We start from the raw sequence: 56,658 nt of genomic DNA on the forward strand, positions 1-56,658 counted from the left end.
TCCTGGCTCCTGCCCGGCTTCGTCGAGTCGCACGGCCACGTCGGCATCCACGAGGAAGCGAACGGCGAGGCCGGCAACGACACGAACGAGATGACCGGCCCGAACATGGCCGGTGTCCGGGCGATCGCCGACCCCCGCGTACCGTCGGTGTCATGAGCAACTCCTTCGCGATCACCGGTGCCCACGTCGTCCCCGTCTCCGCCCCCGCCTTCGACGGCGGCGCGGTCGTGGTGGAGGACGGCCGCATCACCGCCATCGGCCCGGACGTCACCCCGCCCGAGGGCATGACCGTCGTCGACGCCTCCGGGTCCTGGCTCCTGCCCGGCTTCGTCGAGTCGCACGGCCACGTCGGCATCCACGAGGAAGCGAACGGCGAGGCCGGCAACGACACGAACGAGATGACCGGCCCGAACATGGCCGGTGTCCGGGCGATCGACGCGATCGACATCGACGACGAGGGCTTCCGCGACGCGCTGTCCGGCGGGATCACGAGCATCGTGGTGAAGCCCGGATCCGGCAACCCGATCGGTGGTCAGAGCGTCGCGATCAAGACCTGGGGTGGTCGCACCATCGACGAGCAGCTCATCTCCGACTCGGTCAGCGTGAAGAGCGCCCTCGGTGAGAACCCGAAGCGCGTGTACGGCGGCAAGGGCCAGACCCCCTCCACCCGGCTCGGCGTCGCGAAGATCATCCGCGACGCGTTCGTCGAGGCGCAGGGCTACCGTGCCGCGCGCGACGCCGCCGAGGCGAAGGGCGAGCCGTTCACCCGCGACCTCACGAAGGAGACCCTGGTGCGCGTCCTCGACGGCGAGCTCGTCTGGGACCAGCACACCCACCGCCACGACGACATCGCCACCGCGATCCGCCTGGCCGAGGAGTTCGGCTACCGACTCGTCGTCAACCACGGCACCGAGGCCCACAAGATCGCGGGCGTCCTGGCCGAGAAGGACATCCCGGTGATCTACGGCCCGCTCTTCACCAGCCGGTCGAAGGTCGAGCTCCGCGACCGCGGCATCCCGAACCTCGCCGCGATCGCAGCGGCGGGCGTGCGCGTCGCGATCACGACCGATGCGCCGGTCGTGCCGATCAACATGCTCGTCGACCAGGCGACCGCCGCCGTGAAGGAGGGCCTGCCGGCCCGCACCGCGCTCGAGGCGCTGACCGTCAACCCGGCGGACTTCCTCGGCCTGGGTGACCGCGTCGGTCGACTCGCCGAGGGACACGACGCCGACCTCGTGCTGTGGGACGGCGACCCGCTCGACGCGACCAGCCGCGCGACGCGCGTCTGGATCGACGGCAAGGCCGTCTTCGAGCACGTCGACGGCGTCGGCGTCACCACCCCGCGCTGGTAGCGAGCACGACACGGACTGGAGGCGCGGTGCCAGCTGGCACCGCGCCTCCCGTCCGTCGTGGGCTCACGCCGCCCCTCGCGGTGGGCGACACCGCTCGGGGCGCGCCGCCCCGTGGCGTGTCGCGCAGCGCGGAACGGCGCGGCGCGTCCTCAGACCTCGCGCGCCAGCAGGAAGTCGTTGATGCGCGTCGTCATCTCGGCGTCGATCGGTCGGGCGTCGCCGTCCACCGAGCGGATCGGCGCCGCCTGCCGCACGCTCGACACGAGCCAGAGCGCGTCCGCCGCCCGCAGGTCGGCGAGGGTGACGAGCTCGTACGCGGTCTCGATGCCCTGCTCCTCGGCGAAGCGGAACACGTCGGCCTGCGTCGTGCCGGCCAGAATCCCGATGTCGGTGCGGGGCGTGACGAGCCGGTCGCCGACCTGCATGATCAGGTTCGCGCGCGTGCCCTCGAGCACGTAGCCGTCGCTCGAGACGAACAGGGCGTCGTCGGCGCCACGGCGGGCGGCTTCGCGCAGGGCGGCCATGTTGACCGCGTAGGACAGCGTCTTCGCACCCTGCAGCAGCCACGGCGAGGTGCGCTCGACGTCGTGCCGGTACCCGCGGTCGAGCACGACGACGGAGATGCCCTCGGTGCGTGCAGCGGTCGAGTCGCCGGACGGTGCCGCGTAGACCCAGCCGGTCGGACGGTCGGTGCCCTCGACGCCGCGGGTCAGGACGGTCTTGACGAACGCCTCGCGCACCGGGTCGAGGCGGGCGCACACGGCCTCGATCGCCTGCCGCCACGCGTCGGTGTCCGGGGCGGGCAGGTCGAGCATCGCGGCCGACCGGCCGAAGCGGGCGAGGTGCGCCTCGAGCGCCTGCGGACGGCCGTCGACCACCGTGATCGTCTCGAACACGCCGTCGCCCCGGACGAGGCCCAGGTCCTGCACCTGGATGTGCTCCTCGAGCGGCATCGACCAGGTCCAGGCGTCGGCCGCGGGGTCGTGCGGCGCAGCGTCGCGGGAGGGCTGGTTCAGGACGGCGAGCACGGTTTCGGTCATGCGCCCATCCAACCGCACGGCGGGTGGTCCGTGCCGGTCACCCGGCGTCCGGCAGGGCGCCGAGCAGTTTCCACACCGCCGGCGTGAGCTCCGGGTGCTGCAGGGCGATCCGGCGCAGCCGGTGGTACTCCTCGCCCAGCGCCGTCCCGTGGCCGGACGACGGGTGCATCGACCACCGGGCGTCGCGTGCGCCGATGGCTTCGTCGAGGTCGACCGCGTCCGCGCGCAGGATGAGCACGACCTGCTCGTCGACGGTGGGGAGCGTCGGCATGAACTCCCACGGGTCCTCGCCCTGCCGGCTCCGGTGCTCGACGAGCATCGAGATCTCCTCGGCGGCTTCGGCGCGCAGCACTTCGAGGCTGCGCCCGGTCCTGCGGGGCTCAGCCATGGTGCCCCCGCAGCCCGCCTGCCATGCATCGAGCGTACGACACTTCTTCGGCCACACTGGACCCGTGAGCCCCCGCGACGAGAGCAAGTCCCAGCACCCCCGGGTGGTCGTCGTCTACCTGCTCCGGGACGGCGCGGCCGGCCCCGAGGTCCTGCTCGGTGAGAAGCGTCGCGGCCTCGGCGAGGGCCGCGTGGTCGGTCCGGGCGGCAAGCGCGAGCCGGGTGAGTCGGCGGTCGACACCGCCGTGCGCGAGGTGCGGGAGGAGGTCGGCCTGCGTCTCGACGCGGCCGACCTGGAGGCCCGTGGCACGTTGGACTACCGGTTCCCGTACCGTCCGTCCTGGTCCCAGGTCTCGGACGTGTTCGTCTGCCGCCGCTGGCAGGGGGAGCCCGTCGGCTCCGACGAGCTCGAGCCGCGGTGGATCCCGGTCGACGCGGTGCCGTACGACGCGATGTGGGACGACGCCCGGTACTGGTTGCCCGGTGTGCTCGCGGGCGGGGCGGTCCGCGCCCGGTTCACCTTCGCCGAGGACGACGCGACCGTGGCCGGGTTCACCGGGACCGGGGTCGGTGCACCCGACCGACCGGAGCGGGGCTAGCGCGTCGCCTGGGTGCGGGTGCTGCCGGTGCGGGCTTCCTCGGCGGCGGCGATGACGTCGGCGTCACCGCTCCGGCCGCCCAGGGGGCGCACGAAGAAGTCGATGATGCCGAAGACGATCGCGCCGATCATCGAGAACATCGCCCACCCGACGAACAGGCCGGCGGTGTTCCGGCCGTCGGCGGGCGCGAGCACCACGCTCGCGGCGTAGAAGCCGACCGTCAGCACGAGGAACACGACGACGACGGTGACGAGGACGCGGTGCCAGGTGATGCGGGGGTTCATGCCCCCAGGATACGCGTCAGCGGTCCGCGTGCCGGCCGTGCTGCGCGGTGTCCGCTCGTGGTCCGGTCCGCTCCGCGGTGCGCTGCACGGCGATCCGTCCGGTGGGTGTCGGATCGGGTTCCAGACCGTCCCGGGCCCCGGTGAAGACGTCGCCCGCGGTGCGGTCGTCCTCCCAGTCGTCGTCGCGCAGCACGCTCAGGGTGCCGGTCTCGGTGGACGTCAGCCCGTGGCGCTCGAGCTCGGCGTCGCGCTGCTGGCCGAGGAACTCGCGGTTGGCGGTGTTGGCGTCCTGGAACATCGTGGTGCGGCCGGTGACGATCGCCCGGATCCGTCGGCGCTCCCACCACTTCTTGCCGAAGTACATGAGGACCAGACCGGCGCCCGCGTAACAGGCCATCGTCACCAGGCCACGGGTCGGACCGGGCCCGACGCCGTAGACCTGGTGCTTGATCATGTCGACCATGCTCGACCCGACGACGACGTTGTTGAGCCAGGCGAACGGCTCGGGCATGAACCACTTCGGGTAGGCCCCACCGGACGACGGCATGGACAGGAAGACGAAGCAGATCATCGCCGGGGCGGCGACGAACCGGCCGACGAAGTAGCTCAGACCGTTCACCGCCAGGCCGATCGCCACGATCCACCCCCAGGCGATGAGGACGAGCACGACCCAGTGCCCGTGGATCGCACCGAGCACCGGTCCGGCGAGCGTGTTGGTGATGAGCGAGATGACCAGGCCGCCGACGACGATGACCGCCATCCGTGTGCGGTGGCGGAGCGGTCCGCCCATGATCCCGATGAACATCGCGACCATGTAGCCGCCGATGCACCAGGCGAGCATGACGTACATCGCGACGGTGCCGTACTCGTCCCACGCCGGCAACGGTGCGAGTTCGTTCACCTGCGGTGCCGCGACGCCCGCGCCGGTGAGCACCGCCGTCAAGGTGGCCGGCACCACGGTGGCGACCTGGAACTGGTGGGCGCTGGCCGTGAAGAACGCGTTGGACGATGGGTCGTACGCCACCGCCATCGACCCGCTCACCACGTCCCGCTTCGCCTGGGTGAGCGAGTCGTAGCTGTGGAAGACGAACTCACCCGGCAGCGCCTGCTGCACGGCCCGCACGAACCCGGGGTCGCTGCCGACCAGGGCGATCGGCACGTCGTGGGGGTGCGGCGCGTGGAAGGCGAACACGTAGCAGAGGCAGAAGCCGACGATGAAGAACAGCGGCATCCAGAGCTGCAGGCCGATGAGCTGCAGGGACGGGTGCAGCGTGGCGTACCACCGGCGGTAGGCGCTGTGCTGCCGTGGCGCGGGTACCGGGGCCTGGCGCGTGCCTCGTCGACCGGGCCGTGCCGCTCTGGCTCCGCCGGGGCGCTCCGGCACGTCGTCGTTCCTGGGGACGTCGTTCCGCGGCGTGCTCACTCGGCGCTCTGCTCCTGGTCTCGATCGGAGCGCCAGGATACGCCCGGGCCGGTCAGGAGCGGCTGCGCGAGGCCTGGGCCGAGTCCATCGCCAGCTCCTCGGCGTCCAGGGTGACGAGCACGCGGCGCATGACCTCCTCGTCGAGGTTGCCCTTCTCGCGTTCCTCGAGCACGATCTCGCGCCGTCGGTCGAGCAGCTCGCGTCGGATGTCCTGGATCTGCTCGCCGCGCAGTCGCGTCGGGGCGTTCCGCTCCTCGTCCGCTTCCTCCAGGGCGTCCTGACGGAACGTCTCGACCTGTCGTTCGAGCCGAGCCTTGAGACGGTTCACCACCGAGTCGACCGCAGCATCGCCGTACTGCTTCGACCAGGCCGGCCGGCGCTGCTCGAGCAGCTCGATCGCCGCCTCGGTCGTCCGCTGGTTCAGGCGCATCTCGCTGCGGACGTCCTCCTCGCCCTCCGCGGGGTCCTGCACCCTGAGAGCCCGGATCACGAACGGCAGGGTCAGGCCCTGCAGCAGGAGCGTCCCGACGGTGACGATGAACGCGATGACGAAGATGGTGTCCTGCGCCTTGATGTCGACCGGGTTGGCGACGACCGACACCGCGGCGGCGAGGGTCACCACGCCCCGCATCCCCGTCCACGAGATGACGGTGAGTTCCCGCCAGTTCAGCTTCGGCTCCGCCGTCCCGCGGATCCACCGCAGTGACGGGTGTCCGCGGGAGAGCCGGATGCGCAGGGGACGGAACCACCGCCCGTTGAACCGGTTCCGCACGTACGACTCGAACACGAACAGCGGCCGCACCAGGATCACCACGGCCAGCACGACGGCGGCGGCGGTCAGGGTCTGCCCGAGACTCCGCTCGCTCTCGACCAGGTCCTGCACCACCGTGTTGAGCTGCAGGCCGATGAGGGCGAAGACGAAGCCCTCGAGGATGACATCGATGCTCGTCCACAGCGGGCGTTCCTGCAGGCGGGTCGCGTAGCCCTCCTTCGGCGAGTTGTAGCCGATGTACAGGCCGGCGGTGACGACCGCGATGACACCGGAGCCGGACAGGTCCTCGGCCAGGATGTACGCCACGAACGGCAGCAGGATGCTCATGATCGTCTCGACCACGGGGTCGTTGATCCGCATCCGGATCCAGTGCACCGCGACACCGAGCACGATGCCGACCGCCAGGCCGACCCCGATCGCCAGGCCGAAGATGCCGAGGTCCTGCCAGACCGTCAGCGAAGTGCCGGCGGCGATCAGCGTGAACACCCGCACCAGGGTGAGCGAGGCCGCGTCGTTGATCAGGCTCTCGCCGGACAGCACCGTCATCACGCGGCGGGGGAGTCCGAGCTTCCGACCGATCGCGGCGGCGGACACGGCGTCCGGCGGCGCGACGATGGCACCGAGCAGGATCGCCGCGGGCCAGTCCATGTCCGGGATGATGATGTACGCCGCGAGCCCGACGGCGAGCGCGGTGATGATCACCAGGAAGATGCCGAGACGGCGGATCTGCTTGATCGACTGCCGGAAGCTCTGCCACGACACGTCGAGCGCCGCGGAGTAGAGCAGCGGCGGCAGGATCACCGTGAGGATGACCTCGGAGTCGATCTCGATGGGTGGCAGCCCGGGCAGGAAGGACGCCGCCAGTGCGACGGCGGTCACCAGCAGCGGCGCCGGCAGCCCCTTCGCCCGAGCGAACCCGGTCACCGCGAGCGATCCGACCAACAGGATGAGGAGCTCGACGGTGTCCATGGCGTTCATCCTCCCATCCGGAAGGTTCCGAATCTGAACGACCCCGCAGGTCAGGTGAACGGACGGTGAACAGCAGGGTTTGTGCTCAGCCGCCCGGCCTGGGACACTTTCCCGCGGTGGACATCACACTCATAGTCGTCCTGGTCATCGCGTTGGCCCTCTTCTTCGACTTCACAAACGGTTTTCACGACACCGCCAACGCGATGGCGACCCCGATCGCCACCGGCGCCATGAAGCCCAAGGTGGCGGTCACCGTCGCAGCGGTGCTCAACCTGGTCGGTGCGTTCCTCAGCACCGCGGTGGCGACGTCGATCTCGCACGGCCTCATCAACGAGGGCCCGGGCGGCGTCGCGATCTCGCCGGAGATGATCTTCGCGGGGCTCATCGGGGCGGTCGTGTGGAACATGATCACGTGGCTGCGCGGTCTGCCCTCGTCGTCCTCGCACGCGCTGTTCGGTGGGCTCATCGGTGCCGCGATCGTCGGCGCCGGGTTCGACTCCGTCAACTACGCCGCGCTGCTCACCGTCGTCATCATCCCGGCGTTCGCGTCGCCCGTGATCGCCGCGCTCGTGTCGCTCCTGTCGACCCGCATCGCGTACCGGATCACGAAGCGGCCGGTGTTCCCGAACGAGCGTGGGGGCTTCCGCATCGGGCAGATCTTCACCAGCTCGATGGTGTCGCTCGCGCACGGCACGAACGACGCGCAGAAGACGATGGGTGTCATCACCCTGACGCTCATCGCCTCGGGCGCGCAGTCGTCCGACCAGGGCGTGCAGTTCTGGGTCGTCGTCGCCTGTGCCCTCGCGATCGCGCTCGGCACCTACACCGGCGGGTGGCGCATCATCCGCACCCTCGGCTCCGGCATCACCGAGATCCGCGCGACGCAGGGCTTCGCCGCCGAAGCGTCGACCGCCGCGACGATCCTGGCCTCGAGCCACCTCGGCTTCGCGCTGTCCACCACACAGGTGTCCTCCGGGTCGATCATCGGTGCCGGCCTCGGTCGCCGCGGCTCGAAGATCCAGTGGTCCACCGCCGGCAAGATCGTCATCGCCTGGTTCATCACCCTGCCCGCCGCCGCGGCCGTGGGCGCCGTCGCCTCGGGCATCGCCCGCCTGGGCGTCGGCGGGCTCGTCGTCGACGCGGTCGTCGGTGCCGCCGTGATCCTCGGGCTGTACCTGTGGTCGCTCCGGAAGCCGCACGAGCAGGCCGCCGCGATCGAGGTCGACGTCGCCGCGAACGCCGTCCTGACGCGCAAGGAGCTGCGCGACATGCAGCGCAAGAAGCGCGCGGACGCCGTCGCCCAGCGCCGTGCCGAGCTGAGCCGCGAGCGCACGCTCCGGCGCATGGCCGCCCGCAAGGGAGGCCGCCGATGATGGGGATCACGATCGGCGGACGCTGCTCCGCCGTCCTCGAGGGTGGAGACCGCTGATGGACATCGACTGGCTCGCCTTCCTCACCGTCGCGGTCGTCGCCGTGGTCTCGTCGTGCTTCGTCGTCGCCGTGTACTCGGTCGGCCTCCGGCTGTGGAGCGCTGCCGACACCCGCGCCGGCAAGTTCACCGTGAAGGACGACGGCACGATCGGCCCCGCCACCGCCGGCTTCCCGAACCCCGCCGGCGCCTCCACGGCGACCCGAGCACTCCGCGCCGCCGCCGTGGCCTGCTTCGTCGTCTGCGGTGCCGCCGTGCTCTACGGCATCTACCTGATCGTCCCGCAGTTCCACTGACGCGCTTGCGTGCGGCGCCTCGTCGCAGCGCTCGGTGAGCAGAAGACGTCGAATCGCATGTGCTGACCCGACATCTTCTGCTCACTCGGTGCGCTGGCGCCGCCGCGCGGCGGTCGAACGGGCGGAATGGGCGCGTTCGCGCCGCACCCGCCTGCCCTTTCCGCCCGCTCGCGCTTCGTGAGCAGAAGATGTCGGGTCGCGTGTCCTGACTCGACATCTTCTGCTCACTCGATGCACGCTCGCGCGGCCGCGGGGCGAACGGGAGGCCCGTAGCGGCTTGGCCCCGCGCCTCCTGTCCGCTCGCACTCAGTGAGCAGAAGATGTCGAGTCGCGTGCGCTGACCCGACATCTTCTGCTCACTCGGTGCATCCCCGCCCGGACTCTTCGCTCGCCCGCGCGCGGTCCGGACCGGCCAGACGGACGGGACTACCCTCGACGTGTGACCGGCAACGAGGAGGCACCTGTGACGACGACGACGCGGACCGAGAGCGACTCGCTCGGATCACGGGAGGTCCCGAACGACGCGTACTGGGGCATCAACACGCTGCGGGCGCTGGAGAACTTCCCGATCACCTCCGTGCCGATCGCCGTGTACCCGGACCTCATCGAGGCGCTCGTCACGGTGAAGCAGGCGGCTGCCCGGGCGAACCGGACCATCGGGGTCCTGGACGACGAGCGCGCCGACGCGATCGACCGTGCGGCCCAGGAGGTCCGGGACGGCGCCCTCCGTGAGCAGTTCGTCGTCGACGTCGTGCAGGGCGGCGCCGGGACGAGCACGAACATGAACACGAACGAGGTGCTCGCGAACCGGGCACTCGAGCTCCTCGGGCGCGAGCGGGGTGACTACGCGTACCTGCACCCGATCGACCACGTGAACCGCAGCCAGTCGACGAACGACACGTACCCGACGAGCATCAAGATCGCGATGATCTTCGGCGTCCGCCGGCTGATCGAGCAGCTCGAACAGCTCTCCGCCGCGTTCGCCGAGCGCGGCCGGGCCTTCGCCGACGTGCTGAAGGTCGGGCGGACGCAGTTGCAGGACGCCGTGCCGATGACCCTCGGGCAGGAGTTCACCGGGTTCTCGCACACGATCCAGGAGGACGCGGACCTGCTCCGCAAGGTGATGCCCCTGCTGGCCGAGATGAACCTCGGCGCCACGGCGATCGGGACCGGCATCACCGCCGACCCGCTGTACCGCGACGAGGTGCGCCGGCAGCTGCAGGAAGCCAGCGGCATCGACGTCGTCACCGCACCCGACCTGATCGAGGCGACGAGTGACGCCGGGGCGTTCATGACCTTGTCCGGCACGGTGAAGCGCAGCGCCGCGAAGCTCTCGAAGATCTGCAACGACCTGCGGCTGCTGGCGTCCGGACCGCAGGCGGGCCTCGGTGAGATCACGCTGCCTGCTCGCCAGGCCGGGTCGTCGATCATGCCCGGCAAGGTGAACCCGGTGATCCCCGAGGTCGTCAACCAGGTCGCCTACGCGGTGGCCGGTGCCGACACGACGGTGACGATGGCGGCCGAGAGCGGGCAGCTCCAGCTCAACGCCTTCGAGCCGATCATCGCGCACTCGATCCTGCAGTCGCTGCAGTGGATGTCCCGCGGGTGCGCGACCCTGCGTGAGCACTGCGTCGTCGGCATCGAGGCGAACGAGGCGAAGCTCGCCGCCCAGGTCGACACGAACGTCGGGGTCGTCACGGCCCTGACGCCCTACATCGGGTACGCGGCGGCGGCGTCGATCGCGCACACGGCGCTGACCACCTCGACGCCGATCTCCACGCTCGTCGTGGCGGCCGGGCTGATGGACGAGGACCAGGTCGCGCGGGTGCTGAGCCCGGCACGGCTGTCGGGCATCGAGCTGGCGACCGGAGCCATCCCGATCGTGACCGAGGAGATGCTCGACGCCGAAGCGCGCAGGCGCTGACGCGCACCGTCGCGGGCGCAAGCGCAAGCCCAAGCGCAAGAGCAAGCACGGCGCTGACGCGCGACGCGAACGCGCCGCGTCTCAGCGCCCCGGCATCGGCGGCTCGCCGACCCGGACCTGCTGCGCCATCGCCCGCAGGTGCTCCTCCGCAGGTGTCGACTCGGCACCGTCCGCCTCGGCCGCCCGCACCGCCGCCACCCGCACGTGCTGCGCGGCCGCGATGTCGGCGTCCCGCCACCGGGCCAGGACGAAGTTGCGGGTGACGTCCCGCAGGGGCAGCCGGATCGACTCGTCGGCCTCGATGCCGGCGAGCAGCTGCCGCATCCGGATCACCTCGGAGTCGAGCTCACCGCCGACGACGAGCACGAAGTTCGAGATGTACAGGTAGACGAGCAGCAGGATCGCGCCACCGAGCCACCCGTACGCGCGGTTCCCGCCGCCCAGGGTCTCGACGTAGAGCGCGAACCCCATGGTGGCGATCGCCCAGGTCACGATGGCGAACCCGGCCCCGGCCGAGACCCACCGCAGCTGTGGCGTCTTGACGTTCGGGGTGGCGTAGTAGAGCACCGCCACCATCACGACCAGGTCGACGGCGAGCACCGGCCACTTCGCCACGTTCCACACGTCGTCGATCCACGGCGCCCAGCCGAGCTGCCGGATCACCGCCTCGGAGATCGTGGGCGTCCCGAGCAGGATCACGATCGCGACGGCCCCGCCGACCATGACGAGCAGGGTGACCAGGAGCATCATGCTGCGGAACTTCCAGATGCGCCGACCCTCCTCGACCTCGTAGGCGGTGTTCATCGCCCGGCCGAACGCGGTCGCGTACCCGGACAGCGACCACAGGGTCAGGGCGACGCCGATCGAGAACCCGAGCCACGGGTTGTCGAGGGTGAGGAGCTGCCGCAGCGGCCCCTCGAGGTGCTCGGCGGTCTCCGGCCGCACGATGAAGCCCAGGACCTGGACGATGTCCGTCAGGCTGTCGCCCTGCCGGTCGACGATCGACAGGGCCGACACCACGGCGAGCGCGCTCGGGAACACCGTCAGCAGCGCGAAGAAGGTCAGCGAGGCGGCCGCGTCGACGACGCGGTGCCGGATGACGGAGTGGTAGGTGCGCCGGACGACGGCGCGGACTCCGGTCCGCTGGAGGTCGCGCGGGGCGCTGTCCGGCATGTGTCGTACGGTACCCGACCGGTGACGGCGCCCCGTGCCGCGGCGGTGACCGCAATGCCGGCCTGGAGGCCCGTGGCGGCGCCGCCCCGCGCCTCCCGTCCGCCTCGTCGTCGCGTCCACGACCCGCTGCCGCGACCCGGCAGCGGGTCGGGTCGGGCCGCCGTCAGTTCGCGTGGGGGTGCAGGGCGTCGTAGCGGCGGAACGAGGGGACCATGCGGAGGAGCAGCGCGACGAGGCCGATGATGAGCACCCCGCCGATGACCGGCGGGTACGCGATGCCGGCCGCGACGACCAGGCCGGCGTACAGGTCGCCGAGGCGCGGGCCACCCGTGACGACGACGATGAAGATGCCCTGCAGCCGGCCGCGCATGCCGTCGGGCGACGCCGCCTGCAGGATCGTGTTCCGGAACACCGAGCTGACGTTGTCGGCACCGCCGGCCATCGCCAGGAACAGCGCCGCGAGTCCGAGTGCCGGCAGGATCTCGACGCCGAACGCCTCACCCGAGCGCCCACCGAGCACGTGCGCCAGCGCGATGACGACGCCGAACGCCGCGATGGCCCCGCCGTACGCCGTGATCGCCCACCCGACGGCCTCGCCCTGGCGCCGCACGTGGCCGAGCGGGCCGGAGAACACGCTCGACAGCAGTGCTCCGATGGCGTACGCGGCGGTCAGCGTGCCGACGGTGATCGACCCGCCGCCGATCACGAGCGCGCCGATCGCCGGGAACAGCACGCGCGGCTGTCCGAACGTCATCGCGACGATGTCGAGCACGAACGTCATCGTGATGTTGCGGGAGCGCCGGAGGAACCGCGCGCCCTCGATCAGGGAGCCGAGCCCCGGTCGGAGCGCGTCGCGGTCGGCGGCCATCCTCGGCAGCGTGAACACCCCGAGGAACGCGAACGTGAACAGCACGACGTCGATCGTGTAGGTCGGTGCGAAGCCGACGCTCGCGATGAGCACGCCCGCGATCGCCGGGCCCACGGTGACCTGGAACCCTGACGCGATCCCGCCCAGGGCGCTCGCCGCGGGGAGCAGGTCGGTGCCGACCAGCCGCGGCACGATCGCCGAGCGGGACGCGTTGCTGACGGTCGCGGCCACGGCGTTCACGGTGGCGAGCACGTAGAGCAGCAGCACGCTGTGCAGGTCGAGCCAGGCGTGCGTGGCGATCAGGGCGACCGCGACCCAGGCGACGATCGACGAGACCAACGCGACCAGCCGTCGGTCGAAGGCGTCGGCGAGCATCCCGCCGTACAGCCCCGCGACGATCATCGGCAGGAGCGCGATGACCCCGACGAGCGCGACGGCGAAGGTCGAGCGGGTGATCTCGTACACCTCGAGCCCGACGGCGACGGTGGTCATCTGGGTCCCGATGCCGGCGATCGCCGTGCCGGCCCAGAGCCGGGCGAAGGCGGGGGAGCGACGGAGCGGGGTGAGGTCGGCGAGCAGGCGGCGGCGCGGCGGTGCGGGAGTCGGTGGTGTCACGGTGGAACCATTCTGCGGGCTGGACGGTCGTTGCGTGTGCCCTGACCGGCCTCTGGTTGACTGATCGGCATGACTGACCTCAACAGCAAGCCCGAGTTCGACGCTCCCGAGGGCCCCGCCCCCACCGACCTCGTCATCACCGACATCGTCGAGGGCGACGGCGACGTGGCGAGCGCCGGCTCCACCGTGAAGGTCCACTACGCCGGCGTCGAGTACGAGACCGGCGAGGAGTTCGACAGCTCGTGGAACCGCGGCGAGCCCATCGACTTCCCGCTCGCGGCGCTCGTGCGCGGCTGGCAGGAGGGCATCCCCGGCATGAAGGTCGGCGGACGCCGCAAGCTCGTCGTCCCGCCGGAGCTCGCCTACGGCCCCGCCGGCGGCGGCCACTTCCTGTCCGGCAAGACCCTGATCTTCGTCATCGACCTGCTCGGGGTCCGCTGATGCAGGTCGGCGCCCCGACCATCGAGCTGAACGACGGGCACCGGTTCCCGGAGCTCGGCCTCGGCACGTACGGCCTGAACGGCGACGAGGGCGCCGCGGCCGTTGGCACCGCGATCTCGAGCGGGTACCGCCTGCTCGACACCGCGCTCAACTACGGCAACGAGGACGCCGTCGGCCGGGCCGTGCGGGAGTCCGAGGTGGCACGCGAGGACCTCGTCGTCACGTCGAAGCTGCCCGGTCGGCACCACGGCTACGACGAGGCGCACCGGTCGATCGACGAGACCCTGGGCAACCTGGGCCTCGACTCCGTCGACCTGTACCTCATCCACTGGCCGAACCCGTCGGTGGACAAGTTCGTCGACACCTGGAAGGCCTTCGTCGACCTGCGCGACAGCGGCAAGGTCCGCTCGATCGGCGTCTCGAACTTCACGCCCGAGCACCTGCGCCGCATCGTCGACGCCACCGGGGTCGCACCGGCCGTGAACCAGGTCGAGCTGCACCCGTACTTCCCCCAGGCGGAACTGCGGAAGGTGCACCAGGAGCTCGGCATCGTGACCGAGAGCTGGAGTCCGCTCGCGAAGCGGTCGGAACTGCTCACCGAACAGCCGATCGTCGACGCCGCTGCCGCGCACGGTGTGGCGCCCGGCCAGGTCGTGCTGCGCTGGCACGTCCAGCTCGGTGCCGTGCCGGTGCCGAAGTCGGGCGACGCCGCCCGCCAGAAGGAGAACCTCGACGTCTTCGGCTTCGAGCTGACCGACGACGAGGTGCAGGCGATCTCCGCGCTGGAGCGCGGTCGTCTGTGGGACGGCGACCCGGACACGCACGAAGAGATGTAGACGCTGACGCGTCTGACGGACGGGAGGCGCGGTGCCAGCTGGCACCGCGCCTCCCGTCGCGTGTCGGCGGACGTCGCCCGCGGTCGACCCGGTCCGATCTGTCCGCCCTGCGGGACTACACTGGACACCCCTCTTTCCCGAAGGGTTGTGTGTGTCCGAACCGACCGAGATCGACCGTGAACGCGGCTACGTCGACGGCCTGTTCCGTCGTCTCGACGAGCTGACCGCCGAAGCCGGACAGCGCCTCGCCGAGACCCGTCGCCAGACGGTCGGTGGCAACCACCAGAGCCGCAGCGAGCGCGACGCCTACGCGCGGCTCTACGAGGACACCGTCGCCACACTCGAGCGCGTCGGTGACCGTCTGGTGTTCGGTCGACTCGAGGTGGCCGAGCCCGAGACCCCGGACGACGCCTTCCGCTACATCGGCCGCGTGGGGCTGCGCGACGCGGAGCACCGGCCGCTGCTGCTCGACTGGCGAGTGCCCGGTGCCAGCGCGTTCTACCAGGCCACCGCCGCCCACCCGATGGGCATGCGGGCTCGTCGGCACCTGTCGCTGCAGGGCCGCACGGTCGTCGGCGTCGAGGACGAGGTGTTCGACGCCTCGCTGTACGACGACGAACGCACCCACCTGCAGGGCGAGGGAGCGCTGCTCGCCGCCGTGACCGCCGAGCGCACCGGTCGGATGACCGACATCGTCGCGACGATCCAGGGCGAGCAGGACCGCATCATCCGGTCCCCGCTCGAGGGCGTGCTCATCGTGCAGGGCGGCCCCGGCACCGGCAAGACCGCCGTCGCACTGCACCGCGCCGCCTACCTGCTGTACTCGTACCGCGAGCGGCTCCGGGGCTCCGGCGTGCTCATGGTCGGCCCGTCGTCGGCGTTCCTGACGTACATCGAGCAGGTGCTGCCGTCGCTCGGCGAGACCGGTGTCGTGATGGCCTCGCTCGGGTCGCTGTACCCGGGCGTGCACGCCACGACCCACGACTCTCGTGACGTCGCCGCCGTGAAGGGCGCGGCGCAGACCGCGTCGCTCCTGCGCCGGGCCGTGCGCTCGCGGCAGGTCGTGCCCACCGAGTCCGTGACGCTCGACGTCGAGGGCGAGCGGCTCGTGGTCCCGCCGCAGCTCGTCGCCGACGCCATGAAGCGGGCGCAGGACCGCGGCAAGCCGCACAACGTCGCCCGCGTCACGTTCAACAAGATCGCCCTCGACGCGATGACCCGCCTGCTCGCCGACCAGCTGCGGGAGCGCGGCACCACGGTGGACGAGGCCGACGAGAAGGTCCTGCGCGAGGACATCCGCAGCTCGTACGACGCCCGGGTCCTGCTCAACACGGCCTGGCTGCCGTTGCCGCCGGAGAAGTTCCTCGAGGACCTCTACGCCCGGCCGAACTGGCTCGCATCGCTGACCCCCGACTGGACCCCGGAGCGCCGCGCACTGCTGCACCGTGCGCGCGGTGCCGGGTGGACCGTCGAGGACGTCCCGCTGCTCGACGAGGCCGCCGAACTGCTCGGCCCGTTCGACCCGACCGGCGGTGCCGCCAAGCGCGCGGCCAAGGCCAGCCGCAACCGCGACATCGAGAACGCCCGCCAGGCCATCGAGAACATGGGCGTCGAGGGCATCATCAGTGCCGAACAGGTCGCCGGCTCGTTCGCCGAGGGCGGCGACCCCCGCTCGACCGCGGAGCGTGCCGCCGACGACCGCGAGTGGACCTACGGCCACATCGTGGTGGACGAGGCCCAGGAGCTCTCGCCGATGCAGTGGCGCGTGCTCGCGCGACGGAACCCGCTGCGGTCCTTCACGATCGTCGGCGACATGGCGCAGGGCTCCTCGCCCGGTGCCGCCCGCACCTGGGACGACGTGCTCGGGGCACTGGCCCGTCGCCGGCGGGGTCGCGCACCCCAGGTCCCGCTCGACCACCGCATCGAGCAGCTCACCGTCAACTACCGCACGCCGCGCTCCATCGTGCTCGCCGCGGGGGAGTACGCCGACGCCGCCGGACTGACGGTCACCCGCAACGAGGCCGTTCGTGACGGCGACCCCGTCGAACGCGTCCGGGTGTCCCGCGCCGACCTGCTCGACACCGTCGCGCGCGTGGCCGACGCCGAACGCGCACGGATCGGCGCCGGGACGATCGGTGTGATCGTCCCCGAGTCGGACGTCGACGCCGTGCGCCGGCGGCTCGCCCGCACCGAGGCCGACGTCCGCGGGCTGGCGTCGCCGCAGGCCGGGTCGCTCACGGTGCTCACCGGTGCGGACGCCAAGGGGCTCGAGTTCGACGGCGTGCTGCTCGTCGACCCCGACGGCGTCGGTGCGGATGCCGCCCGACCTGCCGCCGCGGTCTACGTCGCGATGACCCGTCCGACGCGCCGCCTGACGGTCATCGACGTGGCCTGATCGGGGTCGCGCCCGGCGCCGCTCGTCACGTCCGCACGGGGCGGACGGGAGGCGCGGTGCGGGCCCGCCCCGCGCCTCCCGTCCGGTGTCAGTCGCGCGCGCGACGCTCGACCAGGGCCAGGGCGTAGGACTCCCACCACTGGCCGGCGGCCGGACCGCCGTTGCACGTGCCGTCGCTCAGCCCGGGTGTCTTGACCCAGAGCAGGGCGTCCATCCGGGTCGTCCCGCCCGTGACGCGCGGGTCCTGCCCGAGCCCGGCACCCTCGGGGTTGCACCAGGTGCCGCGCCAGCCCTGCCCGTTGCGGGACACGTCGATCACGAAGTGCGGGTCGCCGCCGATGGCGTCCGCGAGCTCGTCGGCGTACGCGCGCTCCTGGTCGACGCGGTAGAAGTTCGAGACGTTCGTGAAGAAGCCCTGCACCTCGTCGACGCCCGCCTGGCGCAACCGGTCGCCCATGGTCGCCACCGGCACCCGGTTCTCGTTCCCACCGTCCAGGTACACCGTCAGTCCGTGGCCCGTCAGCGCGTCGACGGCCTTCCGCAGCAGGGGCAGCCGACCGTCCCGCAGCCGGTCGCAGCGCTCGATCTGGGCGATCGCGTCGGGCTCGACGAGCACCACGGCGTGCGACCCCGCCATCGCCCGGACGGCGGAGCGGACCCACGGCAGGTAGGCGTCGTCCTCGGTGCCGCCCCGCGAGTAGTTGCCGCAGTCGCGGTCCGGCACGTTGTAGAGCACGAACACCGGGGTCGCGTCGTCCCGCTCGGCCGCGGCGACGACGGAGCGGATCGTGTCACGGGTCTCGGCGTGCGAGGTGTCCGTCAGCCAGGTGGCGATCGGCTGGTCGGCGATGCGGGCGATCTGCTCCGCGGTGTCCCGGCGTCCGTCCGCCCGTGCGGCCCGCTCGCGGATGCCCGGCTGGTTCTGCGCGGAGGGCTGACGGGCGAGCCCGCCGGGGAACGCTTCGGCGGCGGTCTTGCGTTCCGCGACCGTCCGACCGCTCGGGGTCCCGGAGCCGTCGGGCCGGTCCGCACCCCACGGGCCGACGACCACGAGCGTGGTGACGATCGCGGCCACGACGACGGCCGTCGCGCCGATCCACGCCCACTGCCGCAGACCGCTCGTGCGGTCGGGGCGTGGTCTGCGCGGTCCCGCGTGCTCCGGCATCCGGCGGTCCCTCCTGATCCGACCCGCTGGTGGGCGGTGCGGGCACCGGTGGTGTGCCCGGGTCCATGCTGGCAGGTGCGGGGGAGTCCTGACCAGGGGTGACCGCCGTCGGTGTCGGCAGCCGGCACCTGCCAGCAGTGCTCCAGCGGTCGTGCAGGACCGTGCCCCAGACTGTCGGGATGTTCCGTCGACTCCTCCTCCTCGCCGTGACCGCGGCGTACGCCTGGGTGATCTGGCGGATGACGCTGACCCCGCAGGTGTTCACCTCGGCCCAGAACTCCCTCGTGCTGCACGCGATCGCCTGGGTGCAGCAGCTGCCGCACGGCACCTGGTTCACGTACGAGCGCACCGAGTTCCTCGCCAACATCGCGATGTTCGTGCCGGTCGGCATGCTCGCCGCGCTGTGGCTGCCCCGCCGCTGGTGGATCCTCGGCGCCCTGGTCGCCGTCGCCCTGTCGACGGGGATCGAGGTCGCCCAGGCCGTCTACCTGCCCTACCGGGTCGCGGACCCACGCGACGTGCTGTCGAACGGCCTCGGCGGCCTGCTCGGCGCGACGCTCGTCGGGCTCGTGCGGAGCCTGTTGCCGGCCCCGCGTCGGCGCCGCCTGCGCCCCAGGACCGCCTAGGAGTCTGGTAGTCTTGCGCGGTTGCCGTCGAACGGCCGCGGACAAAGAGCGCTCGTGCATCAGGTACGGGCACCGCGCAACGGACTGAAAGGGGATCGACGCATGGCACTTGATGCGAAGGTCAAGCAGGAGATCATCGAAGAGTACGCGACCCACCCGGGCGACACCGGTTCCCCCGAGGTCCAGGTCGCCGTTCTGACGCGTCGTATCAACGACCTGAACGAGCACCTCAAGGAGCACAAGCACGACCACCACTCGCGTCGTGGCCTGCTGCTCATGGTCGGTCAGCGTCGCCGTCTCCTCGGTTACCTCTCCGACGTCGACATCGCCCGCTACCGCGCGCTCATCGAGCGCCTCGGCCTGCGTCGCTAGTCGACCGGACACCCGCTTGACCGAACGCCCCGGTCCTCCTCGTGAGGACCGGGGCGTTCCTCGTCCCCGGCGCGGGAATGCTCGCGGCGCCCGGCCAGTTGCATGCTATGTTCATGCAAACGCATCGAAAGTCGGGACCCATCATGACCACCATCGCCGTCGTCTCCGCCGGACTCTCCGAGCCCAGCTCCACCCGCCTGCTCGCCGACCGCCTGGGTGAGGCGGCCGTGGCAGCGCTCGTCGCCGAGGGGACCGCCGCACACGTCGAGCACGTCGAGCTCCGACCGATCGCGCACGAGATCACCGACGCGATGCTCACCGGCTTCGCGGCCCCGGCGCTGTCCGCCGCGATGGCCACCGTGGTCGAGGCCGACGCCGTCGTGTTCGTCACGCCGATCTTCACCGCCGGCGTCAGCGGCCTGGCGAAGTCGTTCCTGGACGTGCTCGACAAGGACTCGATGAGCGACGTGCCCGTGCTGCTCGGTGCGACGGGCGGCACGTCGCGGCACTCGCTGGCGATCGACCACGCACTGCGTCCGGTCTTCGCCTACCTGCGCGCGGCCGTCGTGCCGACCGGGGTGTTCGCCGCGACCGACGACTGGGGGAGCGACGGTGACTCGGCCGCCCTGGACGGTCGCATCCGCCGGGCCGGAGCCGACCTGGCCTGGGCGGTCCGGGCCTCCCGGCGGACGCCGCAGCAGGCCGACGCGCTCCCCGCGACCCCGGACTTCGCGAGCCTGCTCGGCGGCCTCGGCCACTGAGCCCGGGGGTCGCCGACCCGCTCGCCGGAAGACGCCGTCGTCATCGTGGGACGCCGCCGGACGTGGCGGCGTCCCACGAGCTCCGCGGCGTCTCGGTGAGACGACGGCGTCTGCGCAGGCCGCCGTGCCGCACCACGACGGCGTCTGCGCGCGTCGACCCGGGGTCAGTACCAGTGCGGGTCGACGCTCATCTCGTGACCCCACGCCCCGCAGGGTGACCCGTAGGCGCTCTTGATGTACGCGAGGCCCCAGTCGATCTGGGTGGCCGCGTTCGTCCGCCAGTCGGCCCCGGCGGCGGACATCTTCTCCGCCGGCAGCGACTGCGGGATGCCGTAGGCGCCGCTCGAGGCGTTCAGCGCGTTCGCCCGCCACCCCGACTCCTGCGTCCACAGCGACACGAGGCACGAGAACTGGTCGGCGCCCCAGCCGTACGCACCGATCGCGCTCCGGGCGTAGGCCTGCGCGGCCGCCGGGTCGACCACCACGCCGCCGGTGCTGGGGTGGGTCGTCCCGGAGCCACCGCTGGTCGGGGTGCTGCCGCCCCCGGTCGCCGGTGCCGCCGCCGCTGCCTCGGCGGCGGCCGCCGCGGCCCGCTTGCGCTGCTGCTCGGCCTTCTGCGCGGCGACCCGCTGGCCGAGCTCGTAGCCGGCCTGCTGCTCCGCCGTGCTGTCCTTGAGCGACGCGAGTTGGGCGTACAGCTCGTCGCTGTGCCGCTCGGTCGACTCGACCGCGGCGTCGGCGACCTGTTCCGCGGCCTCCGCCGCCGCCGAGCGCTCCTCGGCGGCCTGCGCGCGACGCGCCCGCTCCGTCTCGGCGCGCTCGGCCTGCTCGTGCAGGGACGACGCCGTCCCGGCCGCGACGGACGCCTCGTCCATCACGCCGGACCAGGTACCGGACAGCTGGTCGAGCGCACCGAGCTGGTAGAGCAGCTCGTCCGGGTCGGTCGCCGTCGCGATCCGCGTGGTCATCTGGTTCGTGCTGCCGTCGCGGTACAGGTCCGCGGCCAGCTGGCCGGCCCGCTGCTGGGCACGGTCCGCCGTCTCGCTCGCGTGCCGCGCCTGGGCCTGGAGGCTCGTGGCGGCCTGGGCAGCCGACGCCAGCTCCGCCTCGGCCGCGTCCGCCTTCGCGGAGGCCACCAGGGCGGCCTGCGACGACGCGGCGGCTTGGTCCTGCACGGTCTGCAGCGCGGCCTGCACCTTCCGCACCTCGGCCCGCTTCGCGGTCTCGTCGCCCTTCGCCCGCTGGACGTCCTGCCACGTCGGGTACTCGGTCGCGTTCGCCGGGACGGCGGTGAGGGCCGGGGCGACGAGCGCGCCGACGACCACGGCGGCCGCGACGAGCAGGCCCCGCGAGGGGGTGCAACGCATGGCCGCAGGCTACCGATGTTCACCAGGAGTCCAGCGAGCCGCGCCGCCGACAGCCTGTGGACTGGTAAAGTCCACCGTGTCCGAGGACTCATTCCCCGGACGTCACACACAACACTGCGCAGGCCGGGCACGGAGCTGGTCATCGGTGGTGGCTCGCGGGCCGGAACGGTTTCCCGAGTGCTTCTACTGCTGGCCAGACATGCGTCCGGAACGATCGGCGCGCACGCACCATCGAGTGCCGTCGCCACGGCCTGCCGAACACACATCAAGGAGGCACCCTTTTGGAGGGTCCCGAGATCAAGTTCGCCGAAGCCGTCATCGACAACGGCAAGTACGGCAAGCGCGTCGTCCGGTTCGAGACCGGCCGGCTCGCACAGCAGGCCCAGGGCGCGGTCGCCGCGTACCTGGACGAGGAAACGATGCTCCTCTCGGCCACCAGCGCCGGCAAGCACCCGCGTGAAGGCTTCGACTTCTTCCCGCTGACCGTGGACGTCGAGGAGCGCTCGTACGCCGCCGGCAAGATCCCCGGTTCGTTCTTCCGCCGCGAAGGCCGCCCGTCGACCGAGGCCATCCTGGTCTGCCGTCTGATCGACCGGCCGCTGCGCCCGTCGTTCGTCGACGGTCTCCGCAACGAGGTCCAGATCGTCATCACCGTCATGAGCATCGCTCCGGACGAGTTCTACGACGCCCTGGCCATCAACGCCGCGTCGGCGTCGACGCAGATCTCCGGTCTGCCGTTCTCCGGCCCGATCGCCGGTGTGCGCCTCGCCCTGATCGGCGACCAGTGGGTCGCGTTCCCGAAGGCGTCCCAGCTCGCCGAGGCCGTGTTCGACCTCACCGTCGCCGGCCGTGTCGTCACGGACGAGGCGGGCAACGAGGACGTCGCGATCATGATGGTCGAGGCCGAGGCCACCGAGCACAGCTGGGACCTCATCCAGGGCGGTGCGACGAAGCCCGACGAGGCCGTCGTCGCCCAGGGCCTCGAGGCGGCCAAGCCGTTCCTCAAGGTCCTCGTCGAGGCACAGGCGAAGATGGCCGCGCAGTCGGCCAAGGAGATCCAGGACTACCCGGTCTTCCCGCCGTACGCGCCCGAGGTCTACTCGGCCGTGGAGTCCCTCGCACTCTCCGAGCTCGGCGACGTCTACAAGATCGCCGGCAAGGTCGAGCGTCAGGACGCCGACGACGCACTGAAGTCGCGCGTCAAGGCCGCCATCGCCGAGCAGGTCACCGCGGGCACGCTGCCCGAGGTCGCCAACGCGCAGGTCGGCGCCGCGTACAAGTCGGTCACGAAGAAGGTCGTCCGCGGCCGCATCCTGACCGAGCAGGTCCGCATGGACGGTCGCGGCCTCGCCGACATCCGTCCGCTCGACGCCGAGGTCGCCGTGATCCCGCGCGTCCACGGTTCCGCCATCTTCCAGCGCGGCGAGACGCAGATCCTCGGCGTCACCACGCTGAACATGCTCAAGATGGAGCAGCAGATCGACTCGCTGTCGCCCGTCACGAAGAAGCGCTACCTGCACCACTACAACTTCCCGCCCTACTCGACCGGTGAGACCGGCCGCGTGGGTTCGCCGAAGCGTCGCGAGATCGGGCACGGCTTCCTGGCCGAGCGCGCCCTCGTGCCGGTGCTGCCGTCGCGCGACGAGTTCCCCTACGCGATCCGTCAGGTGTCCGAGGCCCTCGGCTCCAACGGCTCGACGTCGATGGGTTCCGTCTGCGCCTCGACCCTGTCGCTCCTCAACGCCGGTGTGCCGCTCAAGGCTCCGGTCGCGGGCATCGCGATGGGCCTGGTCTCCGACACCGTCGACGGCCAGACCCGCTACGCGGCGCTGACCGACATCCTCGGTGCCGAGGACGCCCTCGGCGACATGGACTTCAAGGTCGCCGGTACCTCGGAGTTCGTCACCGCGATCCAGCTCGACACCAAGCTCGACGGCATCCCGTCGTCGGTGCTCGACGCCGCGCTGAAGCAGGCCAAGGAGGCCCGCTCGGCCATCCTCGGCGTGCTGACCGAGGCGATCGACGCCCCCGACGAGATGGCGGACACCGCTCCCTGTGTCATCTCGGTGCAGATCCCCGTCGACAAGATCGGCGAGCTGATCGGCCCGAAGGGCAAGACGATCAACGGCATCCAGGACGAGACCGGTGCCGACATCTCGATCGAGGACAACGGCACCGTGTACATCGGCGCCGTGGACGGTCCGTCGGCCGAGGCCGCTCGTGCCCAGGTCAACGCGATCGCGAACCCGACCAACCCGGAGATCGGGGACCAGTTCCTCGGCACCGTCGTGAAGATCGCCACCTTCGGCGCCTTCGTGTCGCTGCTCCCGGGCCGCGACGGTCTGCTCCACGTCTCCGAGGTCCGCAAGCTCGCCGGTGGCAAGCGTGTGGAGAACGTCGAGGACGTCCTGGGCGTCGGCCAGAAGGTCCTGGTCGAGGTCACCAAGGTGGACGACCGCGGCAAGCTGTCGCTCGCGCCGGTCGTGTCCGACGAGGCCGAGGGTGACTCCACCACGGCCGAGACGGTCCGTGCGCACGCCGAGGACCCGGCCGAGGGCTGATCCTCCCCGCGTCCTGACGCACGAACGGCCGCCGTCCCTTCCGGGGCGGCGGCCGTTCGCCGTTGCGGGGCCGTCGGAGTCTCGCGGTCAGCGACACGTCACGGGCGCGGTGCCGCGTGGACTGTCGCTCAGCGCGAAGGACCGCGGCGCCGCCGGGTGTGCGCCCGGTCAGGCCGCCGGGGTCTCCTGCGTGCCCGTGAGCTGCGCGCGGCCGAGCAGGTGCTCGCGCAGCACGAAACCGACGACGGCCGGGGTGGCGTCCGCCGGGGCCTCGAGCACGGGGACGTCGAGGGCGCTCAGGGTGAAGACGTAGCGGTGCACACCGTGCCCGGCGGGCGGGGCGGCACCGAGGTACGTGTCCGTGCCGAACTCGTTGCGGCGGCGCAGGGCCTCGGCGGGCAGCAGGGCGTCGTCCGTGCCGGCACCGGCGGGCAGCGAGGTCGCCGAGGCCGGGATGTCCGTCAGGCTCCAGTGCCAGAAGCCCGAGCCGGTCGGTGCGTCGGGGTCGTACACGGTCAGGACGAAGCTCTGCGTGCCCTCCGGCGCGCCGGACCACTCGAGCGCGGGGGAGCGGTCCTCGCCACCGGCGTCGGTGCCGCGCGCGGACGTGGGCAGCTCGCCGCCGTCGGTGAAGTCGGGGCTCGTCAGGGTGAACGAGGGGACGTCGGGCAGGTTCCAGTTGGGGTCGTTTGCCATTCCCCCAGCCAACACCCGCCTGCTCGGGTGGCGCTCGGTGCGTGCGCGTGCCGTGGACGCCCCCACGCGGCGGACGGGAGGCGCGGTGCCGGGCCGCCCAGCGCCTCCCGACCGGTGGCGGTCACTCGCGGGAGCGCGCACCCGCCAGGCCGATCAGCCGGGCGCACACCCGGACCGCTCGGGGTCAGACGGCGAGGACGCGGTCCACGACGCGGTGCAGCGCGGCCGTGGCGGCGATCGCGTCACCGGCGTAGGCACCGGCCATGGCACCGTCGCGCGCGAGCATGAGCTCGTCGGCGCCGTCGCCGGGCAGCGGGTGTCCGGCTTCCTGCAGCAGGGTCGCGAGCCGCTCGGTGTACCAGTCGCGGTGCGTCGCGACCACCTGGCGGACCGGGTCGCGGGGGTCGTGGTACTCGGCCGCGGCGTGCAGGAACGCACAGCCGCGGAACGCGGGGTCGTTGACGTCGTCGGCGAGGGCACCGACCCAGGCGCGGACCGCACGGTCCGGGCCGCCGGCCGAGGCGATGAGCTGCTCCATCCGCGCCTGCACGCGTTCGTGCTGCGTGCGGATGTAGGCCAGGATCAGGTTGTCCTTCGACCCGTAGTGCTTGTAGAACGTCGCCTTCGTGACGCTCGCTTCGGAGATCAGACGGTCGACGCCGACGCTGTGGATGCCCTCCTCGTAGAAGAGCCGCGTCGCGGTCTCGAGGACACGGACCTTCGCGCCGCCGGAGCGGGGAGTCGGGGGGACGCTCGACCCGTCCGGCGACGCGAGGTTCGTGCTCGGGCCGGGGAGACGCTGGACGGCCGGTTGGGGGGAATCGACCGTCACAGCGCTGCTCCTCGGACTCATCGGCTCCGCGGCCGGAGTGGGGGGACTCGAGTGGCCGCGCAGGACTGATGTCCCGAGCCGCCGGATCGGGATCTAGGGGGGCTTCCGATCCGGCGAGACCGACAGTACCACAAGGAGGACAGACAGACGAGTCGGTCTGTCCACAATCCCTGTACCCCATTTCGAGTGTCAACCGCGGGTGCTGGGGAAACTGGGCGACGCGCTCCGAGGGGTCAGTAGGCTCGTCTGCGATGAACCAGCCAGTGCCGTTGCCGCTCGGTGACCCGGACACGTCGTTCCTGACCTCCGGCGGAGCCTTCGTCCGTCGCACCGTGTTGCCGTCCGGCGTCCGTGTCCTGACCGAGGCGGTGCCCGGAGCCGCGTCGACGAGCATCGGGTTCTGGGTCGGCGTCGGTTCGCGGGACGAGCGGGACGGCCAGTACGGCTCGACGCACTTCCTCGAACACCTGCTCTTCAAGGGCACGGCGACCCGGTCGGCGCTCGACATCGCCATCGCGTTCGACTCGGTGGGCGGCGAGCACAACGCCGCGACCGCCAAGGAGTACACGTGCTACTACGCACGGGTCCGGGACACCGACGTCCCGATGGCCGTGACCGTCATCGGTGACATGGTCACCGGGTCGGTGCTCGAACCCGACGCCTTCGCCGTGGAGCGCGGGGTCATCCTCGAGGAACTCGCGATGGCCGCCGACGACCCGGCCGACGTCGCCGGCGAGGCCTTCTTCGCCGCCACCTTCGGCGGGCACCCGCTCGGCCGCCCCATCGGCGGGACGCCGGAGAGCATCCGCGCGGTCCAGCGTGACGAGGTGCTCGCGCACTACCGCGAGCACTACGCCCCGAACGCCATCGTCGTCACCGCTGCCGGTGCCGTGGACCACGACCGGTTCTGCGAGCTCGTGGACGGTGTCTTCACCGACGCGCCCGCGGCCGAGCCGCTGGCCCGTCGCGAGCCGCTGCCCGTCGCCGACCCGGTCCAGCCGAAGCTGACGGTCGTGCACCGCCCGACCGAGCAGGTCAGCATGCTGCGCGGTTCGCAGGGCCTCGACCTCCGCGACGACCGTCGTCCCTCGCTCAGCGTGCTCAACGCCGTGCTCGGCGGCGGGATGAGCTCCCGGCTCTTCCAGGAGGTCCGCGAACGGCGGGGCCTGGCGTACGCCGTGTCGTCCTTCGCGCCCGCCTACTTGGACAACGGTGCGTTCGGCGTCTACGCCGGGTGCGCCCCGGACAACGTCGCCGGTGTCGTGGACATCATCGACGCGGAGTTCCGCCGCATGGTCGACGACGGCATCACCGAGGACGAACTCCGGCGTGCCAAGGGCCAGATCGAGGGGGCGCTGACCCTGTCGCTCGAGGACTCCGACGCGCGCATGACCCGACTCGGTCGCTCCGAGCTGGGCACCGGCGAGTACACCGACCTCTCCACCGCGCTCGAACGGGTCGACCGGGTCACGACCGACGGCGTCCTGGACCTCGCGCGCGACCTGCTCACCCGTCCCGCGATCACCTCGGTGGTCGGCGCCGTGCGCCAGGACGACCTCGCCGCGTCGCTCGGGATCGGCGGGTGAGCTCCGACGTGTCGCACTACCTCTACCTCGTCCGCCACGGCGAACACCAGGACGCAGAACACGGCCTGCGGGACGGCAAGCTGTCGGAGCGCGGCAAGCGCCAGGCGACCCTGATCGCCGACCGTCTGGGCGGCGTGCCGTTCGACGGCGTCCACCACTCGCCGCTCGACGCGCCGAGCGAGACGGCCGAGTTCCTTGCGCAGCGGCTGCCCTCGATCAAGCCGGAGCCGTCCACGCTGCTCTTCGACTGCATCCCCTCGGGCCCCACGCCGGACATGCCGCACGCGTACCAGGGCTGGTACGGCGGGATCACCGAAGAGGAGATCCTCGCCGGACAGGCGCAGATGGGCGATGCCGTCTCCGAGTGGTTCACCCCGGCTCGTGAGGACCGCCACGACCTGCTCATCACCCACAACGCGGTGATCGGCTGGTTCGTCCGCGAGGCGTTCCAGGCGCCCGAGTGGCGCTGGATGGGCACGAACGTCGCGCACACGGCCCTGACGATCATCCGCATCCGGTCGGCCAAGCCGGCCGAGGTCGTCACGCTGAACGACCTCGCCCACCTGCCGGTCGAGCTGCGCACCGGACTGCCGGTGGACCAGCCCGTCTGATCCGGGAGCGGACGGGCGGGGCGCTGCGCGTCCGCCCCTGCTCCGGTGCCCGCCCTGCGTCGGCTGCGCGGCGGCGACCGCCTGGAGGCGCGGGTCGCGTCAGCGGACCGGCTTGCGGTACCAGGCGGTCGCGTTCGGGTTCGCGTTGAACGGGTTCACCCGCCGGTACCCGCGGCTGCGGTACATCGCGCCGGCCGCGACGAGCGAGTCGTTCGTGTCGAGCACGATGCCCGTCGCGCCGAGGTCGGCGCCGGCACGCTCGAGGTGTTCCATGACCGCGGTCGCGACGCCCGCTCCGCGCCCGGTCGGGGTGACGAAGACGTGCTTGACCTCGAACCGCACGTCGGTCGCCCCGGACTCGTCGACGCCGTCCGCGATGCGCCGGAGGCCGCCGCACCCGACCGCGACCCCGTCGGCGTAGGCCACGGCGAACACGCCCGTCGGCGGGGTGAACTCCGCCGCCGGCGTGCGCTTGCGCGAGTAAGCGCCCTGTGCGGCGGGGAACGTCGCCTCGCGCTCGTCCAGGTACGCGTCGAGCAGGGCGTCGACCTCGGGCAGATCGGCCGGCACGGTCCTGACCTCGACTGACATGCGTCGATCCTAGGATGGACGGCATGGTCACTCCCGTCGCCGTCGTCGGCGCCACCGGTCGTCTCGGGGGCCTCGTGGCCGCCGTCGTCGAGGAACTGCCGGACCTCGAGCTCGTCGCCCGCCTGTCGTCGAAGGACGGCGCGCACGAGGCCCCGCCGTCGGTGTTCCGCGACGCGGCCGTGGTCGTCGACGTCTCCGTGCCGGCCCTGAGCCCCGCGATCGTCACGAACGCGCTGTCGAGCGGCGCGAACGTGCTCGTCGGCACCTCTGGTTGGTCGTCGGACCGGCTGGCGAAGCTCCGGACCGCGCTGCAGGAACGGCCGGACCAGGGCGTGCTCGTGGTGCCGAACTTCTCGATCGGCTCCGTGCTCGGCACGCACCTCGCGACGATCGCCGCGCCGTGGTTCCCGGCGGCCGAGATCGTCGAGACCCACCACGCCGGCAAGATCGACTCGCCCTCGGGCACCGCGGTGCGCACCGCCGAGCTGATGGCCGACGCCCGGCGCGAGGTCGGTCCCGTCGACGCCCCGCACGTCGACCAGCGGGCCCGCGGGCAGCAGGTCGCCAGTGTGCCGATCCACTCGCTCCGCCTGCCCGGGGTGAAGGCCGTGCAGGACGTCGTGCTGAGCGGCCCCGGTGAGACGCTGACCATCCGGCACGACACGAACGACGACGTCGCGTACGTGGCGGGCATCCGTGCGGCGCTGTCCGCGGTGGTCTCGGCACGTGGCCTCGCCGTGGGCCTGGGCACCGTCCTCGGCATCGGCTGACCCGGTGGACCGCAGGGCTCGGGCCGGACGCGCGATCCGCTCTCCGTTCTGGGGTGCGGCGCTGATGACGGCGCTGCTGGCGCTCTACATCGTGCTCGTCGGGCAGCGCGCCGTCGCCTTCATCGCCACCGGGGTCCCGGTCGGCATCGGCATCGGTGTGGCACTGTTCGTCGTCGCGGCGATCGGGGCGCTGCTGCTCGTCCTCGAGTTCCGCTTCGGCATCCGGATCACCCGGCTGGGCTCGCGCCTGGAGGCCGAGGGCGGTGCGCCGTCGGACGTCGTGCCGGTCCGGGCGTCTGGTCGACCGACCCGGGACGCGGCCGACGAGCTGTTCCCGCGGTACCGCGAGGCCGTCGAGCAGGACCCGGCCGACTGGCGTGCCTGGTACCGGCTCGGCGTGGTCTACGACGCGGCCGGCGACCGCAAGCGTGCCCGCGCAGCGATGCGCACCGCGCTGGCCCGGGCCGCCGACCGCTGAGCGCGGATCAGAAGACGGCGTCGACCGCGTCGACCGCCCGCTCGTACCGGAAGGTGTAGCCGGACTCGAGCAGCTTGGTGGGCACCATGTGCTGACTCGACAGGAGCAGCTCGTCGGCTGCGTCGCGCAGCGCCAGGCGCAGGGCGAACTCGGGCACCGAGAACAGGTACGGGCGGTGCAGGTCCTCGGCCACGCGCTTCGTGATGCGGTCGGCGACCACCGCCTCGGGCCCGGCGAGGTTGACCGGCCCGGAGACATCGGGCGCGGCGGTGGCCAGGTGCACGATGGCGCCGACCTCGTCGTCGAGTGCGATCCACGGCCAGTGCTGGCCACCGGTGCCGAGTCGCCCGCCGAGCCCGGCCCGGGTGAGCGGCACGAGGGGAGCGAGCGCGCCGCCGCCCTTGCCGATCACCACGCCGGTGCGCAGTGTGACGACCCGGACGCCGTCGGGTGCGGCCTGGGCGGCGGCTTCCCACGCGGTGCACACGTCGGCGAGGAACCCCGAGCCGGGGGCGGCGTCGTCCTGCAGCACGTCGGCCGGGCGGTCGCCGTAGACGCCCGAGGCCGAGCCGGACAGGAACAGCGCCGGGGGAGTGGTGGCCTGCCGCATCGCCTCGACCAGGGTGTCGGCGGCGTCGATCCGGGAGCTCCGGATCTCCCTGCGGTAGGCGTCCGTCCACGGCAGCTTGCTGATGGTCGCACCGGCGAGGTTGATCACCACGTCGGCCCCGTCGACGATCGCGGGGTCGAGCGGTCGTCGCCCCGGCGCCCAGCGGAACTCGCTCGCGCTCCGGGCCTCGCGGCGGACGAGCGTGGTGACGTCGTGTCCCGCCGCGCGCAGGGCACGGACGAGGGGGGTCCCGATGAAGCCGGAGGCTCCGGCGACGAGGATCGAGCGAGGACGTGGGGTCGTGTCGGCCATGCTCCCGACGGTACTCATGCCGACGTAGTCTTCTGTGTGTGAGCGACAGCGAGACCGTGCAGCCCGACCCCACCGTGCCGACGCCGTACGAGGACCTGCTCCGTCGGGTCCTGACCGAGGGTGCGCCGAAGGGCGACCGCACCGGTACGGGGACGCGCAGCCTGTTCGGCGCCCAGCTGCGGTACGACCTGTCCGAGGGCTTCCCGCTGGTCACGACCAAGCGCGTGCACTTCAAGTCGGTCGCCTACGAGCTGCTCTGGTTCCTGCGCGGCGAGGGCAACGCGACCTGGCTGCAGGAGCACGGCGTGCGCATCTGGAACGAGTGGGCGGACGAGGACGGCGACCTCGGCCCGGTGTACGGCGTGCAGTGGCGCTCGTGGCCGACCCCCTCGGGGGAGCACGTCGACCAGATCGCCCAGGTGATCGAGCAGATCAGGACGAACCCCGACAGCCGCCGGCTCATCGTCTCGGCGTGGAACGTCGCCGACGTGCCGGACATGGCGCTCGCCCCGTGCCACGCGTTCTTCCAGTTCTACGTGAACGACGGCAAGCTCTCGTGCCAGCTGTACCAGCGCAGCGCCGACATGTTCCTCGGCGTGCCGTTCAACATCGCGTCGTACGCCCTGCTCACCCACATGATCGCCGCGCAGACCGGGCTCGAGGTCGGCGACTTCGTCTGGACCGGTGGCGACTGCCACATCTACGACAACCACGTCGAGCAGGTCGAGGAGCAGCTGTCCCGCACGGCGTACCGGTCGCCGAGGCTCGAACTCGCCCCGCGCGACTCGATCGACGACTACGAGTACGAGGACTTCACCGTCGTCGGGTACGAGCACCACCCGGCGATCAAGGGCGCGGTCGCGGTCTGATGATCGGGCTGGTCTGGGCCCGGTCGACGAACGGCGTCATCGGTGCCGACGGCGGGATGCCCTGGCACGTGCCGGAGGACCTGGCGCACTTCAAGCAGGTCACCGGCGACGCCACCGTGCTCATGGGGCGCCGGACGTGGGAGTCGCTGCCCGAGCGGTTCCGCCCGCTGCCCGGTCGCCGCAACGTCGTGCTGACCCGTGACACCGCGTGGACGGCCGACGGCGCCGAGGTCGTGCACGACCTGGCTGTCGCACTCGACGGCACGGACGAGACGGTCTGGGTCATCGGCGGCGGGCAGGTCTACGCGGCCGCGCTCGAGCGTGCGGACCACGTCTCCGAGACCGTGATCGACGTCGACGTGCCGGGCGACACCGTCGCACCGACGCTCGACGGGGCGGCCGGGTGGTCGCTCGTCGACGACGGGCCGTGGCAGGAGTCCCGCAACGGCGGGACCCGGTACCGCTTCCTGGAGTGGCGCCGGACCTCCTGAGCAACTGCAGCTCGCGGCTCCCGCGCCGGGTCCGCATCCGTGTCGCGCCCCGGTGCGGGCATCGCGCCCCGGTGCGCCGGGGCGCGACGACCGTGGCGGGGCGCGAACCGGGCCACACCCGCGCGGACCCGAGCGCCAGCGCCTGACGTGACCCGGCCACCCGCTCGTCCGGAGGCGCGTGACGGACGCGATCCGGGCCTCCCGGCCGCGCCGCAGGCGGACCACCGTCCACCCGGACGGCCGCTCCCGCGCGCATCCCCGGTACGCTGGTGCCCGTGTCCACGCGTGAGAATCCCTTCGGCCAGGTCCTCGTCGCCCTCGTGACCCCGCTCACGGCCGACGGCGAGGTCGACTGGCCCGGCGTCGAGCAGCACATCGACGACTGCATCACCGCCGGAGCCGACGGCATCGTCGTGACCGGCACCACCGGTGAGACGAGCACGCTGACCGACCCGGAGAAGCTCCGCCTGGTCGAGGTCGGCAAGTCCGTCGCCGCCGGGCGCGCGAAGATCATCACGGGTGGCGGCTCGAACGAGACCGCGCACGCGATCCACCTGTACAAGCAGAGCGAGCGTGCCGGGGCCGACGGCGTGATGATCGTCACGCCCTACTACAACAAGCCGACGCAGTCGGGTGTGCTCACCCACTTCCGGATGATCGCGGACGCCACCGACCTGCCGGTGATCCTGTACGACATCCCCGGTCGCACCGGCATCCCGATCACCTACGACACGATCCTGCGTGCCTCGAAGCACCCGAACATCCTCGCCGTGAAGGACGCCAAGGGCGACTTCGCCGAGGTATCGCGGGTGCTCAACAACACCGACCTCATGTACTTCTCCGGCGACGACACGAACGTGCTCCCGCACCTGTCGATCGGCGCCACCGGCCTGATCGGCGTGACGGCGAACATCACGAGCACGCCGTACCGCACCATCGTCGACGCCGTGAACCGCGGCGACCTGGCGACCGCGACCGCCGAGCACAAGCGCGTCGAGCCGCTCGTCCGCGCCGTCATGACGCACGTGCCCGGCACGGTCGCCGCGAAGTACATCCTGCACGGGCTCGGCCGCATCGGCAGTCCCCGTGTCCGACTGCCGCTCGTCGGCCCCGAGGACTCCGAGGCGTACGCCATCGAGACCTCGCTCGAAGCCGTGCGCGACGTGCCCGGCGCCGACTTCTCGAACTTCCGCCCCGACCGCAACGCAGCGGCCGGCGGCGCTCTGCCAAAGGTGCCAGGCACCACCCGCTAGCGAACACCGCGGCGCGCTCACCGTGCGCCGCCCGAATCCGTAGGACCGAATGCCCACACAAGTCTCCACACCGCAGCCGCTCGAGAACGGCACCCTCCGCGTGATCCCCATCGGGGGTCTCGGCGAGATCGGTCGCAACATGACCGTCTACGAGTACGAGGGCAAGCTGCTCATCGTCGACGCCGGCGTGCTGTTCCCCGAGGAGCACCAGCCGGGCGTCGACCTGATCCTGCCCGACTTCGCGCCGATCCGGGACCGCCTGGACGACGTCCTCGGTGTCGTGCTCACGCACGGGCACGAGGACCACATCGGCGCCGTCCCGTACCTGCTCAAGCTCCGCGACGACATCCCGCTCATCGGCTCCACGCTGACCCTGGCCCTCGTCGAGGCGAAGCTCAAGGAACACCGGATCAAGCCGTACACGCTCGTCGTGGCCGAGGACCAGACCGAGCAGCTCGGTCCGTTCCACCTCGAGTTCGTCGCCGTGAACCACTCCATCCCGGACGCCCTCGCCGTCGCGATCACGACCCCCGCCGGTCGTGTCCTGCACACGGGTGACTTCAAGATGGACCAGCTCCCGCTGGACGACCGCATCACCGACCTCCGCGCCTTCGCGCGGCTGGGCGAGCAGGGCGTCGACCTGTTCCTGCCGGACTCGACCAACGCCGACGTGCCGGGCTTCACCGCGCCGGAGCGCGACATCGGCCCGGTGCTCGAGAACATCATCACGCGCGCCCGCAAGAAGGTCGTCGTGGCGAGCTTCTCGTCGCACGTGCACCGCGTGCAGCAGGTGCTCGACGCCGCAGCCGCCGCGAACCGCAAGGTCGCGTTCATGGGTCGCTCGATGATCCGGAACATGACGATCGCCGCCGACCTCGGGTACCTGCGGGTGCCGGAGAACGTGCTCATCGACACGAAGAAGGCGAAGAACGTCCCCGACGACCAGATCGTCTACATGTCGACCGGGTCGCAGGGCGAGCCGATGGCGGTCCTGGCGCGCATGGCCAACATGGAGCACCAGATCGAGATCGGTGAGGGCGACACCGTCATCCTCGCCTCGTCGCTCATCCCGGGCAACGAGAACGCCGTCTACCGCGTGATCGACGGGCTGACCAAGCTCGGCGCGAAGGTCGTGCACAAGGGCAACGCGAAGGTGCACGTCTCCGGGCACGCCTCGGCCGGCGAGCTGCTGTACTGCTACAACATCCTGCGGCCGAAGAACGTGCTGCCGGTCCACGGCGAGCACCGCCACCTGTACGCGAGCGCCGACCTGGCGATCCAGACGGGTGTCCCGCCGCGCAACGTCATCCTCGGGCAGGACGGCATCGTCGTGGACCTGAAGGACGGCGAGGTCACGGTGGCCGGCCAGCTCGACATCGGGTACGTCTACGTGGACGGCTCGACCGTCGGCGAGATCACCGACGCCGACCTGAAGGACCGCCGGGTCCTGGCCGAAGAGGGCTTCATCTCGATCTTCGCCGCGGTGGACTTCACCACCGGACAGTGCGTGGTCGGGCCGGAGATCCAGTCGCGCGGCTTCGCCGAGGACGACTCGGTCTTCGACGACGTCCGTCCGCAGATCGCCAAGGCGATCGCCGAGGCGGCCGCCAACGGCACCCGCGACGCGCACGCCTTCGGTCAGGTCGTCCGTCGCACGGTCGGCCGCTGGGTGAACACGAAGCACCGCCGCCGTCCGATGATCGTCCCGGTGGTCATCGAGGCGTAGCGCCCGCTCGCGGGCGTGGGTGCGCTCGCGTCCACGTCGGTCCGGCCCGGGAGGCCCGTCCAGCGTCCGTCACGGACGCTGCGGCGGGCCTCCCTGCGTTTGTCCTGAGCGGGGATTAGGGTTCTGCCCATGGCCGGAGGCACCAAGTCGACCACGCGCTCGCGCGCGTCCACGTCGTCCCGTGGGAACGGGACGCGCGGTTCGTCGCGCACGCAGGCGACGACGAAGAAGCTGCCGCAGGCCGCACCGACGCCGGTGTTCCGCGAGCAGAACCCGCTCGTCACCGCGTGGCTCGCGATGGCCCACGGCGTCGGGGCGATGTTCCGACTGCTCGGCAAGGAGACGTTGGAGAAGGACCAGCGGCGCGACGGCTTCCCGTTCCTGCTGTTCCTGCTCGCCATCGCCGGCGCGGTCGTCGAGTGGCTCAACCCCACCAACGACGTGTCCATCGCGCTCGACGCGTACACGTTCGGCGGGCTGTTCGGCCGGCTGGCCTTCGCGCTGCCGGTGATCATGGTCGTCTTCGCGGGCTGGCTCTTCCGGCACCCCGCATCGGTGCACGACAACACCCGGATCGGCATCGGACTCGGGCTGCTGATCGTCTCGATCGCCTCGCTGTGCCACGTGTTCGGCGGACAGCCGAGCGCGGCCGACGGCATGCCTGCGCTCGCTGCCGCCGGCGGTGTGCTCGGCTGGGTCGTCATCGGCTGGCTCGTCACGATCGCCACCGCCTGGGTCGCCGTGCCCGTGGCGATCGTGCTGCTCGTGCTGTCGCTGTTCATCATCACGAAGACGCCGCCGAACAAGCTCGGCCGCCGCCTGCACGAGCTCTACGCGTACCTGTTCGGTGCGCCCGCGCCCGCCGCGGAACCCGAGGCCGAGGCGTCCGCCGTGGCCGAGCCCGCCGCTCGTGCCCGCACGCCCAAGCGCGGCAAGAAGGGCGACACCGACTTCCAGCTCTTCGACGACCTGGGGTTCGGCGACGAGCAGGCCGCTGCTGCCGAGGGCGAGGGCGGCGACAACGTCCCGTGGTGGCGGCGCAACAAGTCCGGGCGCGAGGAAGACCCGGCCTACGACAGCCCCGTGCTGCCCGCGGCGACGGCGGCCGCCCCGCCCGTCCCGGACGCCCCTGCTGCTGCGCCCGTCGCGCCGGTGACGAACCCCAATGCCGGTGCCGCCGCCGGACTGGTCGACCTGACGCCCGCCGAGCCCGCGTCGGTCAACCTCAACGACTCCGTCGAGCAGGACCTCGAGGACGCCGAACACGCGCTGCAGGCCTTCGGCACCGAGGTCCCGGCACGGCCCGAACCGGTCGCGGACATCCGACCCGTGGTCCCGGACGCCGTCGACGACCCCGTGGCGCCGGACGAGCCGATCGACGCCGACGCCGAGGCCGGGGGGCTGGTGCCGTCCGCAGCGGCCGACGACGACCCGTCGAAGCCCTACCGGCTGCCGGCGGCCACGACGCTGAGCGCCGGCACGCCGTCGGTGGCCAGGAGCCAGGCGAACGACGACATCGTCGCCGCCATCACCGGCGTGCTCACCGAGTTCAAGGTGGACGCGAAGGTCACGGGTTTCTCGCGTGGCCCGACCGTCACGCGGTACGAGATCGAGCTCGGCCCGGGTGTGAAGGTCGAGCGCGTCACGGCGCTGTCGAAGAACCTGTCGTACGCCGTCGCCTCGAACGAGGTCCGCATCCTGTCACCGATCCCCGGGAAGAGCGCGATCGGCGTCGAGATCCCCAACACCGACCGCGAGATCGTGTCCCTCGGCGACGTGCTGCGCTCGAACGCGGCCCGGAAGTCGAAGCACCCGATGACGATCGGTGTCGGCAAGGACGTCGAGGGCGGCTTCGTCGTCGCGAACCTGGCGAAGATGCCGCACCTGCTCGTCGCCGGTTCCACCGGGTCCGGCAAGTCGGTGTTCATCAACTCGATGATCACGTCGCTGCTCATGCGCGCGAAGCCGTCCGAGGTCCGCATGGTCCTGGTCGACCCCAAGCGCGTCGAGCTCTCGATCTACGCCGGCGTCCCGCACCTCATCACGCCCATCATCACGAACCCGAAGAAGGCGGCCGAGGCGCTGCAGTGGGTCGTGAAGGAGATGGACATGCGGTACGACGACCTGGCGTCGTTCGGGTTCCGCCACGTCGACGACTTCAACAAGGCCATCGAGAACGACGAGATCATCCTGCCGGCGGGCAGCGAGCGGAAGCTCAAGCCGTACCCGTACCTGCTCGTCGTCGTCGACGAACTCGCCGACCTCATGCTCGTGGCGCCGCGCGACGTCGAGGAGTCGATCGTCCGCATCACCCAGCTCGCACGTGCCGCCGGCATCCACCTGGTGCTCGCGACGCAGCGCCCCTCGGTCGACGTCATCACGGGGCTGATCAAGGCCAACGTGCCGTCGCGCATCGCCTTCGCGGTGACGAGCGTCACGGACTCCCGCGTCATCCTCGACCAGCCGGGAGCCGACAAGCTCATCGGCCAGGGCGACGCGCTCTTCCTGCCGATGGGGTCGTCCAAGTCGCTGCGCGTGCAGGGTGCCTGGGTGCAGGAGGGCGAGGTCGCCGAGGTCGTCCAGCACGTCACCCGCCAGGCGCAGCCCGAGTACCGGCAGGACGTCGCCGCGGTGGTCGAGCGCAAGGAGATCGACGCCGACATCGGCGACGACCTCGAGCTGCTGCTCGCCGCCGTCGAGCAGGTCGTGTCGACGCAGTTCGGATCGACCTCGATGCTGCAGCGCAAGCTCCGCGTCGGGTTCGCCAAGGCCGGACGACTCATGGACCTGATGGAGTCGCGCGACATCGTCGGGCCGTCCGAGGGGTCCAAGGCCCGCGACGTCCTGGTGACCGCCGACCAGCTGCCCGCCGTGCTCGCGAAGCTCCGCGGCGAGGAGCCTCCGGCCGCGGCCGCGGCCGCGGCCGCTCCGGCAGCGCCGACGCCGACACCGTCCGACGACGGTGACCGGTACGGCGCCGACCCGGTGGGGGACATGACCCGCGGCTACGATGAGGTGCACGACGAGCCCGATGAGGACGCGTGGGGACTGACGGGCAGGGAGTGACGGCGATGACCGCCTCGGACGGTACGGACACACAGCACGGCGCACGGTTCCCGTGGCGCGGTCGACTACTGCGCAAGGGCCCCGGTCCGGCGTCGACGGCGAACGTGGCGAACATCATCACCGTGGTGCGCATCCTGATGGCGCCCCTGTTCTTCGTCCTGCTGCTGGCCGACGGCGGCAGCGACGGAGCGGTCCGCGTCTGGGCTGCCGTGGTGTTCGTCGTGGCCATCGTGACCGACAGCGCCGACGGCATCATCGCCCGCCGGCAGAACCTGGTCACCGACTTCGGCAAGCTCGTCGACCCGATCGCCGACAAGGTGCTCATCGGCGGTGCCCTCGTCGCCCTGTCGATCCTGGGCGAGCTGCCCTGGTACGTCACCGTGCTCATCATGCTGCGCGAGATCGGCATCACGGTCTTCCGGTTCGCCGTGCTGTCGGACCGCGTGATCCCGGCCAGCCGTGGCGGCAAGATCAAGACGGTGCTGCAGGCCGTGGCGCTGACCACGGCGCTGTTCCCGTGGTGGAACCTGGTGGGGGACTGGGCGCACTGGGTCAACGGCATCCTGATGACCGCCGCGTTCCTGGCGACGATCCTGAGCGGGATCGACTACCTGTGGCAGGCGTGGAAGCACAACCGGACCACCGCGTGACGGAAGCCGACGACGCGACCGGTGCCGCGCCTCCCGACGGTGGCGGCGACGTCGGCGCGATCGCGCGGCGCCTGGTCGAGGAGCTGACGAGCCGCGGTGAGACCGTCGCCGTGGCGGAGTCGCTGACCGGGGGACTCGTCGTGTCGACGCTCGTCGACGTCCCCGGCGCGAGCGCGGCCGTACGGGGCGGGGTCGTGGCGTACGCGACGCCCCTGAAGCACTCGGTGCTGGGGGTGTCCGCGTCCCTGCTCGCCGCCGAGGGGGCCGTGCACCCGGAGGTCGCGCGGCAGATGGCGGCGGGTGTCCGCATCGCGCTGTCGGTGGACGGGCAGCCGGCGACCTGGGGGATCAGCACGACCGGTGTCGCCGGCCCGGATCCGCAGGACGGCAAGCCCGTCGGCACGGTGTACGTGGGGATCGCCTCCGCCGCGGCGGCCCGAGCCGTCGAACTGCACCTCGACGGAGACCGCGGAGCAATCCGTCGCGCCACCGTCTCCGAACTCCTGGCACGGACGTCGTCCGAGGTCCGGGGCCGGGAATAGGCCTCGCGGCTCCCGGGTTACATCCCACGAAATCTCCAGCAGTACGGCAGCCAGGCTGGCTAGCATGCTGCAACCGGCAACGCTAGGGTTGCCGAACCCGAACTCGATCCACCGGACCGAGCGGGCGCGGAGACGACAGAGAGGAGGAGTTCTCATGGTTCTCGTTCGTCAGGAAATCGGCGATGTACTCCGGGACTTCCGCTTGCAGAAGGGCCGGACCCTCCGTCAGGTCGCGTCCAAGGCCAGTGTCGCGCTCGGGTACCTCAGTGAGGTCGAGCGCGGGCAGAAGGAAGCCAGCTCGGAGATCCTCGCGTCCGTCGCGGACGCGCTGGACACACCCATCTCGACCATCATGCGCGAAGTGGGCGACCGTCTCGCGATCGTCGAGGGGCTGACCCCGGTCCCCGACACGCTCCCGGACGACCTGGTCGCCGAGTTCGACAACGACCTCGCGGTGCGCTGACCGCACTGCTCCGAACGCCCCCGCCGGTCCTTCCCGGCGGGGGCGTTCTGCGTGCGGGGTTCCTCGGGGGTGGCGTGGCGCTTCGTGAGCAGGAATGGTCGGGTCGCGCCGGATCGCACTCGACCGTTGCTGCTCACGAAGTGCTGACGGAGGGACGCCTAGGCTGGTCGGATGCGCGTGAGTGAGTTCTGGCGAGCCGTCGACCAGGTGTTCGGGGAGGCCTACGGGTCGGTGGTCACCCGTGACGTCGTGCTCGAGCACCTCGGTGGGCGGTCCGCGGTGGACGCCCTGTCGGCCGGCATCGATACGCGCCGGGTCTGGGACGCGCTGTGCGACTCGCAGGACGTCCCGCTCGACCGCCGTCACGGTAAGGGGCTGGCCGAACCGCGGGACTGACAGCCCGAAACTGTGTTCGGCGTGTTGCTCGAACGCGTGTTCGATCGGTGGTAGCTTCCTGCACAGCGGCGCTGTCCGGAGTCTTCATCCACAGATCGCGCGGTCGTCGGCAGTGATGTCGGTGGCCCGCCCTAGGTTCGAAGCAACGGGAACAGCCCGAAGCCTTGTCGCAGAACCACCGGCCTTGCACCATCGGCGGGAGCGGACGCGACAGCCTACAGGCGGCCGACATCGAGCACGAAGGAGCACCCCATGCCATCACCGGCAGACCGCGAGAAGGCCCTCGAGACCGCACTCGCACAGATCGACAGGCAGTTCGGCAAGGGTGCGATCATGCGCCTCGGGTCGGACGACCGCGCACCCGTTAACGTCATCCAGACCGGTTCCGTCGCGCTGGACGTCGCGCTCGGCATCGGCGGCCTTCCCCGCGGCCGCATCGTCGAGATCTACGGCCCGGAGTCGTCGGGTAAGACGACCCTCACGATCCACGCCATCGCCAACGCGCAGCGCGCCGGCGGCATCGCGGCGTTCATCGACGCCGAGCACGCGCTCGACCCCGAGTACGCCAAGAAGCTCGGCGTCGACATCGACGCCCTGCTCGTGTCGCAGCCCGACACCGCGGAGCAGGCACTCGAGATCGCGGACATGCTGGTCCGGTCCGGCTCGATCGACCTCATCGTGGTCGACTCGGTCGCGGCGCTCGTGCCCCGCGCCGAGATCGAGGGCGAGATGGGCGACTCGCACGTCGGTCTGCAGGCCCGCCTGATGTCCCAGGCCCTCCGCAAGCTCGCGGGTGGCCTGAACCAGACGCAGACCACGATGATCTTCATCAACCAGCTGCGCGAGAAGATCGGTGTGTTCTTCGGTTCACCCGAGACGACCTCGGGCGGTAAGGCGCTGAAGTTCTACGCGTCCGTCCGACTGGACATCCGTCGCATCGAGACGCTCAAGAGCGGCACCGACGCGGTGGGGAACCGCACGCGCGTCAAGGTGGTCAAGAACAAGATGGCCCCGCCCTTCAAGCAGGCCGAGTTCGACATCCTGTACGGCGTCGGCATCTCGCGAGAGGGCTCGCTGCTCGACTTCGGTGTCGACCACGGCATCGTGAAGAAGTCGGGTGCCTGGTACACCTACGACGGCGACCAGCTCGGGCAGGGCAAGGAGAACTCGCGTTCGTTCCTGATCCAGAACCCCGAGATCGCTGCTGAGATCGAGGGCAAGATCCTCGCCAAGCTCGGCGTCGGTGGGGCCAAGGCCGAGGACGCCGCAGTCGAGTCGATCGCGCCGAAGCTCGCGGAGCGCAAGGGCGCGTGAGCACCGACCACGACGACGAGGGCCTCGCACCGGTCACCGACCTGTTCGGTGCGAGGTCCCGTCGTCGTGCGCCGGCGACGCCACCGAGCTCGACCGGCTCGGACTCCCCATCGGCGCCGGTGACGCCGCCCGCTCCCGTGACCCCGCCTGCGCCGGTGCGATCGATGCGGCCGGTCTCGCCGGTTCCGCCCGCGTCTCCGGCATCGGCGGACGAACCGCAGGGTGCGGACGGCTGGTACGTTCCCGGGTCCGAGCAGACCGATGCGCCCTTCGACGCCGACTCCCCGGTTCCCCTGCACGGCACCCGGAGCGAGGCCGCGTGGGTGTCGCCCGTCATCGGAGACGGCTCCGGTCGCGCAGCCCGTGCCGAGCAGGACGGCTACGACTCCGCGACCGCGGACGCGAAGACCGCCTCGGTGTTCTCCATCGCCGGTGGCGAGGAGATCGACCCGGCTGACGCCCCTCGTCCGCTCGACGAGCAGCGCGCCGACGCCGAACGCCTGAGCATGCGGGCGCTCGGACGCAAGGGCGTGAGCGAGTCGGAGATGCGCACACTGCTCCTGCAGCAGGACCTGGACCCCGACGTCGTCGAGCACGAGATCGCACGACTGACCCGCGTCGGGCTCCTCGACGACGTGGCCCTGGCCACCGACCTGGTCGACCGCCTGCACGCCCGCAAGGGCCTCGGGCGACAGGGCGTCGTCACGGAGCTCCGTCGACGGGGCATCGACCAGGCCGCGATCGACACGGCGCTCGACGAGGCCGCGGACGACGAGGACGACGAGTTCCTCCGCGCGCAGGAGCTCGCCGACAAGCGTGCGCAGCAGATGCGCGGGCTGGACCGTGCGACCGCGGAACGACGACTGTCCGGCTTCCTGATGCGCAAGGGCTACAGCTCGGGCGTCGTCCGGATCGCCGTGGAGCGCGCCCTCGACGGCGGTGGGAAGCGACCGCGACCGGGCGGCGGCACCGTCCGGTTCGAGTAGCCGCTCCGACCTACACTGGGACGACCATGGCCACCGTCGCAGCGCGCCCCCGCACCTACGAAGTCCGCACCTACGGGTGCCAGATGAACGTGCACGACTCCGAGCGGCTGAGCGGCTCGCTGCAGGCCGCGGGCTACGCCGCTGCCGACGGCGAGCAGGCCGACGTGGTCGTCATCAACACGTGTGCGGTGCGCGAGAACGCCGACAACCGGCTCTACGGCAACCTCGGGCAGCTCGCCGGCATCAAGCGCGAGCACCCGGGCATGCAGATCGCCGTCGGCGGGTGCCTGGCGCAGAAGGACAAGAACGTCATCCTCGAGAAGGCGCCGTGGGTCGACGTCGTCTTCGGCACGCACAACATGGGGTCGTTGCCGACGCTGCTCGAGCGGGCCCGACACAACGACGAGGCGCAGATCGAGATCCTCGAGGCCCTCGACGTGTTCCCGTCGACACTGCCGACCAAGCGTGAGTCCACGCACAGCGGCTGGGTGTCGATCTCGGTCGGGTGCAACAACACGTGCACGTTCTGCATCGTCCCCTCGCTGCGCGGCAAGGAGAAGGACCGCCGTCCCGGGGACGTCCTGGCCGAGGTGCAGGCGCTCGTCGACGACGGTGCGATCGAGGTCACGCTGCTCGGGCAGAACGTCAACTCCTACGGCGTCGAGTTCGGCGACCGACAGGCCTTCAGCAAGCTGCTGCGGGCCACGGGGACGATCGAGGGGCTCGAGCGCGTCCGGTTCACGAGCCCGCACCCCGCGGCGTTCACAGACGACGTCGTCGACGCCATGGCCGAGACGCCGAACGTCATGCCGCAGCTGCACATGCCGCTGCAGTCCGGCTCGGACCGCGTGCTCAAGGCGATGCGTCGCAGCTACCGCAGCGAGCGGTTCCTCGGGATCCTCGACCGCGTCCGCGCGGAGATCCCGCACGCGGCCATCTCGACGGACATCATCGTGGGCTTCCCCGGCGAGACCGAGGCCGACTTCGCCGACACCCTGCGGGTCGTCGAGCAGGCGCGGTTCGCCTCCGCCTTCACGTTCCAGTACTCCATCCGACCGGGCACCCCGGCCGCCACGATGGACGACCAGCTGCCGAAGCAGGTCGTGCAGGAACGGTACGAGCGGCTGGTCGCGCTGCAGGACCGGATCACCGCAGAGGAGAACGCCCGGCAGGTCGGCCGGAGCGTCGAGGTGCTGGTCGCCACGGGCGAGGGCAAGAAGGACGACGCCACCCGCCGGCTGTCCGGCCGCGCCGAGGACTCCCGGCTCGTGCACTTCGCGGTGCCGGCCGGGTCCGCGGTCCCGCGCCCGGGCGACGTCGTCACGGTGGAGGTCACCCGTGCCGCTCCGCACTTCCTGATCGCCGACAACGAGGGTCCGCTGCGCATCCGCCGCACGCGTGCCGGCGACGCCTGGGACCGCGCCGAGGCGGAGAGCTGTGGCGTCCCGACACCCGCGACGGCCGGCGACGGCCCGCGCCCGGTCTCGCTCGGGCTGCCCACGCTCCGTGTCGGCCGCTGATCCGACGCCGGCCGCAGGGAGCTCTGCCGACCTGATCGCGGTCGTCGGGGCGACGGGCACCGGCAAGTCCGACCTCGGCATCGCGATCGCCGAGCGCCTGCGCGCCGCGGGTCGCAGCGCAGCAATCATCAACGCCGACGCCATGCAGCTGTACCGCGGCATGGACATCGGGACGGCCAAGCTGCCGCTCGAGGAACGACGGGGCATCCCGCACCACCAGCTCGACGTGCTCGACGTCACCGACGAGGCGAGCGTCGCTGCGTACCAGGTCGCCGCCCGGGCCGACGTCGAACGGATCCAGGCGGACGGGGGCGTGGCGGTGCTCGTCGGGGGCAGCGGCCTGTACGTCTCCGCGGTGCTGTTCGACCTGGCGTTCCCCGGTACGGACCCGGTGCTCCGGGCGCGGCTCGAGCAGGAGCACGAGGAGCTCGGCCCGGGCATCCTGCTCGAACGGCTGCGCGCCCTCGACCCGGCGGCCGCCGCGACGATCGACGCACGCAACCCACGGCGGTTGATCCGAGCACTCGAGATCGCGAGCCGATCCGAGGTGGTGACCCCGAGCCTCCCGGACGCGCCCCGCGCCTGGCGACCGTCCCGCATCCTGCACCTGCGTCGCGACCGCGACCAGCTGGTGCCGGCCCTGCACGAGCGGGCCGCGCTGATGTTCGCGGCCGGGCTGGTCGACGAGGTCGCGGCCCTCCGCGACCGCGGACTGGAGCAGGGACGCACCGCCCGCGGTGCGATCGGCTACTCGCAGGCGCTCGAGGTGCTCGCCGGCACGTCGACGGTCGACCAAGCCGTCGAGGCGACGGGCGTCGCCACGCGCAAGTACGCGCGTCGGCAGGTGTCCTGGTTCCGGCGCTACGCCGACGCGGAGACGCTCGACGTCACGGGGGCGGACCCCGGCGACCTGTCGGAGCTGGCCCGTAGGATCGTGCCGTGACCGAGCTGCACTTCACCAAGGGCCAGGGGACCGGCAACGACTTCGTCCTGTTCGCCGACCCCGACGCCGTCGTCGACCTGACCCCGGAGCGGATCCGGGCGATCGCCGACCGCCGGTTCGGCGTCGGTGGTGACGGCGTGATCCGCGCGGTGCGCTCCGAGGCGATCCCCGAGGGGCGCGCGCTCGTGTCCGTCGAGCCCGAGGCGACCTGGTTCATGGACTACCACAACGCCGACGGCACGGTCGCGGAGATGTGCGGCAACGGCATCCGTGTGTTCGCGCGGTACCTGACCGAATCGGGGCTGGTCGACCTGGCGCCCGGCGAGACGCTCACCGTCGGCAGCCGCAAGGGCCTGGTCGACATCCGGCGCACCACGAACGGGTTCGCCGCCGACCTCGGCCGCTGGAGCCTGGGCATCGAGGGCGGCGGATCGGACGACGTGCTCGTGCGGGCGAAGAACCTCGACGGCGCGCGACCGGGCATCGGCATCGACGTCGGCAACCCGCACGTGGTCGTCGCGGTCGAGACCGAGGACGAGCTCGCCGACCTCGACCTGACGTTCCTGCCGGTGCTCGACCCGGCGCCGGCGCACGGTGCCAACGTGGAGTTCGTGCTGCCGGGGGACCCGCTGATCGAGGACGGCGTCGGCGTGATCACGATGCGCGTGCACGAGCGGGGCAGCGGGGAGACTCTGTCGTGCGGGACCGGCGCGGTGGCCGCGGCCCTCGCCACGCGGTACTGGGTGGGCGCGGGGGCGCCGGACACCTGGCGGGTGCGGGTGCCGGGCGGGCTGCTGACCGTGCGGATGACGGCGACCGAGGACGGCGAGCACGTGTCGCTGTCCGGGCCGGCCGAGCTGGTGTTCTCGGGCGACCTGACGGTCTGACGCGGGCGGGCGGGCGCGGGGACGGGCGCGCGCTGCTCGTTCGTGGGTCGTGCCCGCACGTCGTGAGCAGCAATGGTCGGGTGCGCCGTGGCGACTCGACCATTCGTGCTCACGAAGCACAACGACCGCGGCGTCGCGCGAGCGGCCGTCGCGCGAGCGACCGCGGCGCGAGCGGGCGCCGCGCAGCGCCGGCGCCTACGCCGAGCGCACCACCCGGATCACGCGGAACCCCTTGGCGGTCGACACCCGGTCCACCGCGAACCCCTCGCCCAGCGCCCCGACGAGCCACTTCTGCAGCGAGTCGCCACCCAGGTCCTTCGACACCACGAGCCACGCCTCGCCCCCGACCTCGAGCCGCGGCAGCCAGGTGAGCAGGATCTCGTGGAGCTCGTCCTTGCCGACACGGATCGGCGGGTTCGACCAGATCGTCCGGAAGCGCAGGTCGGCGGGGACGTCCGACGGCAGGGCGACGGTGACGTTGGCGGCCCCGGCGGCGGCGGCGTTCCCGCGCGCGAGCCCGAGGACCCGCTCGTTGACGTCGACGCCCCACACCCGGGCGTCGGGGGACTGCAGGGCCATGGTGATCGCGATCGGACCCCAGCCGCAGCCGATGTCGAGCAGTGCGCCGTCGCTCGCCGGGGCCGGCACGGACCCGAGCAGGACCTTCGTGCCGCGGTCGATGCCGTCCGGGCTGAACACCCCCGCCGCGGTGGTGAGCGTGAGGGGTCGATCGGCGAGGGTGACCGTGATCTCGCGTTCGCGTGTCTCGGACGACGGGTTCGCGGAGAAGTAGTGCTCGTTCGCCATGGAAGAACCGTACCGTCACCCCCGTGTGTCCGAGGGGCCGCGGCGGTACCCTGAGCACAGCATGACGGATACCCATCAGGAGAACCACCAGTCCACCGACGACAGCGCAGAAGGTGTCGTCGAACGGGTGCTGCGCAACGCGGACCAGCGCGCAGCATCGTCCATCTTCGCGCCCGCCCAGGCCATCCAGACCCGCTCGGTCGACGACCGCGGTTGGGACGGCGACGGCGACCAGTACGACCGTGAGGACCGAGCGGCACTGCGTCGTGTCACGGGCCTCTCCACCGAGCTCGAGGACGTCACCGAGGTCGAGTACCGCCAGCTGCGGCTCGAGCAGGTCGTCCTGATCGGGGTCTACCCCCAGGGCGATGCCTCGGACGCCGAGAACTCCCTCCGCGAGCTGGCGGCACTGGCCGAGACAGCGGGCGCCGTGGTGCTCGACGGGCTCCTGCAGCGCCGACCGAACCCCGACCCGGCCACCTACCTCGGCAAGGGCAAGGCCCAGGAACTCGCGATGGTCGTCAAGGCCACCGGCGCCGACACGGTCATCGCCGACACCGAACTCGCCCCCTCGCAGCGTCGTGCGCTGGAGGACGTCGTGAAGGTGAAGGTGATCGACCGCACGGCCGTGATCCTCGACATCTTCAGCCAGCACGCGAAGACCCGCGAGGGCAAGGCCCAGGTCGAGCTCGCCCAGCTCCAGTACCTGCTGCCGCGACTGCGTGGTTGGGGTGAGTCGATGTCCCGACAGGCCGGTGGTCAGGTCTCCGGCGGTGCGGGCATGGGGTCGCGCGGTCCCGGTGAGACCAAGATGGAGCTCGACCGCCGCAAGATCCACACGCGCATGGCCAAGCTCCGTCGGCAGATCGCCGGGTTCGCCCCGGCGCGCGAGGCCAAGCGCGCCGAGCGCAACCGCAACGAGGTGCCGAGCGTCGCGATCGCGGGCTACACGAACGCGGGCAAGTCCTCGTTGCTCAACCGCCTGACGAGCGCCGGCGTGCTCGTGCAGAACCAGCTGTTCGCGACGCTGGACGCCACCGTCCGCCGGACCGAGAGCGCCAAGGGGCGGGAGTTCACGTTCGTCGACACCGTCGGGTTCGTGCGCAACCTGCCGCACCAGCTGGTCGAGGCGTTCCGCTCCACCCTCGAGGAAGTCGGCGACGCCGACGTCATCGTCCACGTCGTGGACGGCTCGCACCCCGACCCCGGCGCGCAGCTCTCGACGGTGCGCGAGGTCATCGGCGACGTCGGTGCGGGGGACCTGCCGGAGATCGTCGTCTTCAACAAGGCCGACCTGATCGACGACGCCCAGCGGCTGGTGCTCATCGGGCTCGTACCGGACGCGGTGTTCGTCTCGGCGCGCACCGGCGAGGGCATCCCGGAGCTCCTCCGCGTCATCGAGGACCGCCTGCCGGAGCCCGACGTCGACCTGACCATCGTGGTGCCCTACGACCGCGGTGACCTGGTGTCGTCGCTGCACGACGCCGGTTCGGTGGAGTCCGTCGACTACGTCGAGGACGGCACGCGCCTGCACGTCCGGGTCTTCCAGCGGCAGGTCGCCGAGCTCGAGCCGTTCCTGGTCACGCCGGTCCCGTCCGTCTGACCCGCGGCTCCGGCAGGCGCTGCCGCGCGGCCTGGAGGCCCGTCACCGGTCCGCAGGACACCGTCGGCTTCCCGAGACGCCCCCGAACACACGAAACGCCGCCGGATCCGGCGGCGTTTCGTCGTGCAGGCGGTGTCTCGCGGGGACGCCGGCGTCTCGCCCGGCAGGCCCAGAGCACCGGGGGACCCGGGTGACTGGTCAGAGGGAGCGCAGGACCGCGACGACCTTGCCGAGCACCGAGGCCGCGTCACCGAGGATCGGCTCGAACGCGGTGTTGCGCGGCAGCAGCCACGTGTGCCCGTCGCGCTGACGGAACACCTTCACGGTTGCCTCTTCGTCGAGCATGGCCGCGACGATGTCCCCGTTCTCGGCGGTCTGCTGTGACCGCACGACCACCCAGTCGCCGTCGCAGATCGCCGCGTCGATCATCGACTCACCGACGACCTTGAGCATGAAGAGGTCACCCGTGCCGACGAGCTGGCGGGGGAGCGGCAGGATCTCGTCCACGTGCTGCTCGGCGGTGATCGGGACGCCGGCGGCGATCCGGCCGACCAGCGGTACGAGCGTGGTGGCGTCGACGTCCGGTGCGTCCGCGTCCGACGAGGGCTCGTCGACCAGCACCTCGAGGGCGCGGGGGCGGTTCGGGTCGCGTCGGATCCACCCGCCGAGCTCGAGCTGTCCGAGCTGGTGCGAGACGCTCGACAGCGACGACAGTCCGGCGGCGTCACCGATCTCCCGCATGCTCGGCGGGTAGCCCCGCGATGCGATCGACGCTCGGATCGCGTCGAGGATCGCCTGCTGCTTCGCCGTCAGCGGCTTCTGGCCCCGCAGTTCGTCCACCACGTCGTCTCGCTTTCGTCGGTGCTGGAGCGGTCGTGGCGGGAATGTCGGTGGTCCCCGTTTGACTTGTCCCAGTCGATCGAAACAGTATCCGACCGGGCAACCGCGGACAAACACCTGTTCGAGCGTGTCGCAAGAAATCCCTGCACAAATCCATCCTTGGGACTTGTGCGCCGCCTGATTCGAAACTATGTTCGGTACACGACTTCGGTTCACCGAACGGGAAGGCAAGAACGACATGAGCACCATCGCCCTCGCTGACATCCAGCGCCCCGCGGCGCCCGCCGTGCGTACCCGCCTGCGTCTCACGCGTCGCGGCCGCATCGTCTTCACGACGCTCGCCGCGATCCCCCTGCTCATCGTCGTCGCCCTCGGCGTCCTGAACGGCGGGCAGGCGTCCGCCGGCGACGCCAGCGCCGGTGGGTCTCGCACCACCTTCGAGACCGTGACGATCCAGCCCGGCGAGACGCTGTGGCAGCTCGCGGAAGAGACCGCACCGAACGCAGACCCGCGCGACTTCGTGCAGGACGTCGTGAGCCTGAACGCGCTGGACAGCTCCGCGCTGCAGGCCGGCGAGCAGATCGCCATCCCGGCGCAGTACTCGGCAGGCGAGTAGCCACGACGGGCACTCCCGTCCAGACGGCTGGTCGTCGCCCGAGTGCAGCGGCCTACGATGGTTCGGTGGCATTCACGCTCGAAGACCTCCCGATCCGAGACGACCTGCGCGGTCAGAGCCCGTACGGCGCTCCGCAGAAGCACGTGCGCGTCCAGCTGAACGTCAACGAGAACACGCATCCCGTCCCTGCGGACGTGGCCGACGACATCGTCGAGTCCATCCGGCACGCGCTGCTGACCGTGAACCGCTACCCGGACCGCGAGTTCACGGAGCTGCGCCGGTCCCTCGCCGAGTACCTCGGGCACGGGCTCGGTGCGGACCAGCTCTGGGCCGCGAACGGGTCGAACGAGGTCCTGCAGCAGCTGTTGCAGGCCTTCGGTGGCCCGGGGCGGTCCGTGCTCGGGTTCCCGCCCACGTACTCGATGCACTCGATCTTGGCGTCCGGCACCGGCACCACGTGGATCCCTGCACAGCGCGACGACGCCTTCCGCATCTCGCCCGAGACCGTGGTGGCCGCGATCCGCGAGCACCAGCCGGACATCGTGTTCCTGTGCGGGCCGAACAACCCGACGGGCACGCCGCTCGAGCTCGAGACCATCACGGCCGCGTACGACGCCACCGACGGCATCGTGATGGTCGACGAGGCCTACGCCGAGTTCATGCCGAGCGACGCCCCCAGTGCGATCAGCCTGCTGCCCGGGCGTGAGCGGCTCGTCGTCTCCCGGACGATGAGCAAGGCGTTCGCCTTCGCCGGTGCCCGCGTCGGGTACATGGCCGCCCACCCTGCCGTCATCGACGCGGTCCGACTCGTGCGCCTGCCCTACCACCTGTCCGCCCTCACCCAGGCCGCCGCGATCGCCGCGCTGCGCCACGCCCCCGAGATGCTCGCGATGGTCGACGACATCAAGGGCCAGCGCGACCGCATGGTCGTCGAGCTGCAGGCGATGGGGTACCGCACCTACGAGACGTGGTCGAACTTCGTGCTGTTCGGCGGCGTCGCCGACCCGAACGCCGCGTTCGAGGCACTGCTCGAGCACGACGTCATCGTCCGCGACCTCGGCATCCCCAACCACCTGCGCGTGAGCGCGGGCACCGAGGAGGAGACCACCGCGTTCCTCGACGCCATGCGGCAGGTCGCCGCCGTCCAGCCGCCGGTTAGGGTTGAGGCATGACCGCCCGCACCGCCTCGATCAGCCGCCGGACGAGCGAATCGAGCGTCGAGCTCGAGCTCGACCTGGACGGCACCGGGACGTCGTCGATCTCGACCTCCGTCCCGTTCTTCGACCACATGCTGACGGCGTTCAGCAAGCACTCGCTGATCGACCTGCGGGTGCACTCCACGGGTGACACCGACATCGACGTGCACCACACGGTCGAGGACACCGGGATCGTGCTCGGCCAGGCGATCAAGCAGGCCCTCGGTGATCGCTCCGGCATCGGCCGGTACGGCGACGCGCTCGTGCCCCTCGACGAGGCGCTGGCCCAGGCGGTCGTCGACGTCTCCGGACGGCCGTTCCTGGTGCACTCCGGCGAGCCCGCGGGCTTCGAGTTCCACCGCATCGGCGGACACTTCACCGGGTCGATGGTCCGCCACGTGTTCGAGGCGATCACGTTCAACGCCGGCATCACCGTGCACGTCCGCGTGCTCGAGGGCCGCGACCCACACCACATCGCCGAGGCCGAGTTCAAGGCGTTCGCACGTGCCATGCGCAGGGCGGTCGAGCTGGACCCGCGTGTCGACGGCATCCCCTCCACGAAGGGCGCACTGTGACCGCCGCCAAGCCGAACGTCGTCGTCCTCGACTACGGGTCGGGCAACGTCCACTCCGCGGCCAAGGCACTGGAGCGCGCCGGCGCCGAGGTCACCCTGACCTCGGACAAGCAGGCGGCGCTCAAGGCCGACGGCCTGCTCGTCCCCGGCGTCGGCGCGTTCGCCGCGGTGATCGACCAGCTCGAGGGGGTGCAGGGCGGCGAGATCGTCGACCACCGACTCGCAGGCGGTCGGCCCGTGCTCGGCATCTGCGTCGGGATGCAGGTGCTGTTCTCCCGCGGCATCGAGCGTGGTGCCGACGTCGAGGGGCTCGGACAGTGGCCGGGCACCGTCCAGGAGATCCAGGCCGACGTCCTGCCGCACATGGGCTGGAACACCGTGCAGGCCCCCGAGGACTCCGTGCTGTTCGAGGGGCTGCGCGACGAGCGCTTCTACTTCGTGCACTCGTACGGGGTGACCGAGTTCCCGCTCGAGGCGTACGGGCCGTTCCGCGCGCCCCGCCTGACCTGGGCCGAGCACGGTCAGCCGTTCCTCGCGGCGGTCGAGAACGGGCCGCTCACCGCCACCCAGTTCCACCCCGAGAAGTCCGGCGAGCCGGGCATCCGCCTGCTCGCCAACTGGGTGCGCTCGCTCTGAACCCGGCCGGCGACGCACGCGACGGCCGCGCCGGACGCACGCCGCGCCTCCAGGCCGACAGCCGAGCACCGCAAGCCGACAGCCGCAGGACAGCCGCAAGCCAACAGTCGACAGCCGCAGGACAGCCGCAAGCCGACAGCCGACAGCACCAGGCCGACCGGCCGCAACGAAACCGACAGGACCATGAACGACCTCACCGACACCGCGCCCCTCGTCCTGCTGCCCGCCGTCGATGTCGTCGACGGCCAGGCCGTGCGCCTCACCCAGGGCGAGGCGGGCAGCGAGACCGGCTACGGCGACCCCGTCGCCGCTGCCCGCACCTGGCGCGACCAAGGTGCCGAGTGGATCCACCTCGTCGACCTCGACGCAGCGTTCGGCCGTGGCGACAACCGCAAGGTGATCGCGCACGCGATCCGCGAGGTCGAGGGTGTCTCCGTCGAGCTCTCCGGCGGCATCCGCGACGACGCCTCGCTCGAGGCGGCGCTGGCGACCGGTGCCGCACGCGTCAACCTGGGCACCGCGGCCCTCGAGAACCCGGGCTGGGCGGCGCGGGTGATCGGTGAGTACGGCGAGCAGATCGCCGTCGGGCTCGACGTCCGCGGCACCACCCTCGCGAGCCGCGGGTGGACCGAGGACGCCGGCGACCTGTGGGAGGTCCTCGACCGCCTCGAAGCGGCCGGGTGCGCCCGGTACGTGGTGACCGACGTCACCAAGGACGGCACGCTGCAGGGCCCGAACGTCGAACTGCTGCGGCAGGTGTGCGACCGCACGGACCAGCCCGTGGTGGCGTCCGGCGGGATCTCCACCCTCGACGACCTCCGTGCCCTGCGCGAGCTCGTGCCGTTCGGGCTCGAGGGCGCGATCATCGGCAAGGCGCTGTACTCCGGCGCGTTCACGCTGCCGGCCGCGCTCGACGTCGCGTCGGACTAGCGCCGTGTCGGGCATCTCGAACGGCCGCGGCGCCGGGCCGGAGCCCGACGACGCCCACACCGCGGGCGGTGCTGCCGACTCGGCGGGCTTCGCGTGGGAGGGTCGCACCTTCGACCACCACGACACCGCGTTCGCCGACGACGACGGGCTCGCCGACCCCGACGTGGTCGCCGCGATACAGGGGCTGTCGGGCGGAGCGTCCCAGGCGGCGGTCGTCGCGGCCCTCCGCAGCGCCCGGCTGCTCATCCCGCTCATCGCCGAGGCCGGCGACCTGGGGGAGACCGACGCGGGCAAGCTCGTCGACAAGACGCAGGAGCTGTCGATCGTGACGGTCGCGGGCCCGGACGGGCGCAGCGTCATGCCGGCGTTCACCTCGGTCGACGCCATGCACGCGTGGGACGCGGACGCCCGGCCCGTGCCGGTGGAGTCCCGTCGTGTGGCGATGGCCGCGGCGAGCGAGGACACGCAGCTCGTCGTGCTCGACCCGAAGTCGCCCACCGAGTTCGTGCTGCGCCGACCGGCGGTGTGGGCGCTCGGGCAGGACCTGCCGTGGACCCCGTGCTTCGAGGACCCCGAGGTCGCCCGGGCCTTCGCTGCCTCGGTCGAGGGGGAGCCCAGCGTCGCCCGGGTCGAACTCGCCGCGGGGGACCCGGTCGGCCGGTTCGCCGGACCGGAGCTCACCGTCGGGCTCGCCCTGCTGCCGGGGCTCGACCAGGCGGACGTGCAGGCTCTGGTCGGACGACTGCAGGCACGGTGGACGACGGACGCCGTCATCGGGGACCGTGTGGACAGCATGCGGGTCGCGCTGCGCCCCGCCTGACGGCCTGGAGGCGCCGCACGCGTCCCCGAGACCGGCTGCGGTCGGTGCGGCGGTGCGACCAGGGCCGGCGGGGCGTCGCCGGTACGATGGCCGGGTGAGCACGAACCCGACGACCAACCCCACCGGCGCGACCACCCACGGTCCGACGGGGCGTCCCGTCCGGGTGTTCCCCGTGCCCGAGGAACTCGACAGCACCGGACCCGCCCGCATCATCGCGCTCTGCAACCAGAAGGGCGGCGTCGGCAAGACCACCACGGCGATCAACCTGGGTGCGGCGCTCGCGGAGTACGGCCGGAAGGTCCTGGCCGTCGACTTCGACCCGCAGGGCGCCCTGTCCGCCGGCCTCGGTGTCCGCACGCACGACATCCACACCGTCTACGACCTGCTGATGGGCTCCGTGAAGGACCCGAACCAGGTCATCCAGCCGACGAACACCCCGGGACTCGACGTCATCCCGGCGAACATCGACCTGTCCGCGGCCGAGGTGCACCTGGTCAACGAGGTCGCCCGCGAGCAGATCCTGGCGAGCGTGCTCCGCAAGGTCGCGAACGACTACGACGTGATCCTGGTCGACTGCCAGCCGTCGCTCGGCCTGCTCACCGTGAACGCCCTGACCGCGGCGCACGGCGTGCTCATCCCGCTCGAGTGCGAGTTCTTCGCGCTGCGCGGTGTCGCCCTGCTCATCGAGACGATCGACAAGGTGCGCGACCGGCTCAACCCCGCCCTCAAGCTCGACGGCATCCTGGCGACCATGTACGACTCGCGCACGCTGCACTCCCGCGAGGTCATGGAGCGCGTCGTCGACACCTTCGACGACCGCGTGCTCGACACCGTCATCGGCCGGACCGTCAAGTTCCCGGACGCCACCGTGTCCGCGCGGCCGATCACGCAGACCGCGCCGGAACACCCTGCCGCCCACGCCTACCGGCAGCTCGCACGAGAGCTCGTCCAGCGTGGCGCCGTCGCCTGACGCGGGGTTCCGGGTCCGGCTCGCCAACTTCGACGGGCCGTTCGACCTGCTGCTGTCGCTCATCACGAAGCACGAGCTCGACATCACCGAGGTCTCGCTCGGCGCCGTGACGGGGGAGTTCATCCAGTACGTGCGCCAGGCGGAGTCCGCCGACGAACTCGACGAGGCGAGCGAGTTCCTGGTCGTGGCCGCGACCCTGCTCGACCTGAAGATCGTCGGCCTGCTGCCCCAGGGCGAGCTCGTCGACGCCGAGGACGTCGCCCTGCTCGAGGCACGCGACCTGCTGTTCGCCCGGCTGCTGCAGTACCGGGCGTTCAAGCAGGCGGCCGAGTGGTTCGGGGAGCGGTGGGGCGTCGAGTCCCGCCGCCACGGCCGCAGCGTCCGGCTCGAGGAGCGGTTCCGCGCCCGGACCCCGGAGCTCGTCTGGACCCTGTCGGTGCAGGACTTCGCCGCGCTGGCGACGCTGGCGTTCGCTCCGCGGGAGATCCCCACGGTCGGGCTCGACCACCTGCACGCGCCGCTCATCAGCATCCGCGAGCAGGCCGCGATCGTCGTGTCGATCCTGCGCACCCGCGAGGGCGAGGGGGTCTCGTTCCGGGAACTGGTCGCGGGTGTCGACCAGACGGGTATCGTTGTGGCTCGCTTCCTCGCGATCCTCGAGCTGTACCGGAACGCGTCGATCTCGTTCGAGCAGCTCGAGCCGCTCGGGGAGCTGACACTGCGGTGGACCGCCGAGGACTGGTCCGACGAGAGCCTCGCGAACCTGGGAGCCGACTATGACGGATGACGTGCACGACGTCTCCAGCGCCGAACCCGGCGGCGCCGACGAGATGGCCGACGCCCGCGCGATCGAGCACGAGATCCACGACCGCGCCGTGCACGAACCGGCCGCGATCCCGATCGACCGCCAGCTCGAGGCCATCCTGATGATCGCCGACGAGCCGCAGTCGCTCGTCGCCCTCGGTGCCGCCGTCGGTGCGCCCGTCCCCGCCGTCCGCCAGGCGGTCGAGCGCCTGGTCGCCGACTTCGACGGCGTCGACGGCACGGTCCGCCGTGGCTTCGAACTCCGCGAGGTCGGCGGTGGCTGGCGCTTCTACGTCCGCCAGGACCTCGACCCGGTGGTCGAGCAGTTCGTCGAGGCCGAGCGTCCCTCGCGCCTGTCACAGGCCGCCCTCGAGACCCTCGCGGTCGTCGCCTACAAGCAGCCGATCACCCGATCACAGATCGCCTCGATCCGCGCCGTCAACGTCGACGGTGTCGTCCGCACCCTGGTCGCGCGCGGTCTGATCGAGGAGTCGTTCACCGACGCCGAGACCGGCGCCATCAACTACGTCACGTCCGATCTGCTCCTGCAGCAGCTCGGCATCAACTCGCTCGACGAGCTGCCGCTCATCTCGCCCCTGCTGGACGACGGTGCGGACGGCTTCGAGCAGAAGGAAGGGATCCCCGATGGCCGGGTTTGACGACCGGGGGCGCACGCCCCGAGACCGAGATGACCGCAACGGACGATCGGGAGGCCCGGATCGCTCCGGCCGCCCGGCCGGCGGACGCGGCGGGGCAGGTGCCGGTGCCGGTGGCCGCTCCGGCGGGACCGGTCGCGACGACCGTGGGTACGGTCGCGACGACCGCGGGGGCGCACGCCCGCCGCGTGACGACGACCGCCGGGGCGGGTACCCGTCGCGGGACGACCGCGCCGGTGGTGGCGACCGTGGTGGGTACCGCGGTCGTGACGACCGTGGGGGCTCTGCGCCTCGCGATGACCGTGGTGGGTACCGCGGCCGTGATGACCGTGCCGGTGGTGGCGACCGTGGCGGCTACCGGGGCAGCTCTGCGCCGCGTGACGACCGTGGCGGGTACCGCGGTCGCGATGACCGCGGGAGCTCTGCGCCCCGCGACGATCGTGGCGGGTACCGGGGTCGGGACGACCGTGCCGGTGGTGGTGACCGTGGTGGGTACCGGGGCAACTCCGCGCCGCGCGACGACCGTGGTGGGTACCGGGGTCGCGAGGACCGCGGCAGCTCCGCGCCCCGTGACGACCGCGGCGGCTACCGGGGTCGGGACGACCGTGCCGGTGGTGGCGACCGTGGCGGCTACCGGGGCGGCTCCGCCCCGCGCGACGACCGTGGTGGGTACCGCGGTCACGACGACCGCGGGAGCTCTGCGCCCCGTGACGACCGTGGCGGCTACCGCGGTCGCGACGAACGGGCCGCTGGTGGCGACCGTGGCGGCTACCCCGGCAACACTGGCCCCCGTGACGACCGTGGTGGGTACCGCGGCCGTGACGACCGTGCCCCTGGTGGCGACCGTGGGGGGTACCGCGGCAACGCTGCCCCCCGCGAGGACCGTGGTGGGTACCGCGGTCGTGACGACCGCACCTCGGCCCCGCGCGACGACCGTGGCGACAACCGTGGCCGCTTCG

General features: G+C 71.6%; 56 protein-coding genes and 1 pseudogene (1 of these 57 only partly in view). 41 read left to right on the forward strand and 16 right to left on the reverse strand.

The window, feature by feature from the left end:
• Both LEL83_RS16375 and LEL83_RS02400 read left to right on the forward strand, forming a co-directional pair.
• Positions 1-126, forward strand: a pseudogene (locus LEL83_RS16375) (amidohydrolase); the annotation flags it as partial.
• A gap of 26 nt (positions 127-152) precedes the next feature.
• Complete coding sequence (locus tag LEL83_RS02400; RefSeq protein WP_225557618.1) at positions 153-1,352, forward strand: amidohydrolase; 1,200 nt, start codon at positions 153-155, stop codon at positions 1,350-1,352.
• A 149-nt stretch (positions 1,353-1,501) separates the two neighbouring features.
• Here the strand turns inward: LEL83_RS02400 and LEL83_RS02405 are convergent, their stop codons facing one another.
• Entirely contained in the window at positions 1,502-2,392 is an 891-nt protein-coding gene (locus tag LEL83_RS02405; protein WP_198658081.1) for an aminodeoxychorismate lyase, read from the reverse strand.
• Positions 2,393-2,429: 37 nt separating this feature from the next.
• Complete coding sequence (locus LEL83_RS02410) at positions 2,430-2,780, reverse strand: tryptophan synthase subunit alpha (RefSeq protein WP_198658082.1); 351 nt, start codon at positions 2,778-2,780, stop codon at positions 2,430-2,432.
• A 64-nt stretch (positions 2,781-2,844) separates the two neighbouring features.
• On the opposite strand from LEL83_RS02410, the gene LEL83_RS02415 reads away from it, so the two are divergent.
• Positions 2,845-3,378 carry an 8-oxo-dGTP diphosphatase gene (locus LEL83_RS02415; RefSeq protein WP_225557619.1) on the forward strand — a complete coding sequence of 178 codons (534 nt, stop codon included), beginning with the start codon at positions 2,845-2,847 and terminating at the stop codon, positions 3,376-3,378.
• Here LEL83_RS02415 and LEL83_RS02420 read toward each other — a convergent pair.
• Genes LEL83_RS02420 through LEL83_RS02430 form a run of 3 tightly spaced genes read right to left on the reverse strand, consistent with a single transcriptional unit; the run spans position 3,375 to position 6,826 of the window.
• Positions 3,375-3,662: a hypothetical protein gene (locus LEL83_RS02420; protein WP_225557620.1), complete on the reverse strand. Its 288-nt coding sequence runs from the start codon at positions 3,660-3,662 to the stop codon at positions 3,375-3,377. The genes LEL83_RS02415 and LEL83_RS02420 overlap by 4 nt on opposite strands.
• A 16-nt stretch (positions 3,663-3,678) precedes the next feature.
• Positions 3,679-5,085 (reverse strand): ABC transporter permease, encoded by a 1,407-nt coding sequence (locus tag LEL83_RS02425; RefSeq protein WP_225557621.1) that lies wholly within the window; start codon positions 5,083-5,085, stop codon positions 3,679-3,681.
• 52 nt (positions 5,086-5,137) lie between these two features.
• On the reverse strand, positions 5,138-6,826 hold the full coding sequence (locus LEL83_RS02430; protein WP_225557622.1) for a cation:proton antiporter: 1,689 nt from the start codon (positions 6,824-6,826) through the stop codon (positions 5,138-5,140).
• 116 nt (positions 6,827-6,942) lie between these two features.
• Here LEL83_RS02430 and LEL83_RS02435 point away from each other — a divergent pair, with 116 nt between their 5' ends.
• From LEL83_RS02435 to LEL83_RS02445, 3 genes are all read left to right on the forward strand, one after another.
• Entirely contained in the window at positions 6,943-8,199 is a 1,257-nt protein-coding gene (locus LEL83_RS02435; RefSeq protein WP_225557623.1) for an inorganic phosphate transporter, read from the forward strand.
• 55 nt (positions 8,200-8,254) lie between these two features.
• The gene (locus LEL83_RS02440; protein ID WP_198658087.1) at positions 8,255-8,551 is read left to right on the forward strand and encodes a hypothetical protein; all 297 of its coding nucleotides are present in this window, start codon (positions 8,255-8,257) and stop codon (positions 8,549-8,551) included.
• A gap of 463 nt (positions 8,552-9,014) precedes the next feature.
• Entirely contained in the window at positions 9,015-10,475 is a 1,461-nt protein-coding gene (locus tag LEL83_RS02445; RefSeq protein WP_225557624.1) for an aspartate ammonia-lyase, read from the forward strand.
• An 81-nt stretch (positions 10,476-10,556) separates the two neighbouring features.
• Here LEL83_RS02445 and LEL83_RS02450 read toward each other — a convergent pair whose 3' ends face one another.
• A complete protein-coding gene (locus LEL83_RS02450) occupies positions 10,557-11,648 on the reverse strand; it encodes a YihY/virulence factor BrkB family protein (RefSeq protein WP_198658089.1) in 1,092 nt (363 codons plus the stop codon).
• A 163-nt stretch (positions 11,649-11,811) separates the two neighbouring features.
• Positions 11,812-13,131 carry an MFS transporter gene (locus tag LEL83_RS02455; RefSeq protein ID WP_198658090.1) on the reverse strand — a complete coding sequence of 440 codons (1,320 nt, stop codon included), beginning with the start codon at positions 13,129-13,131 and terminating at the stop codon, positions 11,812-11,814.
• Between the two features lie 69 nt (positions 13,132-13,200).
• Here LEL83_RS02455 and LEL83_RS02460 point away from each other — a divergent pair, with 69 nt between their 5' ends.
• The 3 genes from LEL83_RS02460 (at position 13,201) to LEL83_RS02470 (ending at position 16,803) form a co-directional block, all read left to right on the forward strand.
• On the forward strand, positions 13,201-13,572 hold the full coding sequence (locus LEL83_RS02460) for an FKBP-type peptidyl-prolyl cis-trans isomerase (protein ID WP_111084569.1): 372 nt from the start codon (positions 13,201-13,203) through the stop codon (positions 13,570-13,572).
• Positions 13,572-14,408 carry an aldo/keto reductase gene (locus LEL83_RS02465; RefSeq protein ID WP_225557625.1) on the forward strand — a complete coding sequence of 279 codons (837 nt, stop codon included), beginning with the start codon at positions 13,572-13,574 and terminating at the stop codon, positions 14,406-14,408. Before LEL83_RS02460 ends, LEL83_RS02465 begins: the two co-directional genes overlap by 1 nt.
• A 151-nt stretch (positions 14,409-14,559) precedes the next feature.
• Positions 14,560-16,803 (forward strand): HelD family protein, encoded by a 2,244-nt coding sequence (locus LEL83_RS02470; RefSeq protein ID WP_225557626.1) that lies wholly within the window; start codon positions 14,560-14,562, stop codon positions 16,801-16,803.
• An 88-nt stretch (positions 16,804-16,891) separates the two neighbouring features.
• On the opposite strand, the gene LEL83_RS02475 is transcribed toward LEL83_RS02470, so the two are convergent.
• The gene (locus LEL83_RS02475; RefSeq protein WP_225557627.1) at positions 16,892-17,968 is read right to left on the reverse strand and encodes a glycoside hydrolase family 6 protein; all 1,077 of its coding nucleotides are present in this window, start codon (positions 17,966-17,968) and stop codon (positions 16,892-16,894) included.
• Positions 17,969-18,147: 179 nt separating this feature from the next.
• On the opposite strand from LEL83_RS02475, the gene LEL83_RS02480 reads away from it, so the two are divergent.
• The 3 genes from LEL83_RS02480 (at position 18,148) to LEL83_RS02490 (ending at position 19,727) form a co-directional block, all read left to right on the forward strand.
• On the forward strand, positions 18,148-18,594 hold the full coding sequence (locus LEL83_RS02480) for a VanZ family protein (protein ID WP_198658094.1): 447 nt from the start codon (positions 18,148-18,150) through the stop codon (positions 18,592-18,594).
• Positions 18,595-18,696: 102 nt separating this feature from the next.
• Positions 18,697-18,966: a 30S ribosomal protein S15 gene (rpsO, locus tag LEL83_RS02485; RefSeq protein ID WP_070416523.1), complete on the forward strand. Its 270-nt coding sequence runs from the start codon at positions 18,697-18,699 to the stop codon at positions 18,964-18,966.
• A 143-nt stretch (positions 18,967-19,109) separates the two neighbouring features.
• Entirely contained in the window at positions 19,110-19,727 is a 618-nt protein-coding gene (locus LEL83_RS02490) for a CE1759 family FMN reductase (protein WP_198658095.1), read from the forward strand.
• Positions 19,728-19,891: 164 nt separating this feature from the next.
• On the opposite strand, the gene LEL83_RS02495 is transcribed toward LEL83_RS02490, so the two are convergent.
• Positions 19,892-21,094, reverse strand: coding sequence for an aggregation-promoting factor C-terminal-like domain-containing protein (locus tag LEL83_RS02495; RefSeq protein ID WP_225557628.1), 1,203 nt, complete (start codon positions 21,092-21,094; stop codon positions 19,892-19,894).
• 281 nt (positions 21,095-21,375) lie between these two features.
• Here LEL83_RS02495 and LEL83_RS02500 point away from each other — a divergent pair, with 281 nt between their 5' ends.
• A complete protein-coding gene (locus tag LEL83_RS02500) occupies positions 21,376-23,655 on the forward strand; it encodes a polyribonucleotide nucleotidyltransferase (protein WP_225557629.1) in 2,280 nt (759 codons plus the stop codon).
• Positions 23,656-23,823: 168 nt separating this feature from the next.
• On the opposite strand, the gene LEL83_RS02505 is transcribed toward LEL83_RS02500, so the two are convergent.
• A complete protein-coding gene (locus LEL83_RS02505; RefSeq protein WP_225557630.1) occupies positions 23,824-24,351 on the reverse strand; it encodes a YbhB/YbcL family Raf kinase inhibitor-like protein in 528 nt (175 codons plus the stop codon).
• A gap of 184 nt (positions 24,352-24,535) precedes the next feature.
• Positions 24,536-25,183 carry a TetR/AcrR family transcriptional regulator gene (locus LEL83_RS02510; RefSeq protein ID WP_225557631.1) on the reverse strand — a complete coding sequence of 216 codons (648 nt, stop codon included), beginning with the start codon at positions 25,181-25,183 and terminating at the stop codon, positions 24,536-24,538.
• 251 nt (positions 25,184-25,434) lie between these two features.
• Here LEL83_RS02510 and LEL83_RS02515 point away from each other — a divergent pair, with 251 nt between their 5' ends.
• Positions 25,435-26,769, forward strand: coding sequence for a M16 family metallopeptidase (locus LEL83_RS02515; RefSeq protein WP_225557632.1), 1,335 nt, complete (start codon positions 25,435-25,437; stop codon positions 26,767-26,769).
• 8 nt (positions 26,770-26,777) lie between these two features.
• Positions 26,778-27,380 (forward strand): histidine phosphatase family protein, encoded by a 603-nt coding sequence (locus LEL83_RS02520; RefSeq protein ID WP_198658632.1) that lies wholly within the window; start codon positions 26,778-26,780, stop codon positions 27,378-27,380.
• Between the two features lie 99 nt (positions 27,381-27,479).
• Here LEL83_RS02520 and LEL83_RS02525 read toward each other — a convergent pair whose 3' ends face one another.
• A complete protein-coding gene (locus LEL83_RS02525) occupies positions 27,480-27,971 on the reverse strand; it encodes a GNAT family N-acetyltransferase (protein WP_225557633.1) in 492 nt (163 codons plus the stop codon).
• A gap of 23 nt (positions 27,972-27,994) precedes the next feature.
• Between LEL83_RS02525 and LEL83_RS02530 the strand changes: the two genes are divergently transcribed.
• Both LEL83_RS02530 and LEL83_RS02535 read left to right on the forward strand, forming a co-directional pair.
• Positions 27,995-28,741, forward strand: a complete 747-nt coding sequence (locus tag LEL83_RS02530) for a 4-hydroxy-tetrahydrodipicolinate reductase (RefSeq protein ID WP_225557634.1) — start codon at positions 27,995-27,997, stop codon at positions 28,739-28,741.
• A gap of 64 nt (positions 28,742-28,805) precedes the next feature.
• Positions 28,806-29,219, forward strand: coding sequence for a tetratricopeptide repeat protein (locus LEL83_RS02535; protein WP_225557734.1), 414 nt, complete (start codon positions 28,806-28,808; stop codon positions 29,217-29,219).
• Between the two features lie 7 nt (positions 29,220-29,226).
• Here LEL83_RS02535 and LEL83_RS02540 read toward each other — a convergent pair whose 3' ends face one another.
• The gene (locus LEL83_RS02540; protein WP_225557635.1) at positions 29,227-30,141 is read right to left on the reverse strand and encodes a TIGR01777 family oxidoreductase; all 915 of its coding nucleotides are present in this window, start codon (positions 30,139-30,141) and stop codon (positions 29,227-29,229) included.
• 38 nt (positions 30,142-30,179) lie between these two features.
• Between LEL83_RS02540 and LEL83_RS02545 the strand changes: the two genes are divergently transcribed.
• The 14 genes from LEL83_RS02545 to dapF all read left to right on the forward strand — a co-directional run bounded on the left by LEL83_RS02545 (position 30,180) and on the right by dapF (position 45,247).
• Positions 30,180-31,010, forward strand: a complete 831-nt coding sequence (locus LEL83_RS02545; protein ID WP_225557636.1) for a thymidylate synthase — start codon at positions 30,180-30,182, stop codon at positions 31,008-31,010.
• A complete protein-coding gene (locus tag LEL83_RS02550; protein ID WP_225557637.1) occupies positions 31,010-31,501 on the forward strand; it encodes a dihydrofolate reductase in 492 nt (163 codons plus the stop codon). Before LEL83_RS02545 ends, LEL83_RS02550 begins: the two co-directional genes overlap by 1 nt.
• Before the next feature lie 275 nt (positions 31,502-31,776).
• The gene (dapA, locus tag LEL83_RS02555; protein WP_198658105.1) at positions 31,777-32,754 is read left to right on the forward strand and encodes a 4-hydroxy-tetrahydrodipicolinate synthase; all 978 of its coding nucleotides are present in this window, start codon (positions 31,777-31,779) and stop codon (positions 32,752-32,754) included.
• Positions 32,755-32,803: 49 nt separating this feature from the next.
• Positions 32,804-34,480, forward strand: coding sequence for a ribonuclease J (locus LEL83_RS02560; RefSeq protein ID WP_198658106.1), 1,677 nt, complete (start codon positions 32,804-32,806; stop codon positions 34,478-34,480).
• Between the two features lie 129 nt (positions 34,481-34,609).
• A complete protein-coding gene (locus LEL83_RS02565) occupies positions 34,610-37,546 on the forward strand; it encodes an FtsK/SpoIIIE family DNA translocase (protein WP_225557638.1) in 2,937 nt (978 codons plus the stop codon).
• Positions 37,547-37,551: 5 nt separating this feature from the next.
• Positions 37,552-38,196 (forward strand): CDP-diacylglycerol--glycerol-3-phosphate 3-phosphatidyltransferase, encoded by a 645-nt coding sequence (gene pgsA / locus LEL83_RS02570; protein ID WP_225557639.1) that lies wholly within the window; start codon positions 37,552-37,554, stop codon positions 38,194-38,196.
• A complete protein-coding gene (locus LEL83_RS02575) occupies positions 38,193-38,738 on the forward strand; it encodes a CinA family protein (RefSeq protein ID WP_372454430.1) in 546 nt (181 codons plus the stop codon). The genes pgsA and LEL83_RS02575 overlap by 4 nt, the downstream gene beginning before the upstream one ends.
• Before the next feature lie 154 nt (positions 38,739-38,892).
• The gene (locus tag LEL83_RS02580; protein WP_027464765.1) at positions 38,893-39,201 is read left to right on the forward strand and encodes a helix-turn-helix domain-containing protein; all 309 of its coding nucleotides are present in this window, start codon (positions 38,893-38,895) and stop codon (positions 39,199-39,201) included.
• Between the two features lie 171 nt (positions 39,202-39,372).
• On the forward strand, positions 39,373-39,597 hold the full coding sequence (locus LEL83_RS02585; RefSeq protein ID WP_225557640.1) for a DUF3046 domain-containing protein: 225 nt from the start codon (positions 39,373-39,375) through the stop codon (positions 39,595-39,597).
• 252 nt (positions 39,598-39,849) lie between these two features.
• The gene (gene recA / locus LEL83_RS02590) at positions 39,850-40,911 is read left to right on the forward strand and encodes a recombinase RecA (RefSeq protein WP_198658110.1); all 1,062 of its coding nucleotides are present in this window, start codon (positions 39,850-39,852) and stop codon (positions 40,909-40,911) included.
• On the forward strand, positions 40,908-41,897 hold the full coding sequence (locus tag LEL83_RS16135; protein ID WP_225557641.1) for a regulatory protein RecX: 990 nt from the start codon (positions 40,908-40,910) through the stop codon (positions 41,895-41,897). Before recA ends, LEL83_RS16135 begins: the two co-directional genes overlap by 4 nt.
• A gap of 26 nt (positions 41,898-41,923) precedes the next feature.
• Positions 41,924-43,417, forward strand: a complete 1,494-nt coding sequence (gene miaB / locus LEL83_RS02600) for a tRNA (N6-isopentenyl adenosine(37)-C2)-methylthiotransferase MiaB (protein WP_225557642.1) — start codon at positions 41,924-41,926, stop codon at positions 43,415-43,417.
• Complete coding sequence (gene miaA / locus LEL83_RS02605; protein WP_225557643.1) at positions 43,404-44,360, forward strand: tRNA (adenosine(37)-N6)-dimethylallyltransferase MiaA; 957 nt, start codon at positions 43,404-43,406, stop codon at positions 44,358-44,360. The genes miaB and miaA overlap by 14 nt, the downstream gene beginning before the upstream one ends.
• Entirely contained in the window at positions 44,357-45,247 is an 891-nt protein-coding gene (gene dapF, locus LEL83_RS02610; protein ID WP_198658114.1) for a diaminopimelate epimerase, read from the forward strand. Before miaA ends, dapF begins: the two co-directional genes overlap by 4 nt.
• A gap of 195 nt (positions 45,248-45,442) precedes the next feature.
• Here the strand turns inward: dapF and LEL83_RS02615 are convergent, their stop codons facing one another.
• Positions 45,443-46,054, reverse strand: coding sequence for a class I SAM-dependent methyltransferase (locus LEL83_RS02615; RefSeq protein WP_225557644.1), 612 nt, complete (start codon positions 46,052-46,054; stop codon positions 45,443-45,445).
• Positions 46,055-46,115: 61 nt separating this feature from the next.
• On the opposite strand from LEL83_RS02615, the gene hflX reads away from it, so the two are divergent.
• Positions 46,116-47,657, forward strand: a complete 1,542-nt coding sequence (gene hflX, locus LEL83_RS02620; protein WP_198658116.1) for a GTPase HflX — start codon at positions 46,116-46,118, stop codon at positions 47,655-47,657.
• Positions 47,658-47,855: 198 nt separating this feature from the next.
• On the opposite strand, the gene lexA is transcribed toward hflX, so the two are convergent.
• On the reverse strand, positions 47,856-48,500 hold the full coding sequence (lexA, locus tag LEL83_RS02625) for a transcriptional repressor LexA (protein ID WP_225557645.1): 645 nt from the start codon (positions 48,498-48,500) through the stop codon (positions 47,856-47,858).
• Positions 48,501-48,735: 235 nt separating this feature from the next.
• Between lexA and LEL83_RS02630 the strand changes: the two genes are divergently transcribed.
• The 9 genes from LEL83_RS02630 (at position 48,736) to scpB (ending at position 55,702) form a co-directional block, all read left to right on the forward strand.
• Positions 48,736-49,113, forward strand: coding sequence for a LysM peptidoglycan-binding domain-containing protein (locus tag LEL83_RS02630; protein ID WP_198658118.1), 378 nt, complete (start codon positions 48,736-48,738; stop codon positions 49,111-49,113).
• A 65-nt stretch (positions 49,114-49,178) separates the two neighbouring features.
• A complete protein-coding gene (locus tag LEL83_RS02635) occupies positions 49,179-50,285 on the forward strand; it encodes a histidinol-phosphate transaminase (protein WP_225557646.1) in 1,107 nt (368 codons plus the stop codon).
• A complete protein-coding gene (gene hisB / locus LEL83_RS02640) occupies positions 50,282-50,884 on the forward strand; it encodes an imidazoleglycerol-phosphate dehydratase HisB (RefSeq protein WP_225557647.1) in 603 nt (200 codons plus the stop codon). The genes LEL83_RS02635 and hisB overlap by 4 nt, the downstream gene beginning before the upstream one ends.
• Positions 50,881-51,519 carry an imidazole glycerol phosphate synthase subunit HisH gene (hisH, locus tag LEL83_RS02645; protein ID WP_198658121.1) on the forward strand — a complete coding sequence of 213 codons (639 nt, stop codon included), beginning with the start codon at positions 50,881-50,883 and terminating at the stop codon, positions 51,517-51,519. The genes hisB and hisH overlap by 4 nt, the downstream gene beginning before the upstream one ends.
• Before the next feature lie 183 nt (positions 51,520-51,702).
• Complete coding sequence (gene priA / locus LEL83_RS02650) at positions 51,703-52,449, forward strand: bifunctional 1-(5-phosphoribosyl)-5-((5-phosphoribosylamino)methylideneamino)imidazole-4-carboxamide isomerase/phosphoribosylanthranilate isomerase PriA (protein ID WP_198658122.1); 747 nt, start codon at positions 51,703-51,705, stop codon at positions 52,447-52,449.
• 4 nt (positions 52,450-52,453) lie between these two features.
• Positions 52,454-53,269: an SseB family protein gene (locus tag LEL83_RS02655; protein WP_225557648.1), complete on the forward strand. Its 816-nt coding sequence runs from the start codon at positions 52,454-52,456 to the stop codon at positions 53,267-53,269.
• 94 nt (positions 53,270-53,363) lie between these two features.
• Entirely contained in the window at positions 53,364-54,239 is an 876-nt protein-coding gene (locus tag LEL83_RS02660) for a ParA family protein (RefSeq protein ID WP_198658124.1), read from the forward strand.
• Positions 54,223-55,026: a segregation and condensation protein A gene (locus LEL83_RS02665; RefSeq protein WP_225557649.1), complete on the forward strand. Its 804-nt coding sequence runs from the start codon at positions 54,223-54,225 to the stop codon at positions 55,024-55,026. The genes LEL83_RS02660 and LEL83_RS02665 overlap by 17 nt, the downstream gene beginning before the upstream one ends.
• A complete protein-coding gene (gene scpB, locus LEL83_RS02670) occupies positions 55,016-55,702 on the forward strand; it encodes an SMC-Scp complex subunit ScpB (RefSeq protein ID WP_225557650.1) in 687 nt (228 codons plus the stop codon). The genes LEL83_RS02665 and scpB overlap by 11 nt, the downstream gene beginning before the upstream one ends.
• Here scpB and LEL83_RS02675 read toward each other — a convergent pair.
• A protein-coding gene (locus LEL83_RS02675) for a hypothetical protein (protein WP_225557651.1) crosses the window boundary here: on the reverse strand, positions 55,629-56,658 show its 3' portion. It continues 152 nt past the right edge of the window; 1,030 of the gene's 1,182 nt are visible here — the last part of the coding sequence; its start codon lies beyond the right edge, outside the window; it ends in the stop codon at positions 55,629-55,631. The genes scpB and LEL83_RS02675 overlap by 74 nt on opposite strands.

The organism is Curtobacterium oceanosedimentum (assembly GCF_020297365.1).
In the GTDB taxonomy this organism is placed as follows: domain Bacteria; phylum Actinomycetota; class Actinomycetes; order Actinomycetales; family Microbacteriaceae; genus Curtobacterium.

Bases quoted from the DNA above. Each gene is read 5' to 3' on its own strand.
- LEL83_RS02400 (WP_225557618.1), top strand. From the start codon at position 153: ATGAGCAACTCCTTCGCGATCACCGGTGCCCACGTCGTCCCCGTCTCC.
- LEL83_RS02540 (WP_225557635.1), bottom strand. From the start codon at position 30,141: ATGGCCGACACGACCCCACGTCCTCGCTCGATCCTCGTCGCCGGAGCC.
- LEL83_RS02480 (WP_198658094.1), top strand. From the start codon at position 18,148: ATGTTCCGTCGACTCCTCCTCCTCGCCGTGACCGCGGCGTACGCCTGG.
- LEL83_RS02505 (WP_225557630.1), bottom strand. From the start codon at position 24,351: ATGGCAAACGACCCCAACTGGAACCTGCCCGACGTCCCCTCGTTCACC.
- pgsA (WP_225557639.1), top strand. From the start codon at position 37,552: ATGACCGCCTCGGACGGTACGGACACACAGCACGGCGCACGGTTCCCG.
- LEL83_RS02410 (WP_198658082.1), bottom strand. From the start codon at position 2,780: ATGGCTGAGCCCCGCAGGACCGGGCGCAGCCTCGAAGTGCTGCGCGCC.
- hflX (WP_198658116.1), top strand. From the start codon at position 46,116: ATGACGGATACCCATCAGGAGAACCACCAGTCCACCGACGACAGCGCA.
- recA (WP_198658110.1), top strand. From the start codon at position 39,850: ATGCCATCACCGGCAGACCGCGAGAAGGCCCTCGAGACCGCACTCGCA.
- LEL83_RS02535 (WP_225557734.1), top strand. From the start codon at position 28,806: ATGACGGCGCTGCTGGCGCTCTACATCGTGCTCGTCGGGCAGCGCGCC.
- LEL83_RS02450 (WP_198658089.1), bottom strand. From the start codon at position 11,648: ATGCCGGACAGCGCCCCGCGCGACCTCCAGCGGACCGGAGTCCGCGCC.
- LEL83_RS02475 (WP_225557627.1), bottom strand. From the start codon at position 17,968: ATGCCGGAGCACGCGGGACCGCGCAGACCACGCCCCGACCGCACGAGC.
- LEL83_RS02565 (WP_225557638.1), top strand. From the start codon at position 34,610: ATGGCCGGAGGCACCAAGTCGACCACGCGCTCGCGCGCGTCCACGTCG.
- LEL83_RS02530 (WP_225557634.1), top strand. From the start codon at position 27,995: ATGGTCACTCCCGTCGCCGTCGTCGGCGCCACCGGTCGTCTCGGGGGC.
- LEL83_RS02440 (WP_198658087.1), top strand. From the start codon at position 8,255: ATGGACATCGACTGGCTCGCCTTCCTCACCGTCGCGGTCGTCGCCGTG.
- LEL83_RS02405 (WP_198658081.1), bottom strand. From the start codon at position 2,392: ATGACCGAAACCGTGCTCGCCGTCCTGAACCAGCCCTCCCGCGACGCT.
- LEL83_RS02515 (WP_225557632.1), top strand. From the start codon at position 25,435: ATGAACCAGCCAGTGCCGTTGCCGCTCGGTGACCCGGACACGTCGTTC.
- LEL83_RS02615 (WP_225557644.1), bottom strand. From the start codon at position 46,054: ATGGCGAACGAGCACTACTTCTCCGCGAACCCGTCGTCCGAGACACGC.
- LEL83_RS02495 (WP_225557628.1), bottom strand. From the start codon at position 21,094: ATGCGTTGCACCCCCTCGCGGGGCCTGCTCGTCGCGGCCGCCGTGGTC.
- scpB (WP_225557650.1), top strand. From the start codon at position 55,016: ATGACGGATGACGTGCACGACGTCTCCAGCGCCGAACCCGGCGGCGCC.
- LEL83_RS02580 (WP_027464765.1), top strand. From the start codon at position 38,893: ATGGTTCTCGTTCGTCAGGAAATCGGCGATGTACTCCGGGACTTCCGC.
- LEL83_RS02585 (WP_225557640.1), top strand. From the start codon at position 39,373: ATGCGCGTGAGTGAGTTCTGGCGAGCCGTCGACCAGGTGTTCGGGGAG.
- miaB (WP_225557642.1), top strand. From the start codon at position 41,924: ATGGCCACCGTCGCAGCGCGCCCCCGCACCTACGAAGTCCGCACCTAC.
- LEL83_RS02465 (WP_225557625.1), top strand. From the start codon at position 13,572: ATGCAGGTCGGCGCCCCGACCATCGAGCTGAACGACGGGCACCGGTTC.
- LEL83_RS02460 (WP_111084569.1), top strand. From the start codon at position 13,201: ATGACTGACCTCAACAGCAAGCCCGAGTTCGACGCTCCCGAGGGCCCC.
- rpsO (WP_070416523.1), top strand. From the start codon at position 18,697: ATGGCACTTGATGCGAAGGTCAAGCAGGAGATCATCGAAGAGTACGCG.
- priA (WP_198658122.1), top strand. From the start codon at position 51,703: ATGAACGACCTCACCGACACCGCGCCCCTCGTCCTGCTGCCCGCCGTC.
- LEL83_RS02630 (WP_198658118.1), top strand. From the start codon at position 48,736: ATGAGCACCATCGCCCTCGCTGACATCCAGCGCCCCGCGGCGCCCGCC.
- LEL83_RS02420 (WP_225557620.1), bottom strand. From the start codon at position 3,662: ATGAACCCCCGCATCACCTGGCACCGCGTCCTCGTCACCGTCGTCGTC.
- LEL83_RS02430 (WP_225557622.1), bottom strand. From the start codon at position 6,826: ATGGACACCGTCGAGCTCCTCATCCTGTTGGTCGGATCGCTCGCGGTG.
- LEL83_RS02490 (WP_198658095.1), top strand. From the start codon at position 19,110: ATGACCACCATCGCCGTCGTCTCCGCCGGACTCTCCGAGCCCAGCTCC.
- LEL83_RS02560 (WP_198658106.1), top strand. From the start codon at position 32,804: ATGCCCACACAAGTCTCCACACCGCAGCCGCTCGAGAACGGCACCCTC.
- LEL83_RS02525 (WP_225557633.1), bottom strand. From the start codon at position 27,971: ATGTCAGTCGAGGTCAGGACCGTGCCGGCCGATCTGCCCGAGGTCGAC.
- hisB (WP_225557647.1), top strand. From the start codon at position 50,282: ATGACCGCCCGCACCGCCTCGATCAGCCGCCGGACGAGCGAATCGAGC.
- LEL83_RS02550 (WP_225557637.1), top strand. From the start codon at position 31,010: ATGATCGGGCTGGTCTGGGCCCGGTCGACGAACGGCGTCATCGGTGCC.